Origin of the sequence: Komagataeibacter xylinus NBRC 15237, assembly GCF_001571345.1 — a bacterium.
Taxonomy (GTDB): domain Bacteria; phylum Pseudomonadota; class Alphaproteobacteria; order Acetobacterales; family Acetobacteraceae; genus Komagataeibacter; species Komagataeibacter xylinus.
The window spans coordinates 57,540-105,996 of the sequence record NZ_BCTP01000008.1 but is presented as its reverse complement, the minus strand read 5'-3'; the positions used below and the strand labels follow the sequence as shown (position 1 = coordinate 105,996).

The following is a 48,457-nucleotide window of genomic DNA, read 5'->3' as shown; positions in this document are numbered from 1 at the left end:
GGCTGATAGGGCGGAATTTCCTGCTCACGCGCCTCGCCCAGCCGCCAGCTACGCAAAGCCTCATAGCGGGCAGCGGCCTCGGGCGTGAGGTCGGCCATGGCAGGGCGCGTGCCGCCACCAGTGCCACGTGTCGTCGCGGCCTTGAGGTCCTCGGTCGCGTCCTCGCGCAGCATGATCGGCTCCTCGCCACGCAATATGGGGCGCGCGCGGCCTTCCTCAAGGGCAAGGGCATTGTATTCGCCCGTGACCCTGATGGCACCGCGCGCGATGAGCTGGCGGATCACACCGCGCCAGAACGGCTCTGGCCGGTCACGGCCGATGCCGAACACGCTCAGCTTTTCATGCCCGTGCCGCGCCGTCATGTCCGAAGCCTTGCCCCGCAGCACGCCCGCCACATGCACCGCGCCAAAGCGCTGGCCGGTGCGGTAGATGGCCGAGAGCACCTTCTGCGCGGCCACCGTGCCATCAAACGTGGCCACCGGGCTGCGGCAGTTGTCGCAATGGCCGCAGGCTTCATCGAGTTCCTCGCCAAAGCACGAGAGCAGCGCCTGCGTGCGGCAGCCCGTGGTTTCGGTCAGGGCGATCATGGCCTCGAGCCGCGCGCTCATGATGCGTTTCTGCGCATCGGGCGCGTTGGACTGCTCCAGCCAGTAGCGTGCGCGGGCCATGTCATCGCCGCCATAAAGCAGCACGGTTTCCGCCTGCTCGCCATCGCGCCCGGCGCGACCGATCTGCTGGTAATACCCCTCGGGCGAGGACGGCATGTCCAGATGCACCACGGCGCGCACATCGGGGCGGTCGATGCCCATGCCAAAGGCGATGGTGGCCACGATCACCACCGGCTCGCCCGAGCGGAAGCGCATCAGTGCCGCGCGCTTTTCCACCGGCGAAAGACCGGCATGGAACGGCAGCGCCGCATAGCCCTTGCCCGCCAGCGAGCGGGCCACGCGCTCGGTCTTACTGCGGCTGCCGCAATACACGATGGAGGCCGCCCCCCGATGCCGGTCGAGAATGGCGGTAAGCTGGCGGATTTCCGATGTCTTGGGCTTGACCGCGATATCGAGATTGGGGCGGTGGAAACTGGCCTTGAACACCGTGGCATCGGGCATGGCCAGGGCTTCAAGAATGTCGCTGCGCGTGCGCGCGTCCGCCGTGGCGGTGAGTGCTATGCGCGGCACATTGGGGAAATGCTGCGGCAATGCCGCAAGCTCGCGGTATTCGGGGCGGAATTCATGCCCCCAGGCCGAAATGCAGTGCGCCTCGTCAATGGCGATGACCGAGAGCGTGAGCCGCCCGAGCCGGTCGAGCATGCCCGGCGAGAGCAGGCGCTCGGGCGAGACGTAGAGAATGTCAAGCCGGCCTGCCATCAGGTCCGAGCGCACGCGGGCGGCGTCCTCGGGTTCCTGTTCGGAATGCAGGGCGCCCGCGTTGACGCCAAGCTGCCGCAGGGCGGCAACCTGATCATCCATCAGCGCGATCAGGGGCGAGATGACCAGCCCCGTGCCAGGCCGGGCAAGGGCGGGCACCTGATAGCACACGCTCTTGCCACCGCCGGTGGGCATGAGCACCAGGCAGTCGCGCCCGGCCATGACCTCCGCCACCGCCTGCTGCTGCAGGCCACGGAAATCGGGGAAGCCGAAAACCTCGGCCAGCACCGCGCGCGGGTCGCGCGTGCTGCCTTCAGGCGCCGTCATATCATGAAAAGCGGGGCTTTCGCTCAGTGTCCGCCGACCTCGATCTCGACACGACGCGAGGCCAGCGCACCGTCCTCGTTGTTCATCGGGCCACGCGGCTGCTGGCTGATACGGCCTGCATCCACGCCGTCAACCGCAAGCTGGCGGGCCACGATCTTGGCGCGGTCAATGGCCAGCAGTTCATCAGCCGACAGGTCATGGCTGGCGGCGGCATAGCCTTCGACCCGCACCTTGGAATGGTTTGTCACCGCACGCTGGGCCGCCTGCGAGATCACGGTCTGGGCCGGGGCATCAAGCTGGGCCGAATTGGGGGTGAAGAACACGACATACTTGCCCGGATGGCCACCAGCGCATCCTGTCAGCAGACCAAGACCAAGAAGAAGGGACAGGCGACGCATGATGGAGTTACTCCCGTTTCAGATATGCATGACGGACCGCGCCCAGCCTTGAGGTGTGTCCGATCCGGTTTTGAGCTACTTCGTGCCCGCTGGGGCGAGGCACGTCAATCCTTTCGGCAGGCAGGGCGGCCCCTTCATGCCGTAGCCGCCACGGTTTTACCACCCACGATACGCCATGCCTGATCCAGCTTTTCCACACCCGTCAGCCGGTGCACGATCAGAATGACCGTGCGCCCCTGCGTCACCTCGTTGAGGGTGAGCAGGAATTCACGCTCGGTCTGGGCATCCAGCCCGGTGGCCGGTTCATCCAGAATCAGGATCGGCGCATGCGAAAGCAGCACGCGGGCCAGCGCCAGACGCCGCCCCTGCCCGCCTGATACGCTGGCACCCCCTTCACCCAGCCAGCTATCCAGCCCATCGGGCAGTTCGCGCACCACATCGGCCACGCGGGCCTGCTCGAGTGCTGCCCACAGGTCAGCCTCGGTGGCGTCGGGGCGGCCAAGCAGCAGGTTGGCGCGAATCGTATCGGTAAACAGATGCGTCGCCTGTGACAGCCAGGCGATCCGCTCGCGCATCGCCCCGTCGCGGATGGTGGCGATATCCTCGCCGCCGAGCGTAATGCGCCCCGCCTGCGGCCCCACCACCTTGAGCAGCAATGCCGCCAGCGTGGACTTGCCCGCCCCCGAAGGCCCCATGACCGCAATGCGCTGGCCTGCGGGAATGCTCAGGTCAAGATGATCAAGCACCGGTGCGCGCGCCGCATCCCACCGGAAGGAAACCTGCTCGAAGCGGATGTCGGTGCCCTCGGGCGCAGGCTGCGTGCCTTCGGGCGGGGCATGCTCGGGCAGGTCGCCCACCGCCACCACCCGCGCGGCCGCACGGGTGATGTTGCCCGCAAGCGCGCCCGCGCGCGTCAGCCCGCCAATGCTCTCGAAGGCCGCAACCGTAAGGAACAGCACGGCGGCGGCAGGCAGCGGGGCAATGCGCGGCAGGCCCAGACCCAGGGCTGCGGCCAGAACCGCCACAACCGCCGCCTGCCCGCACAGATAGGAGGCGGCACCCGCCAACGCCAGCATGCGGGCCTGTTTCATCTGCGCGCGACAGAGTGCGGCATCACGGTCGCGCACATGGTCAAGCATGCGCCCCTCCGCCCCGAAGGTCGCGATTTCACGCAGGCCACCCACCATGTCGAGCACGCCCACGCGCAGTTGGGCCGCCTCATGGTTGACCAGCCCGCCTTCACGCCGCCCCAGCATGGCGGCGCATAGCGGCAGCACGAACGCCCCGCAGGCAAACAGCGCGCACACCACCACGGCCAGCACGGAACTGACCATGTTGATGGCGATGAACAGGAACGGCAGCACAAGGCACGCGCCCGCCAGCGGAAGGATGATGCGCAGGTAAAGCCCGTCCAGCGTCTCGACATCCGACACCAGACGCGAGAGCAGGTCGCCCGCACGGCGGAAGCCAAGCCCCGCCGCCGCCCCGCGCGCAAGGTGACGGAAGAACCACACCCGCACATCGGCCAGCGCGCGGAACATCGCATCATGCGCGACCAGTCGCTCCGCATAGCGCAGGATCACCCGCGCGCTGCCAAAAATGCGCAGCGCCCCGGTGGTGACCACGATCATGCCCATGGTCATGGCCGCAACGCGGATGCCTGCCTCGCGCATCAGCACAAGGCCGATGATGAGCGCCAGCAGCGACAGCAGCGCGCCCGCGGTGAGCAGCGGCGCGCGACGCTGCCATATCTGCAGGATGCGGCCCACGGGGGCGAGTACGCCCTCGCGCTGCGCCTGCCGGTTCAGTTCCCTTGTCTGTGAGGATTTCACGATACTGTCTCCCCACTGGTCACGACATGGCCCTGCGCCAGGTCAATGCGCTGGCCGTCAAACCCCGCCACCGCGCTGGAATGGGTGGCCAGGATGACGGTGCGCCGGGCGGCAAGGCGGCGCAGGCTTTCAAACACATCGGCCTCGGTATCGGGGTCGAGATGCGCGGTTGGCTCGTCAAGCACCACAAGCGGCGCATCCTTGAGGAAGGCACGCGCAATCGCCACGCGCTGCGCCTGCCCGCCAGACAGGCCAAAGCCCCCCTCGCCAATAAAGGTATCGAGCCCGTTGGGCAGGCTGGCCACGAAATCCCCGGCCGCTGCGGCAGCAACCGCGGCGTCAAGCTGCGCCTGTGTTGCATCGGGGCGGGCAAACAGGATGTTCTCGCGCAGCGTGCCCGCAAACAGCACGGGCTTCTGCCCGATCCACGAGGTCATGGCCACCAACGCTTCAGGCGCCAGCGTGGTCATGTCCACGCCGTTGAACGTAATGCGCCCGCTGGCGGGCTGGATGAAGCCGAGCAGCAGTTCGATGATGGTGGACTTGCCCGAACCCGACGCGCCGCACAGCAGCAGCGTCTGCCCCGCGGGCACGCTGAAGGACACATCATCAACCGCCATGCCGCGTGCGGCGTCCCATGCAAAACTGACATGCTCGAAGGCGACCGCGACACCCCCCGTCATGTCACACACCGCCTGGCCACCAACCCGCGCGGGGGCTTCACCGGGCAGGATGCGCATGGCGCTCGCGGCCCCCGAGGCATGCGCCCGATCCTGATAGGCCAGGGCAAGGCTGCGGAAGGGGGCGAAGAATTCCGGCACCACCAGCACCACGAACAGCCCGCGCGCCACCTGGCCTGCCATGATTGCGGCAGGCACGCCCTGCTCGTGCAGGTCCATCAGGTGCGCGCCGTTGCGCAGGGCGATGAGCACAAGAGCCACGACCATGGCGCAGTCGATGGAAGCGGAGGACAGGAAGGCCACGCGCAGCACCTTCATGGTGCGCAGGCGCAGTTCCTCCGCACTTGCTGCAAGCCTGCGGGTTTCATCCTCCGTGCGGCCAGAAAGCACGATGGTGGCGATGCCGCGCACCCGGTCGAGAAAGCGGGCCTGCAGGCGGGTCATGGCCAGGAACTGGTTGCGCGAGGCCACCGCCGCCCCGATGCCGAACAGCGCCTGGCCAAACGGCACCGCAATGCCGCACACCGCCATGACCAGCGCCGAGCCCGGCTGCACGAACGCCGCCAGCACGCCAATGACAAGAGGGGCCGCCATCCACAGCACGGAAGCGGGCAGCCAGCGGGCGAAGAACCCGTCGAGCGCCTCGATCCGGTCAACGGCCAGCGCGGTCAGCTCGCCCGTGTGGTGCTGGCGCAAAAGCCCCGGCCCGCCACGCATGATGGCCTCGATCACGCCACTACGCAGGCGCGCGCGGCCCTTCATGCCAGCACGCGCGGCCAGCGTGTCAGATGCCGCCTGCAGGCCCGCGCGCGCTACCGCAAGCCCCACCAGCCCGGCCAGCGGCCACGCAACAACCGGCATGCCGCCCGGCACCAGCACGCAGGCCAGCACGGTGGCGATGCACCATACCTGCCCCACGGCAACGGCGGATATGGCCAGACCCAGCAACACGACAGGCATGGCCTGCCTGCGCCCCAGGCGCGACTGTGCCCGGGTCCACGCCTTCATCACTGTCTTGTCATCGTTCATGACCGCTCCCTATACCGAATGACACGGCACAGGGACAGCCATCATGCGCCGCCATAAACTGCCCGTGAGATAACTCTGCCATGCATTTTTGCATGCATTCAGTCGGCCAGTTCGTCCTGATCGGGCTGCTTTAACGGAAAAACAAGCACATAGCGGGTGCCATTTTCCTCAAACATCTGCAACGTGCCGCCCAACTGCCGCGCAAAGCCGCGGATCAGCTGCATGCCGATCCCGCTGCGCCCGTCTTCCGCCCCGCTGAGGTTACGGCCCGCCGCCATGCCCACGCCGTTATCGGCAATCCACAGACAGGCCCGCCCGCCATCAAGCGCGCGCAGGCCCACTTCAAGCGTGCCGTGCAACTGGTCGGGAAAGGCATATTTGATGGTGTTGCTGACCGCCTCGGTCACGATCAGGGCCAGCGGCACGGCCTGGTCGGGCACCATGAGCAGGTCATCGACGCGGATATCAAGCGTGATCCGGCCTTCATCGGATTCACCAATGGCATGCATGATCTGGCCGCACAGTTCGCGCACGAAGCTCTGCATGTTCAGGCTGTAGAGTTCGCCATCGGCATAAAGGTAGCGGTGCAGGGTTGCCAGCGCGCGCACGCAGTCACGCGCCTGGGCGAATTCCTCGCGCGCGCCGGGCTGGCGGATGCGGCCCGCCTGCAGGTTGAGCAGGGAGGCCACGATCTGCAGGTTGTTCTTGACGCGGTGGTGCATCTCCTTGAGCAGCAGTTCCTGGCGCACCTGCGCGCGCTCAAGGCGCCTTTCATGCCGTGCCAGCCTGCGCGTGGCCTTGCTGAAGGCATGGGCAAGCTGCCTGACCTCAAGCGGCATGGCCCAGTTCGAGCGCACGTCATACACGCCGCCAAGCTGCCACTGGTTGACCGAGGCCGTAAGCTGGCGCAGCGGCGTGATGACCAGCACGTCAGCGCTTTTCGAGGCCCCCAGAAGCCCCACGAGCAGCAGCACCCCGCTGGTTACGAGCGAGATGGCGAACATGACCACCGCATGCTGCTCGCTGGCGTTGCGCCGTGTCATGGTAAGCACGTACACGCTACCCTGCACCCGCCCGATGGAATACGAACCTTCAGGCAGGGTGATGTGGTCGTGCTCCACGCCATGCGTGACCTCAAAGCGTGCCCACTGCATGATCCGCGCCGGGGGGTGCTCCTGCCAGTTGCAATCCGCGCACAGGGGGGCCGTGGCGCGGGCGTGGCTGTCCATGACCCAGATCTCGATCGGGCCGCTCTGCTGCATCAGGTCAAGCCGGGGGTCGCTGGTCTGGAGCATGGCACTGCGCCATGACAGCGGCATGATGGCCGTCAGGTAGCCCGAGCGCGCCGGGCGACCGGCATCATCGCCAATCGTGGCCGCGACCGTGATGCGGAAATGATCGGGCACGCCGGTCAGCGCATCGGGTATGGCCACGAGCTTCACGTCACCCTGAAAGCGCGGCATCTCGTCAATGGTCAGGGGAGTCGCGTCATGGTCGGGGCCAACAGCGGCGGCAATATTGCCCCGGTCATCGGCCAGCGCGATCTGGCTGTAATGCCGACCGGTCAGGGACTCGACAAGCTGGAGCATGCGCGCAAGCCCGCTGCTGTCGAGCCGCATGCGCGCCACCGCCTGCAACAGCGAGGCCAGATGCTCGGATTCATGGCGCAGTTCAAGATCGATGCGCGCCACGGCCATGTCCGTGCGGTAGCCCGGCGCTTCAAGAGTATTATGATAGCTGTGCCAGGCCTGCACGGCCCCGATCAGGGCGATGGGCATGGCCGCAAGCAGGATGATCGCCATCATCCGGCCCCGCACGGCATCGAACACGCGCCCGACCCGCGTAAACAGGCTGCGATGGCGCCCCTGCCTGCCGCCGCGCGCGGAGGAAGGTGGAACGGACATACCTATTTTGTCCGCTTCCGGTCTTCCTCAATAAGACGCAGCAGTTCCTCGGGAACAGGTTCTTTGGTCACATCATCGAACAACTGGTGCAGCCCTCGCCTCAGCCATAGCTCGAACGCATCATCCGATCTGCTTGTGGACTTCTTTCCTGGTTGCCTGGGAGGACACTTGTCCTTCAGAGCCATCGCATTATCCCGAAGTAAATTCCCACTTCACACAACCCCTGCCTGGATGCCAGGGCCGCATCATTACCCTTTAGAATCCCTTGGCACTGCCGAAGTCATCAGTGTCAGTGCCATATTCACGCCATAATTCAAAGTGGGAATTCCCGTCTCAGGCCGTTGCCGGTGCCGTAGCGGCACGGGCCTGCGTGCGCGAACGCAGGCGCTGCACCGCACCGCGCAGTTCAACGGTGGAGATATCGCGCTCCTCGCCATACAGCCACGCGGCAAGCTGGCGGCGGGCGCGGAACACACGGCTCTTGGCGGTGCCCACGGCGCAGCTTGTGGCGGCGGCAAGCTCGTCATAGCTCATGCCCTGCATCACCACGAGCACCAGCGCCTCGCGCTGGTCGGCGGGCAGGCGGTTCATGGCCTCGGCGAGTTCCTTGACCATCAGGCGCTCTTCATGCGCGCCGCTGCCGGCCATGCTGGATGCGGGCACATCATCGATGTTGCCGGTCTCGCGCTTCTTGCGCAGGTCGGAAATGAAGCGGTTGCGCAGGATGCGGTGCATCCATGCCGAGAAATTGGTGCCCGGCGTAAAGCTGTGCTGGGCGGCCAGCGCATTGCACACGGCATCCTGCACCAGGTCATCGGCTGCCGCACGGTTGCGCGTGAGCGACAGGGCCTGCACGCGCAGTCGGGGCAGGATTGCAATCATCTGGTCATGAAAGCTGCTGGTCATGTTCATCTCCCCTGTTTCGTCGTTCATGCCAGTGCAATGAATGGGGGGGAGGAAAGGTTACATTTTCCATGTAACGAAAACGCGAGCACCGCGCATCGGTTCCCTCAGCCTGCGCCGCCGTTGCCCGCCTGCATGTATTCCATGATCTGCGCGCGCGCGCGCGACACGCGGGCCTTGAGCGTGCCCACCGTAACACCGCACACATGGGCGGCCTCGGCATAGGTCATTTCCTGCACGCCCACGAGCACGAGCGCCTCGCGCAGGCGGGGGGTGAGCTGCCAGATCGCGCCATTGAGGTCGCGCAGCACGTCGGCTTCCCCCGCGCCGGTATCGCTTTCGGCCTGGTCGGGGCGCAGGGCGTAATCCGACATGACATCACGCTCGCGCCGCCCCTTGCGGGCCTGCTCGTAAAACAGGTTGCGCGCGATGGTATAGAGCCAGGCCTTCATGCTGGTGCCCGGCGTGAACTGCTCGAGCGCGCCGAGCGCGCGCAGCACCGTTTCCTGCACCAGATCATCCGCCGCCGCGGGCTGGCCGGTCAGGAAACGGGCAAAACCACGCAATTGTGGCAGGAGAGACAGCATCTCCCCACGCAAGTGCGTGACCGGTGACGGATCAAATGGTATTCTGGATTCCAGTTTGTTTACTCTTCAACTCTTGCAGCACAGCCTAACGCTGTCGTGATCCGGAGTGTAACAGTTTATCTGGGGAGATGAATGCCTCATGCCGCTATCACGGCGTCAAGACCTGCTTCGCGCCCTGCCCTATGCCCGGCGTTACGCCCGTGCGTTATGTGGCAGCCAGTCGAGCGGCGACCTTCTGGTGGCCGAAAGCCTGCGCGAACTCATGGCGGTGGATGATCCCACCCTGCCACCGAGGCTACGCCTTTACCAATGGATTTCGCGCCACCATGCCCAGCACGGCGCGCAGGACGCGAAAGCGGGCGGCATGCCGCCGCTGGCACGCAAGCTGCTCCTGCTCACCTCGCTTGAGGAACTGAGCGTGGCCGACGCTGCCCGCGTGCTGGCCATTGCCCAGCCGCAGGCCGCCGCCATGCTGGAGGATGCCCATGCCCGCCTGCGCTCGTGCGCCCAGACCAGCGTGCTGATCATCGAGGATGAACCGATCATCGCAATGGATATCGAGGAACTGGTGCGCCAGTGCGGCCACACCATTGCCGGTGTTGCCAGCAGCGAGGAAGAGGCCGTGCGCCTTGCACGCGAGACCCGGCCCGGCCTGATCCTGGCCGACATCAACCTCGGTGATGGCGGTGACGGGATGAAGGCCGTCTCGGCCATATTGCAGCACCAGGATATTCCGATCATCTTCGTCACCGCCTACCCCGAGCGGCTGCTCACGGGCGATACGATCGAGCCCGCTTTTGTCATCACCAAGCCGTTCGAGCCGCTGACGCTGGCGGTCTCGACCTATCAGGCCGTATCGGGCGGCGTACCGCTGAACTGACAAAGCCGCATGCCAGTCCCGGCGCAACAGGCATCCCGCTGCCCGGCCAGATGTGTATGCTGCCCCGGTCGTGCTGCCGGACGAAGCTGGGCCGCCATGCGACAGCTGAGTGAAGAGAGGGCAGAATGAAACGGCTGGTCATCGTCTCCAATCGCGTTCCCGTTCCCAAGGAGGGGCTGCGGCCCGGTGGACTCGCGGTGGTGCTCAAGGACCTGCTGGCCCGCCAGGGTGGCATGTGGTTTGGCTGGAACGGCACCTGCCACCCCGACGCCGCCCACCTGCCGCCTGAACACCAGCAGGCCGAAGGGGTGGAATACGCCACCATCGGCCTCACCCCCGCCGAGCATCGCAATTATTACACCGGCTTTTCCAACGCCACGCTGTGGCCGCTCATGCACTCGCTGCCCGAGCACATCCACTTCGAGCGCCGCGAGCTTGAAACCTACTGGTCGGTCAACCAGCGCTTCTGCGAGAACCTGCTGCCGCTGCTGCGGCCCGATGACATCATCTGGATTCACGACTACCACCTGCTGCCGCTGCCCGCCCTGCTGCGCCGCAATGGCGTGCGCCAGCCCATCGGCTTCTTCCTGCACACGCCCTTCCCCGCGCCTGATATGCTGGCCACCGCGCCTGATGGCGGCACCTTCCTGCGCGACCTGCTGAAAGCCGACCTGCTGGGCTTCCAGACTGCCGATGACACCGCCAATTTCATCTTCGCCGCAACCCGCACGGCAGGCGCGGTCCTTGAAGGTGAGGACGTGCTGGCGTTCGAGGGCCATACGGTGCGCGTGGGCACCTTTCCCGTCGAGATCGACCCGCAGGCCTTTGCCCGCGTTGCCGCGGCGGCCACCGATTCGCAGGACCTGAAGCGCCTTTCAGGCTCGCTGGCGGGGCGCAAGCTGATCTTTGGCGTGGACCGCATGGACCCCACCAAGGGGCTGGACCACCGGCTGGCGGGCTACGAGCGCATGCTCGAGACCTACCCCGAGCGCGAGCGGCAGGTCACCTTTTTGCAGATCGCGGCCGAAAGCCGCACCGAGGTTGAATCCTACAAGGCGCTGCGCAGGAAGCTCGAGCACCAGATCGGCAAGCTCAACGCCCATCGCGGCCAGGCGGACTGGACGCCGCTGCGCTTCCTCACCCGTGGCAGCCCGCGCCCCACGGTGGCGGGCTACATGCGCCTGGCCGATATCGGCTACATCACCCCGCTGCGCGATGGCATGAACCTCGTGGCCAAGGAGTTCATCGCAGCCCAGGACCCCGAGAACCCCGGCGTGCTCATCCTGTCGCGGCTGGCGGGGGCGGCCAACCAGCTTGACGCGGCCCTGCTGGTCAACCCGCTCGACCATGACGGCATGGCCGATGCGCTCGAGCAGGCGCTGGCCATGTCCGCTGCCGAAAAGCGTGAACGCTGGCAGGCGTGCTGGAACGCCATCGCCAACCGCACCGCGCTGGGCTGGGGGCTGTCCTTCCTCAGGCTGCTCGAAAGCACGGCGCGCAAATAGGGGTTGCCCACACGGACCTTGCGCCCGGCCCGCCTGACACGACATAAGCGGGTATGGCTCCTCCTCCCCTTCTCCTCCTCCAGGATATTACCCTGACCCTTGGCGGCGCGCCGCTGCTTGATGGCGCGGGGTTTGGCATCGGCCCCGGCGAGCGGGTCTGCCTTGTCGGGCGCAATGGCTGTGGCAAGTCCACCCTGCTGCGCATTGCGGCGGGCGAGATCCAGGCCGATGGCGGCACGGTTTTCCTCCAGCCCGGCACCACCGTGCGCTACCTGCCGCAGGAGCCTGACCTGTCGGGCTTTGCCACCACGCTGGATTACGTGCGCGCGGGCATGGGGCCGAACGACCCGGAATACCGCGCCGAACTGCTGCTGGGCGAACTTGGCCTGAACGGCACGGAAGACCCGGCCACGCTCTCGGGCGGTGAAGCGCGCCGCTGCGCGCTCGCCCGCGCGCTCGCCCCCGAGCCGGACCTGCTTCTGCTCGATGAGCCGACCAACCACCTCGACATGCCCACCATTGAATGGCTGGAGCGCGAACTGCTTTCGCTCTCATCGGCCATGGTCATCATCAGCCATGACCGCCGCCTGCTTGAAACCCTGTCGCGCTCGGTGGTGTGGCTCGACCGGGGCGTGACCCGCAGGCTCGACCAGGGCTTTGCCCGCTTCGAGACCTGGCGCGAAGAAGTGCTGGAGCAGGAGGAACGCGACAGCCACAAGCTCGACCGCCAGATCGCGCGCGAGGAAGACTGGATGCGCTACGGCGTGACCGCACGCCGCAAGCGCAACGTGCGCCGCGTGGCCGAACTGGCCGACCTGCGCAACCAGCGCCGCACTGCCATCCGCCCGCAAGGTGGCCTGAAGATGGAAGCCCGCGAGAGCGACCTTTCGGGCAAGCTCGTCGCCGTGGCCGAGGATGTCTGCCGCGCCTATGACCCCGCCCACCCCGTGGTCAGCCATCTCGACCTGCGCGTGCTGCGCCGCGACAGGCTGGGCATCGTGGGGGCGAACGGCGCGGGCAAGAGTACGCTTCTGCGCCTGCTCACCGGGCAGGACCAGCCGGATTCGGGCACGATCAATATCGGCAGCGCGCTGTCGGTCGTAACACTGGACCAGCAGCGCCGCACGCTCGACCCAAAGGCCACCCTGGCCGATACCCTGACCGGCGGCGGGGGCGACATGGTGCAGGTGGGCGACGAGAAGCGCCATGTCATTGGTTACATGAAAGACTTCCTGTTCCGCCCCGAGCAGGCGCGCACCCCGGTGGGCGTGCTGTCAGGCGGTGAGCGCGGGCGGCTGATGCTGGCCTGTGCGCTGGCGCGGCCCTCGAACCTGCTGGTGCTCGATGAGCCGACCAACGACCTCGACCTTGAAACACTCGACCTGTTGCAGGACATGCTGGCCGCCTATTCCGGCACGGTGCTGCTCGTCAGCCACGACCGTGACTTCCTCGACCGGGTCGCCTCCTCCATCCTGATGGCCGAAGGTGGTGGCAGATGGGTGGAATATGCCGGTGGCTACAGCGACATGCTGGCCCAGCGGCAGGATGCAACACTCGCCGCCCGCCCCCGCACCGAGCGCAACGAGGCCACACCCGCCACGACCGATGTGACCCCCAGCGCCTCGCCCCACCAGCCCACGCGCAAGATGACCTACAAGGACAAGCATGCGCTTGAGCAACTGCCGGGGCAGATGGCCGCATTCGAGACGGAAATCGAGCGCCTGCGCGCAGTCCTGAGCGATGGCGGGCTTTATGCCCGCGACCCCGCCGCCTTCGCCGCCGCCACCGCGGCGCTGGAAAAGGCGCAGGCCGACCTGACAGGTGCCGAGGAACGCTGGCTGGAGCTTGAAATGCTGCGCGAGACGCTTCAGTCCTCCTGAACTGGGGGAATGATCAGCCCCGACGCCTCCATCCGTGCCCGCGTGGCGGCGATGCCCTGCGTTACCGCAAGGGCGGCCGCCAGCGCCCGGCGGCCTGCCGCGCCATCAACCAGTACTTTCGCGCCATCAAGGCAGGAGGCGGCAAAGGCCGCGTGCTCGGCGGCCAGCGTGTCATGGTCGCGCCATGTGACCGATTCGCGGCGGAAGCCGCCCGTGCCCGGCAGCGGCAGGCCGCGCTCGCGCCCGATCATGGTCAGTTCACGTTTCATGAAATCGGCGGAGAGATAGCCCTCCTGCGAGAACACGCGCATGCGCCGCTCGGTCTTGAGCGAGATGCGGCTCGCCGCAATGGTGGCCACACAGCCATTTTCAAAACGCACGCGGGCATTGGCAATATCCTCGAACGGCGAACTCACCGCCGCCCCCAGCGCGTCCACGCTCTCGATCGGGCTATCGACAATGGCCAGCACCAGGTCGAGGTCATGGATCATGAGGTCGAGGATGACCGATACATCCGTGCCGCGCGGCTTGTAGGGCGCGATGCGGGTCGCCTCGATATAGAGCGGGCGGGTGATGCGCTCGGTAATGGCCCGGTGCTCGGCGGAATAACGCAGCAGGTGGCCCACCTGCAGCACCACGCCATGCCTGTGCGCCAGGTGCATCAGCTCATCGGCCTGCTCCAGCGTCGCGGCCATGGGTTTTTCCACCAGCACGTGCCTGTCCGCCGCAAGGGCTTCGCGGGCCAGGTCGAAATGATATTCCGCCGGGGCCGCCACGATGATCGCATCGGAACGGGCCAGCAGGTCGGGGTAGGACAGTACCGGCACGCCACCGGCCTCATCGGCCACCTTGCGCGCGCGCGCGGCATCGGGGTCATGAATGCCCACGAGTTCCTCCCGCGCGCCAGACAGCACCTTGAGCGCGTGAAAGCGGCCAAAATGCCCTGCCCCCACAATGCCAATGCGTAACCGCCGTGCTGCCTGCGCCATATCCTGCCTTTCCTGCGTGCCGTTCTCTCGCGGCCGTTTCAAAAACGGGCCTGTGCCCTGCCGCGCTTTTGAAACAGCCCCCTGCCGGATTAGCAGCCAGCACGCCGGTCGCACAGCCCCCCGCCATGCGCGCTTCGCCCCGCCAATGCGGCAAAACGGCAACGCCGGGCAGGCGCCCGGCGCATCAGCGGTTGCATCATCGGGCGTGGAGCGGCATGTTCCCGCACTGATTTTACGTGCACACGACACATTGACCATGCCGGGCAAGGAAACCGGCTCAGCCGGGCGCAGGGAGCTTTCCATCAAGTCATGATGTATTACAGTCGGCTCAGAATGGCTTCGGTCATTGGCGTATGTCTGATCGGGCTGGCGCTGTGCCTGCCCAACTTCATCCGCCAGCCCAGCCCCGCCCTGCCCTGGCGCCAGATCCATCTGGGCCTTGACCTGCGTGGCGGCTCATACCTGCTGCTGCAGGTGGACATGGCCAGCGTGACCGCCGACAGGCTGCGCGGCCTGCAGGATGAAACCCGCCAGACCCTGCTCAAGGCCGGACTGGGCTACCGTAACCTGGCCACCGGCCCGCACGCGGTGACCTTCACGCCCCGCACGCCCGACGAGACGCAGCCCGACCTCAAGGCGCTGCGCGCCATGCCGATGAACGCGCCGGGCGAATTTCAGGTGGAACAGGGTGAAGGCGGCCAGATCGCCATCACGCTCTCGCCCGATGCCGCCCGCCAGCGCGCCTATGACGCGGTCACCCAGTCCATCGAGATCGTGCGCCGCCGCATTGACGCCACCGGCGCGATCGACCCCGAGATCACCCGCCAGGGCGAGGACCGGATCATTGTCGAACTGCCGGGCATCAGCGACCCCGAGCGGGTGAAGAACCTGCTCGGCACCACGGCGAAGATGACCTTCCACCTCGTGGCCGATTCCGCCATTGGCTCAAGCGTACCGCCCGCAGGCGTGGAAATGCTGCCCATGAGCGACGGGCAGGGCACGCTGCCGGTCTTCTCGCACGTGGACGTGGATGGCGCTGACCTGACCAATGCCAGCGCCTCGATCGATCAGGATGGCGGCGAATGGGCAGTGAACTTTACCTTCGATTCGACCGGCGCGCAGGAATTTGGCGATGTCACCCGCGCCAATGTGGGCAAGCGCTTCGCCATCGTGCTCGATAACAAGGTGATCGAGGCCCCCGTCATCCGCGGCGCCATTACCGGCGGCAACGGGCAGATTACCGGCGGCTTCTCCGCCCAGCAGGCCACCGACATGGCCCTGCTGCTGCGCGCGGGCGCCCTGCCCGCACCGCTCAACGTGATCGAGCAGCGCTCCATCGGCCCCTCGCTCGGCGCCGATTCGATCCGGGCAGGCGGCTACAGCCTGGCCGCGGGCTTCGTGCTCGTGATCGCGTTCATGGCGCTGTTCTATGGCCGGTTCGGCTGGTACGCCAACATCGCCCTTCTGGCCAACCTGGTGCTGATGACCGCCATCCTCTCGCTGTTCGAGGCGACACTGACCCTGCCGGGCATGGCGGGCATGCTGCTGACCCTGGGCATGGCGGTGGATGCCAACATCCTGATCAACGAGCGCATCCGCGAGGAAGTGGCCCGTGGCCGCAGCGCCCTGCAGGCCATGCAGACAGGATTCGAGCGCGCGACCGCCACCATCGTGGACAGTAACGCCACCGCCCTGCTGGCCCATGTGATGCTGTTTGTTTTCGGAACCGGGCCGGTGCGCGGCTTCGCGCTGACCATCACGATCGGTATCGTGACGACCCTGTTTACCACCCTTCTCCTCTCAAGGATGCTGATGGTGCGCTGGTATGCCCGCACACGCCCCAGCACCCTGCCGGTCTGAGGCGCGCCGAATGATGTTTGATCGTCCCCTTCTCCGGTTCGTGCCCCGTGGCACGAAAATCAACTTCATGCGCGGGCGCTTTATCGGTCTGGCCACGTCCGCCGTGCTGTCCATCGCCTCGCTGATCCTGTTCTTCCACCCCGGACTGACGCTGGGGCTGGATTTCAGGGGCGGCATCGTGGTCGAGGCCCGCACGCAGGGGCCGGCTGATTTCAACGTCATCCGCGCGGCCCTCGCCGCCGAGCATGTCTCTGCTGCGGGCGTGCAGTCCTTTGGCGGCCCGGATGACGTGCTGATCCGCCTCGACACGCCGCCTGAGAGCGAACCCGACCACGAGGCCCGCACGCAGGCCATGGTCGACTCCGTGCGCCATGCCATCGCCACCCTGCCCGGAGCCCAGGTGCTGCGGGCGGATGCGGTGGGGGCTTCGGTGTCGAAGGAACTGTTCCGCAACGGCATGCTGGCGCTGGGCATCAGCCTGCTGATGATCCTGGCCTATATCTGGTTCCGTTTTGAATGGGAGTTCGCGGTCAGCGCGGTGGTGACGCTGGTGCTGGACCTGACCAAGGCCATCGGCTTTCTGGTCGTTACGCATTTCGAGTTCGATCTGGTGATGGTGGCGGCCATCCTGACCATTCTGGGCTATTCCACCAACGACAAGGTGGTGGTGTATGACCGCGTGCGCGAGAACCTGCGCAAATACCGCACCATGCCGCTCGCCGAACTGATCGACCTGTCAATCAACGAGACGCTGAGCCGCACGCTGGGCACGTCATGCACCGTCTTTCTGGCGGCCCTGCCGCTGGCCCTGTTTGGCGGGGCCAGCCTGTCCGGCTTTGCGTGGGTGATGCTGTTCGGGATCGTGGTGGGCACGTCGTCTTCCATCTTCATCGCAGCGCCCCTGCTGCTGCTGATGGGCGAGAAGCGCCTGCGGCGGGATGCACGTCCGCCCACACGTTCCTGAGAGTATGATTGGATAAAAAATAAAAGTTTCTGGCTGCCGCCTTTTTTCAAGAAGGCGGCGTCTTTCGAAGCGTTCTGAAAAAAGCTTCACCAGAACCTTTTCACACTATCTGGGGGCAGGTTTAACCGATGGCGGTTGAACCTGCCCTTTTGCATTGACGGGCATGAGCGGCGCGCCGGGAAGGCAGCGCGGGGGCGCAACACCATTGAGCGTGGAGGGGTCGGGCTGATTGGCGCAGGCCACCATCAGGGCTACGGCCTGCTGGCCTTCGCGGCGCGCGCGGCGCGAGGGCTTTTGCAGCACGGTCATGATCGTGTGCTTGCCGTATTTGAGCGAGGTGGCCATGTCATACACCTGCTGGCCTGAAAGCCCGCCATCCTGCAGGCGGCTGACAAGGCTGCCCTCGGCCATGAAATAGGTCGAGACCAGCAGGTAATCCTGAGCCGGGCCGGGCAGGCGCGCCATGTCCGGGCGCTGCGGGCCATGGCAACCCGCAAGCAGGCTGGCCGCCGCCACAAGCAGCATGCCGGAACGGACATGTCGTCGAATATCAATCATATAACGCCAACCCTGTAACGGCTGTGAAAATTCTCTCATGCACAACGCATGCCCCCCGCCGTGGTCTGGCCAGACGGGCGGGTCACGGCCACCGGGTTACACAAACGCCGCATGCGATCAACCCGCGCCTGCGATAGTGGGCACGCAGGCTACCGGACACAAGGGCATGAAAGGGCACAAAAAAACGGGCACCCCCAACAGGATGCCCGTTCCTTGCCCGCGCCCGCAAATATGGCGCCAGGGGCGTGCGCTCAGGCCTTGGGGGCCTCGCCCTTCTGGGCGGCTTCGGTCTTGAGCACGTCGAGAATGTCCTGCAGCAGCAATTCGCTGCGCGGGGGTGCGGGGGGCGTTGTCGGCTTCTCGGCTTCTTTCTTCGCGGTCAGGCGGTTGATGACCTTGACCACCCAGAAAATCACGAAGCCGATGATGACGAACTGGATCACGGCATTGAGGAACAGGCCCACATTCAGCGTGACGGCCCCTGCCTTCTGGGCATCGGCCAGCGTGGCCAGATGCGGGCCGCGCAGGGTGATGAACAGGTTGGTGAAGTCGATGCCGCCAATAAGCAGGCCAAGGATGGGGGTGAAGATATCCTTCACCAGGCTGTTCACGATGGCTGTGAAAGCCGCGCCGACGATAACACCGACGGCGAGGTCAACCACGTTGCCACGCATGAGGAAGTTGCGGAATTCGCCCAGCCAACCGGGTACATGAATATCCTTGACGTGCAGTTCAGGCACGTGATCCGGCAGTTTTGCCATTAACGCCAATCCTTTATTTCTCAGAAGATATTCACTCCTAGCAACATCGGGCGCGCGTGACGACTGCATCAACGCCGCTTTTTTGCCATTCCGCTCCCCTGATGCAACGCGGTAACACCCTGCCTGCCTGCAACAGGGGCGGATTTTCTGGCCATCGGGTGTTGATCTCGGGCGCCCATCTCGTCTATAGGCCAGCCGAACATACGCCCCCGGTCGGCATCGGTGGGCCCAGCGCGAAAGTTTTTTGAAATGAAATCCGGCATCCACCCCGACTACCACGAGATCAATGTCATCATGACCGATGGCACCGAGTACAAGACCCGCTCCTGCTACGGCAAGCCGGGCGATACGCTCCGCCTCGACATCGACACCAAGTCCCACCCGGCGTGGACCGGCGTGCAGCGCATGATGGACACCGGGGGCCAGGTCGCCAAGTTCAACAAGAAGTTCGGCGCGCTGGGCCAGCGCAAGAAGGGCTGATACCCCTCACCTCCACCGAACATACACTGCGGTTACGGGCAATGCCCGGTCCCTTGAACGGGGGGCCGGGCATTCCCATGTCTGGACCATGCGAATGCCCGAGCGGGTTCGCATCTTCCCCAAAGCGCGGCTCGCTCGACCGAGGAGCCGCCTACCGCAGACCTTGCTTCATGGAGGTTTTGAACATGGCTTATGATTTCGCACCGCTGTTTCGCAGCGCGATCGGGTTTGACCGGCTGGCCCAGCTTGTCGATACGGCGGCCCAGAATCCGGTCAGCACGTCCTACCCACCCTATAATATCGAAAAACTGTCCGATGCCCGTTATGTCCTGACCATGGCGGTGGCAGGCTTCGGCCCCGATGACATCGAGCTGACCGTGCAGGACAACACGCTGATCGTGGCCGGTCGCGTGGCGGAAAACACGCAGGACCGCGAGATGCTCCATCGCGGCATCGCCACCCGTGCGTTCGAGCGCCGCTTCGTGCTCGCCGACCATGTGGTGGTGGAAAAAGCGGACATGACCAACGGCCTGCTGCGCATTGCCGTGCGCCAGATCGTGCCCGAGGCGCTCAAGCCGCGCCGCATTCCCATCTCGTCAGGGCAGGTCACGGGCATGGAGGGCGCGCAGCCGGCGCCGGACTCCATTGCGGCACCAGCCATGACCGCACAGCCCGCCGCCTGTGGCTGCGCGGCCTGAACAGGGCGGTTATCTGATGACAGGGGCGGCCCATCTGGCGCGCCCCTGTCGTGCAGGGTGCCCCCCCGCCTGGCTGGCAGGGGTCGTTTCAATAGCCGGGGCTGATGAATGCGAAACATCCGGCGCGGGCGGATTGAAGTCTTGACCTTTGGCGCCCTCAACCTTCATATCACTTCCACGAGTGTTTTCCGTTTCTGGCGCGCCAGCAGGTACGCACGGTTCCCGCTTCGGGATGGAGCCGTTTCACACACCATTTCAGGTGCCTGCGTGTGGCGCCACACGCTGTAGGACCTGAGTGACAATGACTGCCCTGCCCCTGATGCCCAAGGCAACCGCCGTGTGGCTTATTGAAAAGACGGCGCTGACCTTTACCCAGATTGCCGAATTCTGTGGAATGCACCCCCTTGAGGTGCAGGCCATCGCCGATGGCGAAGTGGCGCAGGGAATCGTGGGCTATGACCCGATTGCCAACCACCAGCTGACCCAGGCGGAAATCGACCGCTGCGAGAAAGACCCTGAGTCGCGCCTCAAGATCCTGCCGCCTGCCAACCCGATCAACCGCCGCTCGAAGGGCGCGCGCTACACGCCGGTGGCCAAGCGTAACGACCGGCCGGATGCGATTGCGTTCATCCTGCGCAACTTCCCGCAGTTGTCCGAGCAGCAGACCAGCAAGCTGCTGGGCACCACCAAGGACACGATCGAGAAAGTGCGCAGCAAGCAGCACTGGAACAGCCCCAACATCAAGCCGCGTGACCCTGTCACGCTTGGCCTGTGCAGCCAGACCGACCTCAATGCCATGGTGGCCGCCGCCAATGAGCGCCTTGCCCGTGAAGGCCAGGCCGTTCCCCCGCCGCTTGAACTTGACGACGAGGGCGAGCACTCACTGTAAGCCTGACCGCCCGGCGGCATGCCCGCCGGGCGGAAAGCAGGGCCTTTTGTTCAGCCCAGCCTGGCCAGTCGCTCGATTTCTTCCTTTACGCGCAGTTTTTCCAGCTTGAGCCGCCTGATCGCGCCTTCATCGGGCAGCGGGCGGCGGTCTTCATCGAAAATGCGGGCATCAAGCCGCGCATGGCGAGTTTTAAGGCTGTTGATACGCGCTTCATACGACATGGAACCCTCCAGCGTCTTTGCTACGACCCGATCAGGCTAGACCAGACGCGCAGGCGAATTCCATGCTAAAATTGCAGACCGTGGGGCAAGGCGCGCGCATTTCGCCTTTTGGCGCGGATATGCTTAGACTAGGGCCCTGCCCACCGAACAGATGAGCCGCCATGCTGACAGATCGCGAGACCCTCCTTCGCAAGCTGCATGAACTGCGCAGCGAACATCGTGACCTTGATACGGTCATAAGCCGCATGGCCCTGCAGATATCGGACCAGTTGCAACTGCAACGGTTGAAAAAACGCAAACTGCTGCTCAAGGACGAGATCACCTGGCTGGAAAGCCGCCTGATCCCCGACAGTATTGCCTGACGAGAGTATTTCAAACCGTGAGCCACCCTTCTTCCTCCCCCCGCGTGGGGATCATCATGGGCAGCCAGTCCGACTGGGAAACCATGCGCCACGCCACCGCCGTGCTGGAAAAGCTTGATGTCGCGCATGAGGTGCGCATCGTCTCCGCCCACCGCACGCCCGACCGGCTGGCGGAATATGCCAAAGCCGCGCAGGGGCGCGGGCTTTCGGTCATCATCGCGGGTGCTGGCGGGGCGGCTCACCTGCCGGGCATGTGCGCTGCCTGGACGGCGCTGCCGGTGCTAGGGGTTCCGGTCGAATCGCATGCGCTCAAGGGCATGGACAGCCTGCTTTCCATCGTGCAGATGCCCGGCGGCATTCCCGTGGGCACGCTGGCCATTGGCAAGGCGGGGGCAACCAATGCCGCCCTGATGGCCGCCGCCATCCTCTCTTTGTCCGACCCGGCGCTGGGCACGCGGCTGGCAGCATGGCGCGCGGCCCAGACGGCGGCCGTGGCCGATGAGCCGACCCGATGAGCATGCTGCCCCCCGGTTCCGTCCTTGGCATTGTGGGTGGAGGCCAGCTTGGCCGCATGTCCGCCATTGCCGCCGCCCGCCTTGGCTACCGCGCCCATATCCTGACCACCGAGGCCGATGGCCCGGCGGCCCAGGTGGCGCATGCCGTAACCCTTGGCGCCTATGATGACCACGACGCCCTGCGCCGCTTTGCCGGTGCGGTAGATGTCATCACTTTCGAGTTCGAGAACATCAGCGCCGACGGGCTTGACCTGCTCTCGAGCCTGCGCCCGGTTCACCCGGCGGGTGCGATCCTGCGCATCAGCCAAGACCGCATAGCCGAGAAAAGCTTCATGGGCGAGCACGGCATTCCCGTTGCCCCGTGGCATGCGGTTGAAAGCCGGGCCGACCTTGACCGCGCGGCGGACGTGCTGGGCTATCCCTTCATTCTCAAGACCACGCGGCTGGGCTATGACGGCAAGGGGCAGGCCCGCATTCACAGCCCGGCCGATCTGGACCATGCCTTCGATACGCTGCGCCCCCACCCGCTGGTAGCCGAGGGCATGATCCGCTTCGCCTGCGAGGTGAGCGTGATGGTGGCCCGCAACGAACGCGGCGATGTCAGCACCTTTGACGTAACCGAGAACCGCCACCGCAACGGCATTCTCGACATCAGCCTCGCCCCCGCCCGCATCAGCCCTGACCTTGCGGCGCAGGCCCGTGACCTGGCCCGGCGCATTGCCACGGCCCTCGGCCTTGTGGGGCTGCTGGGCGTGGAGATGTTCGTGGACCATGATGGGAGCCTGCGCGTGAACGAAATCGCGCCGCGGCCGCATAATTCCGGCCACTGGACCATGAATGCCTGCCCGGTGGACCAGTTCGAGATGCATGTGCGTGCCGTAACCGGCCTGCCCCTGCCGCCTGCCATCCGCCATAGCGACGCGGTGATGAAAAACCTGATCGGCCCCGATGACATGGCGCTGTGGCCCGACATCATGGCCACCCCGCACCTGCTGGCCCACCACTACGGCAAGGCCGAGGCCCGGCCGGGGCGCAAGATGGGGCATGTGAACGTGATCTTTCCGCTCGGCAGCCTGCCCGGCGAGTTCGGTGTTGACGCCGCACTCGGTCCACTCGCGGCCCCTGCGGATACGAACAGCTAACTCAGCCTGAAAAATGCTCAGGGTTCGTGGATGCCGCCTTTCTTGAAAAAGGTGGCATCCCTTGAAGCTTTAAAAAAAAGCTTCACCAAAAACTTCTTTTTGTTAAAATGTTACCGGAACAAAGCCCTGCTTATCAAAGCCGATACCATGGGCATCAAACATCTCTACCAGTTTGCGTTCAAAAACCGCGTTATCGCCAGACCGTTTCCAGTCATGCACAAACGCCTCGCCTTTCTCGGCCAGGTAAAACTGGTACGTTGACCAGATAACGGCACCATCAATTACATTAGGCGAAAATGCTGCGAAATCGTGGAATATCTTCTTCATTTCTTCAGGAGTTGGGTCGCTATTTGGATAATCAATACCCATAAACCCAGTTTTTATCATCCTGTATGCAAGGTCAAGGGCATCCTGGCACCACTCCTTGCCATATTCAGTGCCGGAAATACGCCAGTAATCGAACCGTTTATCATTCCAGAAATAAAACAGGGTATAGACGTCAAATTCACATAAGGATAAAAAATCCATATAGGCTTCAATAATATTCATTACCAACAGAATCATTAATAAAAAATTAATTATTTAGTTATTTAAATAATTATAGTATTGTTAAATATTAATTATTGAAACCAGACTCAGGCAATCAGTCCCATGGCGCGAAAGCTGTGGGTACGCCCGTTACCAACGATGATATGGTCATGCACCACAACACCCATCATCTTGCCGATCTGGGCAATGCGCATGGTCATCTCGATATCGGCGCCCGATGGCTCGGGGCGGCCTGCGGGGTGGTTATGGGCCAGCACCAGTTTTTCAGCGCCCAATTGCAGGGCGCGGCGCATGATCTCGCGCGGATAGACGGGGGAATGGTTGACCGTGCCGGTACCCATCAGGTCATCGGCCAGCAGGTGGCACGCCCCATCAAGGAACAGCACCCGGAACTGCTCGACCACCTCATGGCCCATGCAGGCCTGCAGGTAAGCCTCCAGCCCCTTGCGGCCTGCGAGCACATCCGTGCGCCGCACCCGACCGCGATACAGCCGCAATGCCGCCTCACGCGCCACCGCCAGCAATGGCGGCACGAGGGCCTCCCGCCCTGCCACTTCATCAAGCCCGCCCACATGGGCTGATAGCGCCATGCCCGCCGAGCCGAAACGGGCCAGAAGGCTGGCTGCCAGCCGGTCGGGGGCGGGATGCGCCGTATCAAGCGTGCGGATGAGGCGATGCAGAAAGGCATGATCCTGCGCGCGGCTGATGCTGCCGCCACCAAGCGGCACCGATGCGGGAACAGGCGGCTTATGGTCGGACAAAACGGCCCTTCCCCAACAATTGCAGGACAGAACGCGCCGCCATGGTGCATGATGGCGACAAAATAAGGAGGTTATGAACCTGCATGCGTCTTCATCAGTCCCATACCGTACTTTTTGACCTTGATGGCACCATCATCCGCTCGCGTGATGGCATTGTCGAATCCATCCATGCCGTGCTGCGCGACCTCGGGCATGAGCCCGACCTGTCGATGGACCTGACATGGGTGGTCGGCCCGCCGCTCGAGGAACTGATCGGTCACATCCTCGCCCATTATGGCGATGACCGGGTGCAGGAGGCAATGGCGCTGTACCGTAAGCATTACGAGTCGGGGGGCATGCACAAAAGCCCGGTGTTCGAGCATATGCGCGAGCTGATCGAGACCCTCTCGGCTGAAGGCGTGCGGCTGTTCGTGGCCACCTCCAAGCCGCGCTACCTTGCGCGCAAGATCCTGCACATGCGCGGCCTCGTGCAGTATTTTGATGGCCTGTCCGGCGCGCGCGAGGATGAAAGCGGGGCCGAAAAGCCCGAACTGATCGCCGCCGTGCTGCGTGAATACGCGGTCAACCGCGAGGATGCGCTGATGATCGGCGACCGCCGCTTCGACATCAGCGGCGCGCATGCCAACCACGTGCGCGCGCTGGGCGTGCTATGGGGCTACGGCACGCGCGAGGAACTGGTGCAGGCGGGTGCGGATGCACTGGTCAGCCAGCCCTCCGAACTGCTGGCCGCCATCCGCCAGCAGTTCGCGGCAGCCGAGGCGCATCCCCACACCTAATGCTCCATCAGCGCCCGCAGGCTCACCACCTGCCCCGCCCCGCGCACCAGGCAGTCCTGGAACACCAGGCCGAGCAGGCGGGCATGCGCATGCAGCATGCGTAAAAAGCGCAGTTCGGGCAGGCTTTGTGGCGGTGGCGGGGCCTGCTGGCCCATATCACGCACCGCAAGGAGCGAGACCGCATGCAGTTCAAGCGCACGGGCCAGCACCGTGCGGCACTGCGCGGGGGCCGGGCCTGAGGGCACGACCTCATCGGCCAGCATGTGGCGGGCTGAATCAAGGTAGAACAGCCGCATGCCATCAGGCGTGCAGGCTGGCAGGCGGTCGCAGTAATCGAGCAGCACCGTCATGTCGGTAAAAACAACCTGCGCGCGCAGGTCGGCATGCGCCAGGCGCTGCGCCACCTCGGCCGGCACGCTGATGACCGCCACCCCGCGCGGCCCCAGCCCCGCGGCCCGCAGGGCGGCAGGCGGGGCCTCAAGCACCGCCTCGAGGCTGCCAAATTCTGCCAGTAGCGCCTTGGCCTGCGGCTTGGTGTCGCGCCGGGGGGTTGCCGCGAACAGCAGCACCTCCAGCAGTTCATAATCGGCCAGCGAGTGCGCGCCCGCCATGCGAATGCGCTGGCGCATGCGCGCCCTGTGGCCGCCGGGGCCGACCCGTGCCGGTGTTTTTGCGGTTTTTGTTTCTTTCATGACCCCTCCCCATGCCCGATAGCATTGGTGCGCACTGCCCGGATTGGTATAGAAGAAAGCGTGATGGACAGCCTTATCCCTACCGGCAACGCGCCGGAATACCTTAACCGCCTCAACCCCGAGCAGCGCGATGCGATCGAGACGACCGATGGCCCGCTGCTGGTCCTTGCTGGCGCGGGCACGGGCAAGACGCGGGTGCTGACCACGCGGTTCGCGCATATCCTGCTCTCGGGCCGGGCGCGGCCCAACCAGATCCTGGCCGTGACCTTCACCAACAAGGCCGCGCGCGAAATGCGCGAGCGCGTGAGCGCCCTGCTGGGCGAACCGGCGGAAGGGCTGTGGCTGGGCACCTTCCACGCACTCTGCGCGCGCATGCTGCGCCGCCATGCGGAATATGTGAACCTTACCAGCAGCTTCACCATTCTCGATACCGATGACCAGTTGCGCCTGCTCAAGCAGGTGCTCGAACCCTACCGTATCGACACCAAGCGCTGGCCACCACAGGCGATCATGGGCGTGATCCAGCGCTGGAAGGATCGCGGCCTCGTACCCGACGCCATCACGGCCGCCGAGGACACGGATTTTGCCAATGGCCGCTGTGCGGAGATCTATACCGACTATCAGGCCCGGCTCCAGCAGATCAACGCCTGCGACTTTGGCGACCTGATGCTGCACATGACGGAAATCCTGCGCAAACACCCTGCCGTGCTGGAGCAGTATCACCGCTACTTCCGCTACATTCTGGTTGATGAATATCAGGACACCAACACCATCCAGTACCTGTGGCTGCGGCTGCTGGCCCACAGGGAAGGCCAGCCGTCCAACATCTGCTGCGTGGGTGATGATGACCAGTCCATCTACTCATGGCGCGGGGCGGAGGTGGAGAACATCCTGCGTTTCGAGCGTGACTTCCCCGGCGCGCGCGTGGTGCGCCTTGAGCGCAATTACCGCTCCACCCGCCAGATCCTTGGCGCGGCGTCGGGCCTGATCGCCCATAACGAGGAACGCCTTGGCAAGACGCTGCACCCCGGTCGCGAGGATGCGGAAGGCGAGAAGGTGCGCGTGATTGCCGTGCAGGACTCCGATGACGAGGCCCGCATGGTCGGCGCCGAGATCGAACGCCTGCGCGCCAATGGCCACGCCATGAGCGAGATCGCCATTCTGGTGCGTGCGGGCTTCCAGACCCGCGCGTTCGAGGAATGGCTGATCACCCTCGGCCTGCCCTACCGCGTGGTGGGCGGCCTGCGCTTTTATGAACGCGCCGAAATCCGCGACGCCATTGCCTATATGCGCGTGGTCAGCCAGCCCTCCGATGACCTGGCGTTCGAGCGCATCATCAACGTGCCGCGCCGGGGCGTGGGCGCCACGGGGTTGCAGAAGCTGCACATGCACGCCCGCGAGCGCCAGATACCGCTGACCGCCGCCGTGCTGGAAATGCTCGCCACTGGCGAGATCAGGGGCAAGGCAAAGGAACAGTTGACCGCGCTGATGCAGGCCCTTGCCACCGCACGCGAGCAGGCCGGGCGCGAAGGGCATGTCGTGGCCATCGACAACCTGCTGGAAGAAAGCGGGTATATCGAGATGTGGAAGGCCGACAAGTCGCCCGACGCGCCGGGCCGGATCGAGAACCTCAAGGAACTCGTCCGCTCGCTGGCCGACTATGAAAACCTTGGCGGCTTCCTCGAACATGTCGCCCTTGTCATGGATACCGAGGCGAAGGCGGGCGATGACAGCATGAGCATCATGACGCTGCATGGCGCCAAGGGGCTGGAATTCGACACCGTGTTCCTGCCCGGATGGGAGGAAGGGGTCTTCCCCTCGCAGCGCACGCTTGATGAAGGCGGGCTGAAGGGGCTGGAGGAGGAACGCCGCCTGGCCTATGTGGGCATTACGCGCGCGCGCAGGCTGGCCATCATCAGCCACGCCGCCAACCGGCTCATCTATGGGAGCTGGCAGTCCGCCATTCCCAGCCGGTTTGTGGAAGAACTGCCCGCCGAACATGTTGAAAGCCGGGGTGACAGCGCCAACAGCCGCCGCAACTTCCTCGGCCGCCCGGCGGTGTTCGGCTCATCCCCCTTCCCGCTCGTGGCGGCGCGAAGGGTGCATGACGTCACCCCCGCAGCCGCCCCGGCTGCGGGCATGAAGGTGGGGGTGCGTGTGTTCCACCAGAAATTCGGCTACGGCACGATTACCTCGGTCGAGGGAAACCGGCTGGAAGTCGCGTTTGAAAAAGCAGGCCCCAAGCGGGTGATCGATAAATTTGTTGAGCAGGTATAGATGAGCCTTTCCCCCCGGCGTCACGCCACCGAACTTGAAACCATATCGGTCACCGTTCCGCCTGATGCGGTCGAGGCCTATGAATCCGCCCTCGCCACCGTATGCGCCACCATCGGCATCTTCGAACTTGATGACAGCCAGACCCTGTGGCGCGTGGAAGGAGTGAAGGACACCGGCAGCGGCGAGGACGAACTGCGCGCGGCCCTCATCCTTGCCGCCCTGACCAGCGGCGTGGATGCCGAACTCGAGCGCAGCCACACCGAGGCCGAAGGCTGGCTGGCCCGCACCTATGAATCCTTCCCCGAGCAGCTTGCGGGCAAGCGTTTCGCCATTCGCGGCACCCACCTTGAGGATGCGCCCAACCCGCAGCGCATTACCATAACACTCGATGCGGGCGTGGCCTTCGGCTCGGGCGAGCACGGCTCCACGCGCGGCTGCCTGCGCGCGCTTGAAATGGTGGCCTATCGCAAACCACAGCGCATTCTCGACCTTGGCTGCGGCTCGGGCATTCTGGCCATGGCGGCGGCGGCACTGCTGCACAAGCCGGTGCTGGCCACCGATATCGATCCGTGGTCGGTGCGGGTGACCAGGCGCAACGCTACCATGAACGGGCTGGCCAATCTGGTTGACTGCCATCTGGGCAATGGCTGGTCCACGCCCGCCATCCGCCACCATGCGCCGTACGACCTTGTATTCGCCAACATCCTGGCCCGCCCGCTCTGCGCCATGGCCGCTGACCTCGCGCTCAACCTGATGCCGGGCGGCACCGCCATTCTGGCAGGCCTGCTCAACACGCAGGTGCGCATGGTGCTGGCCGCCCATCGCCGCCACGGGCTTGTTCTCGAGCGCCACCTGCGCGAGGGAGACTGGGGCACGCTGATCCTGCGCAAACCCCATGGCTGACACGCCTGCCCTCCTGATCCGCGATGCGACGGATGACGATATTCCGGCCATTGTCGAGATCGTCAACCACGCCATCCGCAACAGCACCTCGATGTGGGAAACGCAGGAAACCACCCTCGAGGCCCGGCTGGAGTGGCTGCACGCCAGCCAGGCCAGCGGCTTTCCCGTGCTGGTGGCGCAGATGCCTGACGGCAATGTTGCAGGCTACAGTAGCTGGAAGATGTTCCGTCCGTTTTCAGGCTACCGCCATACGGTGGAGCACTCGCTCTATATCGCCCCTGCCTACAAGCGCCAGGGCATTGGCAGCGCCCTGTTGCAGGCCCTGTGCGAGCGGGCGAAGGCGGCAGACGTGCATGTGATGATCGCGGGCATTACCTCGACCAACATCGCCTCGCGCAAGCTGCATGAGCGCTTTGGCTTCCAGCACGGGGGCCTGCTGCCTGAATGCGGCACCAAATATGGCCGCTGGATGGACCTTCTGTTCCTGTACCGCATCATGTCACCGGTGTAAGTTCCACCCCCCCTCAAGGATATGCCCATGTCGCCTGCCCCGAACCGCCCCGATGCCCTGCGCACGACCCTGAGCCGGATGGGCGTGGACGGCTTCATCCTGCCGCGTGGCGATGAGCATCTGGGCGAATATGTCGCCCCCTGCGCGGAACGGCTGGCCTGGCTCACCGGCTTTACCGGCAGCGCGGGGCTTGCGGCCATTCTGCCAGACCGCGCTGCCGTGTTCTCCGATGGGCGCTACATGACGCAGATGGACCAGCAGGTTGACGGCGCGACCTGGGAGCGGCTGCACATCACCCAGACCCCGCCCGCAGGCTGGCTGGCGCAGCATGGCGCCACCCTGCGTATTGGCTACGACCCGCGCCTGACCAGTGAAAGCGCGCTGCGCCCGTTCAATGATGCCGGACTGACGCTCGTGCCACTGGCCGAGAACCCGGTGGACCAGATCTGGACCGACCGCCCCGCCCCGCCCTGCACGCCCTGCGTGCCGCAACCCGAGGCCCTGGCGGGACAGGCAAGTGCGGCCAAGCGCGACGCCATTGCCGCCAGCCTGCACATGGCGGGCGAGCACGCGCTGGTGCTGAGCGACCCGGCCTCGATTGCGTGGCTGCTCAACATTCGCGGCACCGACGTGCCCTACACGCCGCTCAGCCTGAGCTTTGCCATCGTGCATGATGACGGGCAGGTGACGCTGTTCATCGACCCCGCCAAGGTAGCGCAGCAGACGCGCGACTGGCTGGGCACCGACGTGACCCTGCAGCCGCCTTCCGCACTGGAGGAGAGCCTGCGCGCCCTCGCCCCGGCCCGCGTGCAGGTTGACCCCGCCCGCAACGCCATCTGGTTCATGCAGGTGCTGGAACAGGCCGGGGCCACGGTCATTCGCAAGGATGACCCGTGCCAGTTGCCCAAGGCCATCAAGAACCCGACCGAGCAGGACGGCAGCAGGCGTGCCCACCAGCTTGATGGCGTGGCCATCTGCCGCTTCCTGCACTGGCTGGATGAAAATGCGGCCCGCACCACGGAACTCGATGCGGCTGAAACGCTCAATGGCTTTCGCAAGGACTGCCCGGATTACCGCGAGGAAAGCTTTCCCGCCATTTCCGGCGCGGGGCCGAACGGGGCCATCATCCACTACCGCGTCACCGCCGACAGCAACCGGGCGCTGCGCCCCAACGAGGTCTACCTGATCGATAGCGGCGGGCAGTACCCCTTTGGCACCACCGACATAACCCGCACCATCTGGACCGGGCCGGATGCGCCCGATACGGATGTGCGCGATGCCTTTACCCGCGTGCTGCGCGGGCATATCGCCCTTGCCCGCGCGCGCTTCCCCACAGGTGTGACCGGGCACGCGCTTGATGCGCTCGCCCGCCATGCCCTGTGGGAGGGCGGGCTGAATTATGACCACGGCACCGGCCACGGCATTGGCAGCTACCTGTCTGTGCATGAGGGACCGGCCACGATCTCGCCCGTGTTCCGGCCCGTAAAACTGCATGCGGGCATGATCCTGTCCAACGAGCCGGGCTATTACCGCCCCGGCGCGTTTGGAATCCGGCTTGAAAACCTGCACCTGGTCCAGCCCAGCACCGTGGGCGAGGCCAACCGGTCGTTTCTGGAGTTCGAGGTGCTGACGCTGGCCCCCTTTGACAGGCGGCTGATTGACGCCGCCAGCCTGTCAGCCGCCGATACGGCATGGCTTGATGCCTATCATGCACGGGTTTTTGAAAGCATCGCGCCGTATCTGCAAACTCCGGCGCGCGCATGGCTTGCGGCGGCCTGCGCGCCGCTGCACGCCGGATAATGTGACTGTAAAACCGCCAGCCCGGCCCCGTGGCCCGATTGTCACGCCGGACTGGGGGGCCTAGGACTTTTAACCAGTTCCGACGGGGCACCCGGCAACGAACCGGGTCCGCCAAGCCGGTGCGCATGCTGAAACGCTTTTCAGTAGCAAGCACTAAAGGGAGACGTTCGAGAATGTCCGCAGAAAAAACAATTCCCGCTACCCTGATTCCCGGTGATGGAATCGGGCCTGAAATTGTCGACTCCGTTGTCGAGATCCTTGATACGGTTGGCGCCCCCTTCAAATGGGAAAAGGCGCTTGGTGGCGTTTCCGCCCTTGAGGCCACCGGCAGCCCGCTGCCCAAGGAGACGATCGAGAGCATCCGCCGCACCGGCCTTGCGCTGAAAGGCCCGCTGACCACGCCCGTCGGTGGCGGCTTCAAGTCCATCAACGTGACACTGCGCCAGGAGTTCGGCCTGTTCGCGAATGTGCGCCCCACAAAAACGATCGTGCCGGGCGGGCGGTTCGAGAACATCAACCTCGTCATCTTCCGCGAGAACCTCGAGGGCTATTACGCCGCACTCGAAAACTACATTCCCGTCGGTGATGACCCGCATGCCATCGCCACCAGCGCGGGCTACACCTCGCGCGTGGAATGCAACCGCATCGTGCGCTATGCCTTTGAATATGCGGTCAAGAACAACCGCAAGCGCGTCACCCTGGTGCACAAGGCCAACATCCTCAAGCTGCTGACCGGCCTGTTCCTTGAGGAAGGCCGCAAGGTCGCCAAGGAATATGAAGGCCGCGTGGAAGTGAACGAGCGCATCGTTGACGCCTGCGCCATGCAGCTCGTGACCGATCCGTGGCAGTATGACTGCATTGTCACCACCAACCTGTTTGGTGACATCCTGTCCGACCTGACCGCCGGTCTGGTTGGCGGCCTTGGCCTCGCGCCGGGTGCGAATATCGGCGAGAAAGCCGCCGTGTTCGAGGCCGTGCATGGCTCGGCCCCCGACATTGCAGGCCAGAACAAGGCCAACCCGACCTCGCTGCTGCTCGCTGCCAACATGATGCTGCAGCATGTTGGCCGCCAGGACCTGGCCACCCGCATCGACAAGGCCATCGAGAAGGTTATCTCCTCGGGTGCCGTGCGCACGGGCGACCTGGGCGGCAAGGCCAGCACCACCGACCTGACGGCAGCGCTGAAGCAGGCTGTTTCCTGATTTCGGTGCACCCTGCGGCGGGCCAGCCTGCCGCAGATGCATGCAAAAAGGGCCGTGGCGTTCATGCCACGGCCCTTTTTGCGTTTACGCTGATGCCTTAAAACACTGTTATCTGAAGCTTTTTGAAAAAAGCTTCACCAGAAACGTCTGGTTTTCAGCTACCGCGATAGGTTGAAAAACCGAACGGCGAGGCCAGGAGCGGCACGTGGTAATGCCCGCCTTTGCCATCCGCCCCCGCTGCCGCAATGCCGAACGCAATCGGCACCACATCAAGGAAAGGCGGCTCGGACAAAGCAGCGCCCTGCGCGCGGAAATAGTCCGCCACGGCAAATTCCAGCCGGTAGGCGCCGGGGCGCATCTCGCCCATCTGCGCGCCCAGTTCCGGGCAGCGGCCATCGGCGTTGGTCACGCCACGGAACAGGCAGTCCTGCCCGGCCCACAGGCTTATGGCCATGCCAGCGGCGGGCCTGCCCGATACGAGGTCGAGCACATGGGTGGAAAGCGTGCTCATATTTCATGCTCCAGGCGTTCGAGCACATCGGCCAGGCGAAGGGCTGCGATCTTGTTGATCTCGGCCAGCGCGGTCTGCTGCTCGACCTCGGGTGTGTTTTCCAGACGGGTCCGCAACCCGTTGAGGATGGCCTGCTTGTCCGAGCGCCGCACGCAGATGATGAAGGGCATGCCGAATTTGGCCGCATAGGCCTCATTGAGCGCACGAAAACTGGAAAACTCATCCGGCGTCAGCCGGTCCAGCCCGGCGGAGGCCTGCTCGGCGGCAGAGGCCGAGGTGAGCGTGGGGTCAACCCCCATGCGCTGCGCCAGTTCGGGGTGAGCGCGGATGAGGGCCATCTTTTCGGCCTCCTGCGCCTGTTCCAGCACCAGCGCCATGCTGGCCAGCATGGCTTCGTGCCCGCTGAAGGGCCCATGGCCATGGGCGCGCTGGGCAACCCACGGCGAATGCTCGTATATCGGGCCAAACAGTTCCACAAACCGCACGGCGGAGAGTGAATTCACCCGGTCAAAAACGCGGTTCATGCTGGGTGCGTCTCCAGCCAGTGCCGCGCGATGTCCAGCCGGGTGGCGACCCATACCTTCTCGCGCTGGGCAATATAGTCAAGGAAGCGCGCCACCGCCCGCGCACGGCCGGGGCGGCCCGCCACGCGGCAGTGCAGGCCGACCGACATCATGCGTGGCCTGTCCGCCCCTTCCTCGTACAGTTCATCAAACGTGTCGCGCAGGTAGTTGAAGAACTGCTCGCCTTCGGTAAAGCCGTTCAGCGCCACGAAGCGCATGTCGTTCACATCTAGCGTATAGGGCACGATCAGTTGCGTCCGACCCGTGCTGCGGTCGTAATAGGGCAGGTCATCGGCGTAGGAATCGGCGTCGTACACAAAGCCGCCTTCCTCCGCCACGATGCGGGCGGTGTTGGGGCTGGTGCGGCCCTGGTACCAGCCCAGCGGGCGCGCGCCGGTCAGCTTTTCATGCAGCGCGATGCATTCAAGAATATGGGCGCGCTCCACAGCCTCGGGCACGTGCTGGTAGTCGATCCAGCGCAACCCGTGGGAGGCGATTTCCCACCCGGCCTCCTTCATTGCTGCAACCGCTGCGGGGTTGCGCGCCATGGCGGCGGCCACGGCAAACACCGTGAGCGGCTGTTTGCGCTGCGTAAAAATGCGGTGCAGCCGCCAGAACCCGGCACGCGAGCCGTATTCATACAGGCTTTCCATCGCAATGGCGCGGGCGCCGGGTATGGACTGCGCCCCCACCATCTCGGACAGGAATGCCTCCGACCCGCGATCCCCATGGAGGACCGAGTTCTCGGCCCCCTCCTCGTAATTGATGACGAACTGGACCGCGATCCGCGCCCCGCCAGGCCATTTTGCATCTGGCGGGTTGCCCGCATAACCAACCATGTCGCGCGGATAGGCACCTGTGTCAGACATTACGCCGTGGTCTCCCATTATCAGTCGTTATAGGCGGCAAGGGCGGCATCAACGCCCGCGCCTGCGGTCAGGCCGTGGCCTTCATGGCGCAGCACGGTCTCGAGCGCGCCCATGGTCAGCAGCACCTTGTGCTTCTCGGCGTTGTAGCCCATGGCCCCGATGCGCCAGATCTTTCCCTGCAGAGGGCCGAAGGCGGAGCCGATCTCGATCTCGAAATCCTCGCGCATGCGGCCACGCACCTTTTCGCCATCAATGCCCTTGGGAATGTACACGCCGGTCACGTTGGTCATGCGGTGTTCGTCGCCGCCAAACAGCTCCAGCCCCATGGCGCGCAGCCCGGCGCACACCGCGTGCGATGCGGCGGCATGGCGGGCGAAGCGGGCCTGCAGCCCTTCCTCCAGCACCACGCGGGCGGCTTCACGCGCGCCGTACAGCATGGTGGTGGCCTCGGTATGGTGGTTGAGCCGCTTTTCGGACCAGTAATCCATCACCATGGCCAGATCGAAATAGTTCGACGGAATGCGCACGCGCGTGCCGTCCGTCGTGTCGCTACCGCGAATGCCCGCCTCGACATGGCGGCGGGCGAAGATGTGCTCGGCCGCGCGGTCGGAGATGGTGATGGGTGCCGAACCCGGCGGCCCGCCCATGCACTTCTGCAACCCGCCGCTCACCACGTCCACGCCCCAGCGGTCGGTGGCCACTTCCATGCCGCCCAGGGTTGCCGTGGTATCGACATAGGACAGCACATCATACTTGCGGCACAGCGCGCCGACGCCATCGAGCGGCTGGGCCATGGTGGTGGATGTATCACCATGAATGCAGGCCAGCACATGCGGGCGGTGGGCTACGATGGCATCCTCGATCTGCGCAAGGCTGGCCACCTCGCCCCAGGGCAGGTCCAGCGTCACGATCTCGGCGCCGATGCGCTGCGCGATCTCGGAGAGCAGCAGGCCGAAACGCCCCGCGCGCACGATCAAAAGCTTCATGCCCGGCTCGACCAGCGAGACGAGTGCCGCCTCGATGCCTGCCCGCGCCGTGCCATCGACCAGTAGGGTCCAGCGGTTATTGGTCATGAACACCTGACGGTAGAGTTCCATCGTCTGGTTCATGTAGTCGGTCATCTCGGGGTCGAACTGGCCCAGCATGTCGGCCGCCATGGCGCGCAGCACGCGCGGGTGGGCGTTGACCGGCCCCGGCCCCATCAGCAGCCGGGCGGGAGGGTTGATCTGGCCGAAAAAGGTCTGGGTCATCCGAAATGTCTCTCAAAAAGTCCAATAAAGGCGATCATCGCCCGCAGGGCTGAATCAGTATCCGCATCGGTTACGGATTCAGCGGGGTTATGGCTGATGCCACCCGCACAGCGGATGAACAGCATGGAAACCGGGGCCAGATGCGCCATGATCATGGCATCATGCCCGGCCCCGCTAACCAGAAGGCGCGGGTCGGCCCCCGTCACGTCGCGCACGGCCTGTTCCATGAAGGTGGTCAGGCGCGGATCACATGGTGTCGCATCAAGATCCTGCTGCATGCTGATGGCAAGTTCCAGCCTGCGCGTCTTTGCCACCGCGTCGGCCACGGCCAGGATTTCGCGGGCGGCCCGGTCACGCGCCGCATTGGTGCCCGCCCGCACGTCAAGGGTGAACACCACCTCGCCCGGCACCACGTTGGCCGCGCCCGGCATCACGTCAAGCGATCCCACGGTGGCCACCAGCCCGTCAGTGCCCGCGCGGCCAATGCGCTCGGCGGCGAGGATGATCTCGGCGGCTCCCACCAGCGCGTCACGCCGCAGGTCCATCGATACGGTGCCCGCATGCCCGGCCATGCCGCGCAGGGTCATGCGGTAGCGATGCTGGGCGGCAATGGCGCTGACCACGCCCAGCGCCCGGCCCTCGGCCTCGAGCACCGGCCCCTGCTCGATATGCGCCTCGACATAGGCGAGGATGTTTTCGCCCTTGCGCGATGCCGCATGCATCCGGCCAGCATCCAGCCCGAATTCAGCCAGCGCCGTGGCCAGGGTTGCGGTATCCGCCCAGTCACGCATGGCGGGATCGGGCGTGTCCAGCACGCCCGCCACGGCGTGCGAGGTCAGCATGCCGGACGGGAAGCGCGACCCCTCCTCATCGCCAAAGCCTATGACCTCCAGCGCGAAGGGGAAGCGTTTGCCCGCTGCCGCGAAATGGGCCACGGCCTCGATGCCGAGGATGACGCCGAGCATGCCATCAAAAAAGCCGCCATCGCGCACGCTGTCGATATGCGAGCCAAGCAGCAGCACCGGGGCATCAGGCGCAAGCCCCTCGTAGCGGCCCAGCAGGCTGCCCGCCGCATCCATGCGCGTGGTCATGCCCGCCGCGTGCATCCATGTAGCCAGCCGGTCGCAGGTGGCGCGGTAGGAGGGGCCGAGATAGGGGCGGAACAGCCCGCCCTCCATCTCGGAATAGGGCGCACGGCCCAGTTCGGCGCAGCGTGCCACCGCGCGCCGGCCCGAAGGCTGATTAATGCTGTCCCGTGCGTTTACCATGCGGCGACACACCCATCACTGCGCGGGTCGGACGCCCCCTCCAGCAGGCCGGATTCATGGCGCACCAGCGCGCCCGCGTGCCCCATGACGGAGGAAAACGGCGCCACGCGTTCCATCTGGTGGCCTGCGGCACTCATGCGGGCAATCACCTCGGGGTCGAAGCGGTCCTCGTATTTCAGGCTGACGCTGGATTCCCCCCATGTGCGGCCCAGCAGCCAGCGCGGCGCGGTAATGGCGCGCTGCAGCGGCATGCCATACCGTGCGTAGCGGGTGAACAGGGCCGCCTGTGTCTGGGGCTGGCCTTCGCCGCCCATTGTGCCGTACACCATGGTCCGGCCATCCTCGAAGCGCGCGCCCGCGGGGTTGAGCGTATGGAACGGCTTGCGGCCCGGCCGCAGCCCGTTCCACCCCTGCGGGTCAAGGCCGAAGCTGGTGCCCCGGTTCTGCCACACCACGCCGGTGCGCGGCAGCACCACGCCGGAGCCATATTCAAAATACAGGCTCTGGATCATGCTCACGGCCAGCCCGTCGGAATCGATCACGCCCAGCCACACCGTATCGCCCTGCTGCGACTGCCACGGCCAGGGGGCCGCCTTGTCGGGATTGATGCTCGCTGCCATGCGGTCGAGCGCCTTGCGGTCATCAAGGATGTCCTGCGCCTGCACGGTCATGTAGGCGGGATCGCCCACATGCGTGTCGCGGTAGCGGAAGGCCTGCTTGGTGGCCTCGACCAGCCCGTGCAGGTAATCGAAATCATCCGCGTTCGCGGCCTTGAGCCGGTCAAACAGCGCCAGGATCAGCAGCGAGGCCACCCCCTGCGTGGGCGGCGCCATGTTGTACAGATCCGCGCCGTGAATGCGGGCATGGAGCGCGGGCTGGTGGGTTGCCCTGTGCGCCTGCAGGTCGGCCAGGGTGAGCGGACTGCCAAGGGCCTCCAGATCGGCGGCGAGTTCACGCGCCACCGTGCCGCGATAGAAGCTGGAAAGCCCTTCATCAGCCAGTTGGCGCAGGGTTGTTGCCAGGCGCGGGTTGTGCAGGATGTCGCCTGCCTGCGGCAGCTTGCCGCCGGGCATGAACTGTGCGGCAAAGCCGGGCACGTTCCTGAGTTCTTCCACCTTCTGGCGGGTGATCTCGGCGGCGCCCGCCGTTACGGGCACGCCCTGCTCGGCATAGTACAGCGCATCGCGCAGCACGCGGCCTAACGGCAGGCCCGGCGCCATGGCGTGGCTCCACGACAGGGCCATCTCCCACCCCGATACGGTGCCCGCGACCGTATTGGCCGCAAGCGGGCCACGCCACGGAATCGTGTCATGGCCCGCCGCGTGATAGAACGCGGCATCCGCCCTGCCTGCCGCAGCCCCGCAGGCATCAATGGTTTCAACCCGTCCATCGGGCCACATGGTCAGCCAGAAGGCATCCCCCCCGATACCGGTCATATGCGGATAGACCACGGCCAGTGCCGCGGCGGTGGCGACAGCGGCCTCAATGGCCGTGCCGCCTGCCTTGAGCACGTCAAGGCCGGCCTGGCTGGCAAGATGGTGGGGGGATGTGACCATCCCCCGGCATGAACGTGGCGTATTCAGCATGCCTGCTCCTTTTGCGCATAACCCGCATCAAGCGGGCGGCAGGCGGCAAGGCCCGCGCGCTGCAGTTCGGCGGCCACGGCGAACAGTTTCGTCTCGGCCCCCGGCGCGCCGATCAACTGGATGCCCAGCGGCAGGCCGTCCACGGCCAGCGGGGTGGCCAGCACCGGCAGCCCGGCCAGGCTGATGGGCTGGGTATAGATACCCAGATTGGCCCGCGCGGAAACACTTTTGCCATCCACCATGATGGAAGGCTGGTCGATACGCGGCGCAACGCCCACCGTGGTGGGGGCCACCAGCACATCGGCCTGCGCAAAGGCCGCATGCACCTGCGTGCGGAACCACCGGCGGAAGCGCTGCGCCTGCACGAAGGTGGCCGCAGGCAGCATGGCACCCGCCATGAGGCGATTGCGGGTGGCGGGGTCATACTGCATGGAGCGCCTGCGCAGGCGGGGCAGGTGCAGGTTGCCCCCCTCCGCCGCACTGATGAGGAAGGCAGAGGCCCGCGCCCGCGCCACTTCGGGCAATTCGATCACGCTGTCATGGCCCAGATGCGCCATCACGCCATCAATCGCAGCCGTCAGTCCGGTGCTGACATTGCGGGCAAACCAGCCCCCCAGCCGCGCCACTTTCACCGATGCCACATCAGGCAGGACCGACACGTCCCGGCCTGACATGATGCCGTACACCGCCACCAGGTCTTCAAGCGTGTCGGCCATGGGGCCTGCGGTATCGAGGCTGGCCACGAACGGATAGACCCCGCGCAGCGGCACCTGCCCGTAAGTGGGCTTGAGCCCCCACACCCCGCACAGCGCGGAGGGGATGCGGATCGAGCCATTGGTGTCCGAGCCGAGCGTAAAGGGCAGCAGCCCCGCCGCCACGGCGGCGGCCGACCCGCCCGACGAGCCCCCGGCCAGGCGGGCGTGGTCATGCGGGTTGCGGGTCGTGCCGTTATGCGCGTTCTCGGTGGAGAAGCCGTAGGCAAATTCATCCATGTTCAGGGTGGCCACCGGCACGGCGCCTGCGGCACGCAGGCGGGCGATGACGGTGGCATCCTCGGTGGCGGGCAGGTTGTCGCGCAGCACGATGGAGCCTGCGGTCGTGACCTCGCCGCGCACGTCAAACAGGTCCTTGACGCCAAAGGGCACGCCCGCGAGCGGGCCGGGGTCGCGGCCCGCGGCAATGGCCTTGTCCACGTCCTCGGCCTGCGCCACGGCGGCGGGACCAAGGATGCGGGTCACGCTGTTGAAGCGGGTATCACGCGCCTCGATATCGGCAATGACCGCCGTGACCACGCCAACGGCGTTGCGGCGGCCTGCGCGTATGTCAGCGGCGATGCCAAGCGCTGCCCCCATGGCGCGCGCGGTCATGGCGCATACTCGTAGGCTGGCTCGCAGTCATCGGGCAGCACGAAGCCTGCCACGAGGTCGGCATAGCCCTGCAGCAACGCCGTATTGGCCACGACATCAGGCAGGCAGGCCACCGGAATGGTCAGGCCGATCATCCGGGCCATGTCTGCCACGGGGGGCACCTTGTGGTCAGTGCTTGCCCCCGCGCCGGCAACACCCGGCGCGGAAGGTGAAAGGCTTACAGCGCTACTCATCTACTCACTCTCTCCCGAATGGATAAATCTACCCGGGGTGCATCATGCAACAGGAGGATCGAGACTGACTAGTTCCGCCACGTCATAGGACAGCAGACTTTCAAGGTGCTGGCGGCCATCGGCCACGTAAAGGTCACGCCCCAACCCGTGGGCGAGGCGCTCGACGCCAAAGCGCATGCCGCTGATCGAGGCCCCCGACAGCCCCATGCTCGGCGTGGCCGAAAACGTGAAATTGTGAATGTTGGCAAGCATGGGCGCCAGCGGATCATCCTTGTGGCGCGGCAGGAACTGGTAGCAGTCGCCCAGGTAGGGATAGCTTTCCAGCACCGCGCTCTCGGCATCGGCAGGCGCTTTGTAGCGCTCGCCCCACAGGGCGACGGAGGGGGCGAAGGATGCGGTCTCGGGCCTGCGGGACAGGTCGGTGGCGAAGCCCGTGCCAATGATCACGAAGTCAAAGCGCATCTCGCCGGTGGGCGAATCGACCACGATCTCGTCGCCCTCCATGCGGGCACCCGTCCAGGGGCAGCCGGTACGGTAGGCGAAGTTTGCATGCCTGCGGCACCGCCAGAACGTATCCTGCGGCGGCGGCTGGTTGAGGTCGAAGATGCGGCGCATGAAGCCCCAGCGCAACTCATCGGACAGGGCGGGGTAATAGGCGAGGAAGCCGGTATTCTCCATCCACCGGTACGGGTTGATGGAGGGAATTTCCTTGCGGCGCAGGCAAAGCGTCACGCTGCCCGCACCTTCCTCGAGCGCGGTCGCGGCATTATCGAACGCCGAGGCCCCGGCGCCGAGCACGCCGATGCGCTTGCCCTTGAGCGCTGCAAAATCGATCGCCTCGGATGTATGGGCATAGCGCTCGCGCGGCAGGCCGTTGCGGATGAAGTCGGGCACATGCCACGTGCCACAGCCCTCGATGCCGGTGGCCAGCACCAGCTTGCGGGCATAATGCACATGGCTCGTGCCATCGGGGCGGCGGAAGGTGAGGCGCAGCAGGCCATCCTCCCACGTCACACCCGTGAATTCGTGATCATTGGCCACCGGCAGGTCGAGGATGTCGCGGTACCAGTCAAGATAGGCCTGCCAGTCCCCACGGGGGATCTTGTCCAGCTTTTCCCATGCCTGCGCACCATACTGCGCCTCATACCATGAGCGCGGGGTGAGCGAGGGCACGCCAAGGTCGGGGCCGGTCACGTATTTGGGCGTGCGCAGCGTGATCATGCGCGCGAATGTCACCCACGGGCCTTCCCCGCCTTTTGATGCCCGGTCGAATATGCGCACATTGGTGATGTTGTTGCGCTTGAGCGCAAAGGCCGTGGCAAGGCCGCCCTGCCCCGCGCCAATGATCGCCACATCAAGCACGCGCTGGCCATCACGTTCGATGGGGGGAACCCATTCCTTGCGCGGATAGCGGATGATTTCCAGGTCACGGCGCACGGCTGCATCGAGCGCTGCCAGCCCCCCGTCTTTCGGCTGCATGTTGGTATCCATCTGCGGGTCCCCATCTGTTTTTTTCGGCTTTGGCTGATGCAGCCCCGCATGACGTCCCCCGACGTCATGCGGATATCCCCCAACCGCACCACGATGGGTTGATCTAATCAGCCCGCTGGGTGTTTCGTCCAGTAGAATGATTTCATCATTCCGTTGCTTAAATCGCAACAGAGCTCAGACCGCGCGCTCGTCGCTCACGCCCTGCACGCGGCGCAGTTCAAGGCGCAGTTCCTCGATCACGGTTTCAAGCAATGGCGGCAGCCAGCGGGATTCGCGCACATAGGCCCCGAGGTCGGTCACGGCGCGGGTGTCACGCAACGGCACGTGGCGCAGGCTGTCCTGGCCGGGCTGCACGCCCACCGCCAGCGGCGACTGGAAGGCCAGCCCCGCGCCTGCAAGCACCATGCGGTTGGTCAGTTCGATCGAGCCGGTATGCAGCACCACGTTCAGCCGGTCCTGCCACGGGCGCAGCATCGGCTCCATCACGCGGTAGAGCGAGAGCGTGCGCGTGGGCAGGATCAGGCGGTAGGCCACGCATTCCTCCACCGTGACCGTGCGCAGGTGCGCCAGCGGGTGATCGGCGCGCACCACGGCACCAACGGGAAAGTGCCCCACCGCCACCCGCCGCAATTCGGGGTAAAGCGCCAGCGAGAACGCGATGCCAAGGTCGACCCGCCCGTCCTGCAATGCCGAGACGATGGTCTTGGGGGCGCCGACCTCCACATGCAGCTCAACGGTGGGGAAGGCCGAGATGATGCGCTCGAGCAGCGCGGGCAGGAGCTGGCCTGCTATGCCTTCCACCGCCATGATGCGCAGCCTGCCGTCATGCCGTCCGGACAGGGCGTTGATCTGCTCCTCCGTGCGGGCGGCATCCTGCATCACGGTCACGATGTGGCGGGCCATGATGGTGCCCACCTCGGTCAGGACCATGCCTTCGGGCAGGCGATCGAACAGGGGCGCGCCGATCTCGGCCTCCATCTGCGCGAGCTGCCGCGTCAGCGCCGAGGGCGTGACATTGAGCCTGCGCGCCGCCTCGCGGATGGAACGGCATTCCCGCACCGCATTGAAGTAGGAAATGCCCCGTGCGTGCAGGCGCATCATGCGGGGCGTGCGCGAAAGCGGATCGTTCATAAGCGTGTCTCATCCCCATCTGCATCACCTTCTTCCTGTGGCGCGTGCAGGAAGCGCGTGACGATTTCCGCCGCCACCAGCGCCGCGATGACCGGCGGCCGCTTGTCGCGCACGCCCTGCCCCCCGATGGGGCAGACCATGGCATTGATGCGGTCTTCGGGCAGGCCGAGCGCACGGAAGGCCATCTCGAAGCGGCGGCGCTTGGTGTGCGAGCCGATCAGGCCCACATAGCGAAAATCGCCCCGTTCAAGGATGGATGCAACAATCAGGCTGTCAAGCGCGTGGCTCTGCGTCAGCACCAGCGCGCCGGAGCCTGCGGGCGCATCGGTTACAAGACGCTGCCAGTCGCCATCATCATGCACGTCCACGCCGGGGGGAATGACGGGGCCGAATTCATGCGGGCGCGAATCGCACCAGGCCAGCCGCAGCGGCAGCGGGGCCAGCACATGGGCCAGCGCGCGGCCCACATGCCCTGCCCCGAACAGCACAAGCAGCGGGGCCTCGCGGCGCTGGCGCTCGAGTTCCGCCATGATGGCGTCGAGCCCACTGCCATCGGGCATATCAATGAACAGCATCACCTCGCCGCCGCAGCACTGCCCGGAACGGCCGCCAAGGTCAACGCGCAGATCCTGCGCCCCGCCCCCCGTGTCCAGCAGGGCGCGGGCGTGATGGACAGCGTTCCATTCAAGCTCGCCACCGCCCACCGTGCCGGACTGCTCCGTGGGCGTGACCAGCATGAAAGTGCCCGCCTCGCGCGGGGTGGAGCCACGCGCGGCGGATACGCTGATCCGGGCAACGGGCTGGCCCATGAGCCGCCACCGGGCCAGATCGGCGCGCATTTCCATGCTCATGGGGTTCAGCGGGCCGGAGGCCGGTCGCGGCGCAGGCGCTGTGCCGTGCGCAGGATCATCTCCGGCGTGGCGGGCGCATCGAGAAGGGGGCAGGTGCGGTAGCCATCAAGGCTGGCCAGCGCATCCGATATCGCCTGCAGCACGGACACCCCATGCACGAAAGGCGGCTCGCCCACCGCCTTGGAGCGGAAGATGGTGTGCTCGCGGTTGGGTGCGTTTTCCAGCAGGTCCACATTGAACACGCGCGGGCGGTCGGAACAGGCGGGAATTTTATAGGTGCTGGGCGCGTGCGTGCGCAGGCGGCCTGCCTCGTCCCACACCAGTTCCTCGCAGGTCAGCCAGCCAGCACCCTGCACGAAGCCGCCCTCGATCTGGCCGATGTCGAGGGCCGGGTTCAGCGACTGGCCTGCATCATGCAGGATGTCCACGCGGTCGATCCTTGTCTCGCCGGTCAGGAGGTCGATCACCACCTCCGAACATGCGGCCCCGTAGGCGAAGTAATAGAAGGGCCGCCCCTGCCCCGTATCGCCATTCCACGAGATCTTGGGGGTTTTATAGAACCCGTTGGCCGACATGGACACACGCGCGAAATAGGCCTGCCGGGTCAGGTGCGAGAACGCGATGACCTTATGGCCCACATGCACGCCATCGGGCGCGAAACGCACTTCGTCCTCGCTCACGTTCCAGTGGCTTGCAGCAAATTCCACCAGCCTGCGCTTGATGCGGCGCACGGCATCAAGCACCGCCATGCCATTGAGGTCCGCCCCGCTCGAGGCCGCCGTGGCCGATGTGTTGGGCACCTTGCCGGTGGTGGTGGCGGTAATGCGCACCTGATCGGGGCCAAGGCCGAATTCGCGCATGGCCACCTGCACCATCTTGGTGTGCAGCCCCTGCCCCATCTCGGTGCCGCCGTGGTTCACCTGCACCGAGCCATCGGTGTAGACATGCACCAGCGCGCCTGCCTGATTGTAATGGGTAGCGGTGAACGAGATGCCGAATTTGACCGGGGTGATGGCAATGCCGCGCCGCAGGTAGGGGCTGGTGGCATTGAATTCGCGGCATGCCGCGCGGCGCTGCGCATAATGGCAGCGCCGGGCCAGTGCGGGCAGCAGGTCGTGGGTGATCGAGTCCTCCACCACCATGTTGTACGGCGTGACGTTACGGTCATGCGTGCCATAGACGTTGCGCTGGCGGACCTCGAGCGGGTCGAGGCCGGTGGCGAAGGCAATCTCCTCGATCACGCGCTCGGCGGCGACAATGCCCTGCGGGCCGCCAAAACCGCGATAGGCGGTGTTGGACTGCGTGTTGGTGCGCAGCGGCTCCGAGCGCAGGCGCACATCGGGGTAGAAATAGGCGTTATCGGCATGGAACAGCGCCCGGTCGATGACCGGGCCGGACAGGTCGGCCGACCAGCCGCACCGCGCGGCGAGCACCATGTCCACCGCCACGATCCGGCCTTCATCGGTAAAGCCTGCATCGTAATCGATCACGAAGTCATGGCGCTTGCCGGTCATGGTCATGTCGTCATCACGGTCGAGGCGCATCTTGGCGGCCCGGCCCGTCCTGTCGGCCACGAGGGCGGCGAGGCAGGCACAGGCATTGGCCTGCGTTTCCTTGCCGCCAAAGCCGCCGCCCATGCGCCGCACCTCGACGGTAACGAGGTTGGCAGGACGGTCGAGCACATGGGCGACCATATGCTGCGTCTCGGTCGGGTGCTGGGTGGAGGAGGTGACATGCATCTCCCCCTCTTCACCCGGTCGGGCCAGCGCCACCTGCCCTTCAAGGTAGAAATGCTCCTGCCCGCCCACCGTAATGCGGCCCGAAAGCCTGCGCGGCGCGTGTTCCAGCCCGGCCAGAACGTCGCCGCGCTTCATTTCCATGGGCCGCCAGACAAGCGGGCTGCCGTTTTCGCGGGCCTGCGCGATATCGACGATGGCGGGAAGATCCTCGTATTCCACAACCGCCAGCCGCGCCGCGCGCCGGGCGGCACCGCGCGTGGTGGCAGCGACCACGAACATCGGCTGGCCGTAAAAGGAAACAATATCCCTGGCCAGCAGCGGCTCATCGCCCTTGCCCACCGGGCTGATCTGGTTCTCACCCGGTATGTCGGCCGCCGTATAGACCGCCACCACGCCCTCGGCCTGCTGCACGGCGTCAAGGTTCATGGAGGCAATGCGGGCATGGGCGCGCGCGCTCAGGCCGGGCACGAGGTGCAGCGTGCCACGGGGTTCGGGCAGGTCGTCAATGTAGCTGGCCGTGCCCTGCACATGCATGGCCGCACTTTCATGCCGCAGGCTTTGCGATGCGCCACCGGGCACGGGAGCGGCGGTGGCCGCGATGTTTGCATCAGCCATGAGCGTGGTCTCCCGTGGCGGTGCAGGCGGCATGCACGCTGGTGGGCACGCGGGCGGCCTGCGGCCCGCAATCGGCATAAAGCCGGGTGAGCAGGTTGGCGGCGACCGTGCTGCGATACCATGCACTCGCCCGCATGTCGGTCAGGGGGGTGAAATCGGCCATGATCGCCGCACGCGCGGCTTCCAGCGTGGCATCATTCCACTTCTGGCCCGCAAGGGCTTCTTCCGTGCGTAATGCACGGCGCGGGGTGGCCGCCATGCCGCCAAAGGCGATGCGCGGGTTACTGATGGTGCCATCGGGCGCAAGCGTGAGCGAAAACGCACCCAGAATGGCCGAGATATCCTGATCGAACCGCTTGGACACCTTCCAGCCGCGGATGACCGTATCAGGCGCGGGAACGGGAATGGTGATCCCTTCCACAAATTCGCCCGGCGCGCGGTCCTGTTTGCCGTAATCGATGAAGAAATCTTCCAGCGCGAGGGTGCGGCGCGTATCGCCCCGGCGCAGATGCACGGTAGCTCCTGCCGCAATCAGCACCGGCGGGCCATCACCAATGGGCGAGCCGTTGGCGATGTTGCCGCACACCGTGCCCGCATTGCGCACCTGCACCGAGCCGATGCGGCGGAACACCTCTTCATCCGGCTGGGGCAGGATTTCCGCCAGTGCGGCGCGGGCTTCCTGCCATGTCACCGCCGCACCGAGGAAAAGCCCCTGCGGCGTCACCTCGATACGCCGCAGGTCGGCAATCTGGCCAATCGCAATCACATGCGGCAGGTCGCGCAGGCCCTTGGTCACCCACAGCCCCACATCGGTGGCCCCCGCCACGATGCGGGAATCGGGGTTCTCAAGCAGCGTGTGGGCCAGCGCATCCACCGTTGCCGGAATGGTCAGGCGGCCCGTGGGTCCGGCCATGTCAACCGTGGTGCCATCGCGCAGGGTGCGCAGGCGCGCGGCCATGTCATCGGCCATCGCATCGAAATGGTCAGGCCCCGCCTGCATGGCGTGGCGCATGGCGCGCACGATGGGCGCATAGCCGGTGCAACGGCACAGGTTGCCTGCCAGCATGTCGTCAATGCCGCGTTCATCCTGCCCAAGCCCTGCCGCCTTGCGGCCCGCCACCATGGACATGACAAAGCCCGGCGTGCAGAAGCCGCATTGCGAACCGTGATGGTCTACCATGGCCTGCTGCACCGGGTGCAGGCTGCCATCAGGCGCGCGCATGTCCTCGATGGTGAGCACCTGCGCGCCATCGAGCATGGACACGAACTGGATGCACGCATTGACCGCGCGCCAGACCAGGCGTTCGCCCTCCAGCCTGACCACGAGCACCGTGCAGGCCCCGCAATCGCCCTCGTTGCAGCCTTCCTTGGTGCCGGTCAGGCCACGTTCCTCGCGTAGCCAGTCCAGCAGCGTGCGTGTTGGCGCGATAGTGGCCAACTCATGATATGCGTTTCCGACATAGAAACGGATATAGCGTCTGATCCCCGTCAAACCTGTTCCCTTGTTCCTGTGGCCACGGACTGCCTCACCCCCCTCAAGGCAGACAGCCGGAACAGCCATTGATGTTTCGTGTTCCCATCATATGGGAAGGTGATCCTACGCTGTCACCCTGCCCCAACGCAAAGGGGCAATGCCATGATGCATTTTTCCAGAATGTCGCCTTTTAAAAAAAAGGCGGCACCCGGAAACTTTCATCTCTGGCCTGTTTTCAAACGGATAACCGCGCCGCCTGCCGCAGCCGCACCGACAGGCCGGGCCGGAATGCCGGGCAGGGCACATAGGCACCGCTGCCTGCCCCTTCCTGCAGCGCGCCATCGCGGAACGCCACCACCCCGCCCCGGATCACGCATTCTGGCTGGCCGCCCAGAGCAATGCCGCCATACAGGCCGCCCGCGCTGGCAGGGCGCATCTCCTGCGCATCGGGGTTCCACAGCACGAGGTCGGCATCAGCACCCGGCATGATGGCGCCCTTGCGGGGGTAGATGTTGAAGGCCATGGCTGCCGCCTCCGATGTGGCGCGGACGAATTCCTCCGCCTCCATCACGCCCGCCTGCACGCCGTGCCGCCACACCACGCGCATCCGCTCGGCCAGCCCCCCTGCCACGCCATGGCCCGCCCGCCCTGCCGGGCTGAAGCCGCTGGCCACCATGCCCACCGCGCCACAGGCCAGCGCCCCCCACAGCGCCCGCCGGTGCGTGCCGTCGCGCAAGGGCGGGCGGATCAGGTAGGGGGAAGCGTCATCGGCGTCATACACCGCCTCATCGAGCACAAGATGCGGGGCCAGCACATGCGCCTGCACGCGCTCGGCCCGGGCGCGGGCGGCGATGATGGCGGCACACGCGCCCGCCGTTGAAACCGGCCCGACATGCACGGGTGCCCCCACCAGCCCCGCCAGCATGATGGCCCGGCCCACGGCGTCCGCCTCAATGGCGGGCGGGCAGGCCAGCGGGCAGGCTTCGGCTGCGCTCACGCCTGCATGGTCAAGGGCCGCGCGCAGGTACGCCATGGCCTGGGCATTCTGCGCCTCGATAATGCACAGGGCGCCAAGGCCCGCGGCATGGGTTGCCAGATCAAGAATGTCACGATCCGCCATGCCCGCTGCCATGGACAGGTGAAAGCTGTTGACCCCACGGCCCGCCAGCATGTCCATGCCGCCCATGACTGCGCCACCGCCACCCGGCAGCCCCATGCACAGCCCGACATCAACCGGCGCGTGGGCCGCAGCCTGCCGCCAGTCGCGCCATGCCTGCGCCATATCACCGCCCTGTGGCTGCATCACG

Annotated in this window: 47 protein-coding genes (1 of these 47 running past the window's edge); 17 read left to right on the top strand and 30 right to left on the bottom strand. The window is 65.5% G+C overall.

Annotation, left to right across the window (positions count from 1 at the left end; translation table 11 throughout):
* From recQ to GXY01S_RS05375, 9 genes are all read right to left on the bottom strand, one after another.
* The coding region (recQ, locus tag GXY01S_RS05410) for a DNA helicase RecQ (RefSeq protein ID WP_061272692.1) at nt 1–1,694 on the bottom strand (1,694 nt) is incomplete at its 3' end.
* Nucleotides 1,695–1,717: 23 nt separating this feature from the next.
* Nucleotides 1,718–2,092 carry an OmpA family protein gene (locus tag GXY01S_RS05405; RefSeq protein ID WP_061272688.1) on the bottom strand — a complete coding sequence of 125 codons (375 nt, stop codon included), beginning with the start codon at nt 2,090–2,092 and terminating at the stop codon, nt 1,718–1,720.
* Nucleotides 2,093–2,226: 134 nt separating this feature from the next.
* Nucleotides 2,227–3,924, bottom strand: a complete 1,698-nt coding sequence (cydC, locus tag GXY01S_RS05400) for a thiol reductant ABC exporter subunit CydC (RefSeq protein ID WP_061272685.1) — start codon at nt 3,922–3,924, stop codon at nt 2,227–2,229.
* A complete protein-coding gene (gene cydD, locus GXY01S_RS05395) occupies nt 3,921–5,633 on the bottom strand; it encodes a thiol reductant ABC exporter subunit CydD (RefSeq protein WP_061272682.1) in 1,713 nt (570 codons plus the stop codon). Before cydD ends, cydC begins: the two co-directional genes overlap by 4 nt.
* A gap of 98 nt (nt 5,634–5,731) precedes the next feature.
* Nucleotides 5,732–7,537 carry a sensor histidine kinase gene (locus tag GXY01S_RS05390; protein WP_061272678.1) on the bottom strand — a complete coding sequence of 602 codons (1,806 nt, stop codon included), beginning with the start codon at nt 7,535–7,537 and terminating at the stop codon, nt 5,732–5,734.
* A gap of 2 nt (nt 7,538–7,539) precedes the next feature.
* Nucleotides 7,540–7,722, bottom strand: a complete 183-nt coding sequence (locus GXY01S_RS18860) for a hypothetical protein (RefSeq protein WP_061272675.1) — start codon at nt 7,720–7,722, stop codon at nt 7,540–7,542.
* Nucleotides 7,723–7,785: 63 nt separating this feature from the next.
* On the bottom strand, nt 7,786–7,899 hold the full coding sequence (locus GXY01S_RS19175) for a hypothetical protein (RefSeq protein WP_370664424.1): 114 nt from the start codon (nt 7,897–7,899) through the stop codon (nt 7,786–7,788).
* Complete coding sequence (locus tag GXY01S_RS05380; protein WP_061272730.1) at nt 7,871–8,443, bottom strand: sigma-70 family RNA polymerase sigma factor; 573 nt, start codon at nt 8,441–8,443, stop codon at nt 7,871–7,873. Before GXY01S_RS05380 ends, GXY01S_RS19175 begins: the two co-directional genes overlap by 29 nt.
* Before the next feature lie 104 nt (nt 8,444–8,547).
* Entirely contained in the window at nt 8,548–9,027 is a 480-nt protein-coding gene (locus GXY01S_RS05375) for a sigma-70 family RNA polymerase sigma factor (protein WP_061272673.1), read from the bottom strand.
* A 139-nt stretch (nt 9,028–9,166) separates the two neighbouring features.
* Between GXY01S_RS05375 and GXY01S_RS05370 the strand changes: the two genes are divergently transcribed.
* From GXY01S_RS05370 to GXY01S_RS05360, 3 genes are all read left to right on the top strand, one after another.
* Nucleotides 9,167–9,907 carry a response regulator gene (locus GXY01S_RS05370; RefSeq protein ID WP_061272669.1) on the top strand — a complete coding sequence of 247 codons (741 nt, stop codon included), beginning with the start codon at nt 9,167–9,169 and terminating at the stop codon, nt 9,905–9,907.
* Nucleotides 9,908–10,032: 125 nt separating this feature from the next.
* Nucleotides 10,033–11,412: an alpha,alpha-trehalose-phosphate synthase (UDP-forming) gene (locus GXY01S_RS05365; RefSeq protein WP_061272666.1), complete on the top strand. Its 1,380-nt coding sequence runs from the start codon at nt 10,033–10,035 to the stop codon at nt 11,410–11,412.
* A gap of 53 nt (nt 11,413–11,465) precedes the next feature.
* Nucleotides 11,466–13,292 (top strand): ABC-F family ATP-binding cassette domain-containing protein, encoded by a 1,827-nt coding sequence (locus GXY01S_RS05360; RefSeq protein WP_061272663.1) that lies wholly within the window; start codon nt 11,466–11,468, stop codon nt 13,290–13,292.
* Here GXY01S_RS05360 and GXY01S_RS05355 read toward each other — a convergent pair.
* On the bottom strand, nt 13,280–14,281 hold the full coding sequence (locus GXY01S_RS05355; protein WP_061272660.1) for a Gfo/Idh/MocA family protein: 1,002 nt from the start codon (nt 14,279–14,281) through the stop codon (nt 13,280–13,282). The genes GXY01S_RS05360 and GXY01S_RS05355 overlap by 13 nt on opposite strands.
* A 309-nt stretch (nt 14,282–14,590) precedes the next feature.
* Here GXY01S_RS05355 and secD point away from each other — a divergent pair, with 309 nt between their 5' ends.
* Both secD and secF read left to right on the top strand, forming a co-directional pair.
* On the top strand, nt 14,591–16,141 hold the full coding sequence (gene secD / locus GXY01S_RS05350) for a protein translocase subunit SecD (protein WP_061272657.1): 1,551 nt from the start codon (nt 14,591–14,593) through the stop codon (nt 16,139–16,141).
* 13 nt (nt 16,142–16,154) lie between these two features.
* On the top strand, nt 16,155–17,105 hold the full coding sequence (gene secF / locus GXY01S_RS05345; RefSeq protein WP_061272727.1) for a protein translocase subunit SecF: 951 nt from the start codon (nt 16,155–16,157) through the stop codon (nt 17,103–17,105).
* 105 nt (nt 17,106–17,210) lie between these two features.
* Here the strand turns inward: secF and GXY01S_RS05340 are convergent, their stop codons facing one another.
* On the bottom strand, nt 17,211–17,663 hold the full coding sequence (locus GXY01S_RS05340; RefSeq protein ID WP_061272654.1) for a hypothetical protein: 453 nt from the start codon (nt 17,661–17,663) through the stop codon (nt 17,211–17,213).
* Nucleotides 17,664–17,914: 251 nt separating this feature from the next.
* Nucleotides 17,915–18,424 carry a large conductance mechanosensitive channel protein MscL gene (gene mscL / locus GXY01S_RS05335; RefSeq protein WP_061272651.1) on the bottom strand — a complete coding sequence of 170 codons (510 nt, stop codon included), beginning with the start codon at nt 18,422–18,424 and terminating at the stop codon, nt 17,915–17,917.
* 249 nt (nt 18,425–18,673) lie between these two features.
* On the opposite strand from mscL, the gene rpmE reads away from it, so the two are divergent.
* The 3 genes from rpmE to GXY01S_RS05320 all read left to right on the top strand — a co-directional run bounded on the left by rpmE (nt 18,674) and on the right by GXY01S_RS05320 (nt 20,491).
* On the top strand, nt 18,674–18,904 hold the full coding sequence (gene rpmE, locus GXY01S_RS05330; protein WP_061272648.1) for a 50S ribosomal protein L31: 231 nt from the start codon (nt 18,674–18,676) through the stop codon (nt 18,902–18,904).
* A gap of 185 nt (nt 18,905–19,089) precedes the next feature.
* Nucleotides 19,090–19,602, top strand: coding sequence for an Hsp20 family protein (locus GXY01S_RS05325; RefSeq protein WP_061272646.1), 513 nt, complete (start codon nt 19,090–19,092; stop codon nt 19,600–19,602).
* A 301-nt stretch (nt 19,603–19,903) separates the two neighbouring features.
* Nucleotides 19,904–20,491: a DUF1013 domain-containing protein gene (locus GXY01S_RS05320; RefSeq protein ID WP_061272643.1), complete on the top strand. Its 588-nt coding sequence runs from the start codon at nt 19,904–19,906 to the stop codon at nt 20,489–20,491.
* Between the two features lie 50 nt (nt 20,492–20,541).
* Here GXY01S_RS05320 and GXY01S_RS16935 read toward each other — a convergent pair whose 3' ends face one another.
* Nucleotides 20,542–20,712: a YdcH family protein gene (locus tag GXY01S_RS16935; protein WP_078526835.1), complete on the bottom strand. Its 171-nt coding sequence runs from the start codon at nt 20,710–20,712 to the stop codon at nt 20,542–20,544.
* A gap of 161 nt (nt 20,713–20,873) precedes the next feature.
* Here GXY01S_RS16935 and GXY01S_RS05315 point away from each other — a divergent pair, with 161 nt between their 5' ends.
* Genes GXY01S_RS05315 through GXY01S_RS05305 form a run of 3 tightly spaced genes read left to right on the top strand, consistent with a single transcriptional unit; the run spans nt 20,874 to nt 22,731 of the window.
* The gene (locus GXY01S_RS05315; RefSeq protein ID WP_061272640.1) at nt 20,874–21,074 is read left to right on the top strand and encodes a YdcH family protein; all 201 of its coding nucleotides are present in this window, start codon (nt 20,874–20,876) and stop codon (nt 21,072–21,074) included.
* A gap of 17 nt (nt 21,075–21,091) precedes the next feature.
* Nucleotides 21,092–21,589, top strand: a complete 498-nt coding sequence (gene purE / locus GXY01S_RS05310; RefSeq protein WP_255210361.1) for a 5-(carboxyamino)imidazole ribonucleotide mutase — start codon at nt 21,092–21,094, stop codon at nt 21,587–21,589.
* Complete coding sequence (locus tag GXY01S_RS05305; RefSeq protein WP_061272637.1) at nt 21,586–22,731, top strand: 5-(carboxyamino)imidazole ribonucleotide synthase; 1,146 nt, start codon at nt 21,586–21,588, stop codon at nt 22,729–22,731. Before purE ends, GXY01S_RS05305 begins: the two co-directional genes overlap by 4 nt.
* Nucleotides 22,732–22,833: 102 nt before the next feature.
* Here GXY01S_RS05305 and GXY01S_RS05300 read toward each other — a convergent pair whose 3' ends face one another.
* Together GXY01S_RS05300 and GXY01S_RS05295 are read right to left on the bottom strand one after the other, a co-directional pair.
* Nucleotides 22,834–23,280: a hypothetical protein gene (locus tag GXY01S_RS05300; protein ID WP_061272635.1), complete on the bottom strand. Its 447-nt coding sequence runs from the start codon at nt 23,278–23,280 to the stop codon at nt 22,834–22,836.
* An 86-nt stretch (nt 23,281–23,366) separates the two neighbouring features.
* Entirely contained in the window at nt 23,367–24,041 is a 675-nt protein-coding gene (locus GXY01S_RS05295; protein WP_061272632.1) for a JAB domain-containing protein, read from the bottom strand.
* Nucleotides 24,042–24,124: 83 nt separating this feature from the next.
* Here GXY01S_RS05295 and GXY01S_RS05290 point away from each other — a divergent pair, with 83 nt between their 5' ends.
* Nucleotides 24,125–24,817, top strand: a complete 693-nt coding sequence (locus GXY01S_RS05290) for an HAD hydrolase-like protein (protein ID WP_061272629.1) — start codon at nt 24,125–24,127, stop codon at nt 24,815–24,817.
* On the opposite strand, the gene GXY01S_RS05285 is transcribed toward GXY01S_RS05290, so the two are convergent.
* Complete coding sequence (locus tag GXY01S_RS05285; protein ID WP_242501234.1) at nt 24,814–25,509, bottom strand: JAB domain-containing protein; 696 nt, start codon at nt 25,507–25,509, stop codon at nt 24,814–24,816. The genes GXY01S_RS05290 and GXY01S_RS05285 overlap by 4 nt on opposite strands.
* 63 nt (nt 25,510–25,572) lie before the next feature.
* Here GXY01S_RS05285 and GXY01S_RS05280 point away from each other — a divergent pair, with 63 nt between their 5' ends.
* From GXY01S_RS05280 to GXY01S_RS05260, 5 genes are all read left to right on the top strand, one after another.
* Nucleotides 25,573–27,786, top strand: coding sequence for an ATP-dependent helicase (locus tag GXY01S_RS05280; protein WP_061272718.1), 2,214 nt, complete (start codon nt 25,573–25,575; stop codon nt 27,784–27,786).
* Nucleotides 27,787–28,689: a 50S ribosomal protein L11 methyltransferase gene (locus GXY01S_RS05275; RefSeq protein WP_061272626.1), complete on the top strand. Its 903-nt coding sequence runs from the start codon at nt 27,787–27,789 to the stop codon at nt 28,687–28,689.
* Complete coding sequence (locus tag GXY01S_RS05270) at nt 28,682–29,200, top strand: GNAT family N-acetyltransferase (protein ID WP_061272622.1); 519 nt, start codon at nt 28,682–28,684, stop codon at nt 29,198–29,200. Before GXY01S_RS05275 ends, GXY01S_RS05270 begins: the two co-directional genes overlap by 8 nt.
* 27 nt (nt 29,201–29,227) lie before the next feature.
* The gene (locus tag GXY01S_RS05265) at nt 29,228–31,000 is read left to right on the top strand and encodes a M24 family metallopeptidase (protein WP_061272715.1); all 1,773 of its coding nucleotides are present in this window, start codon (nt 29,228–29,230) and stop codon (nt 30,998–31,000) included.
* A gap of 173 nt (nt 31,001–31,173) precedes the next feature.
* Nucleotides 31,174–32,202, top strand: a complete 1,029-nt coding sequence (locus tag GXY01S_RS05260) for an isocitrate/isopropylmalate dehydrogenase family protein (RefSeq protein WP_061272620.1) — start codon at nt 31,174–31,176, stop codon at nt 32,200–32,202.
* Nucleotides 32,203–32,356: 154 nt separating this feature from the next.
* Here GXY01S_RS05260 and uraH read toward each other — a convergent pair whose 3' ends face one another.
* The 14 genes from uraH to GXY01S_RS05190 form a co-directional block, all read right to left on the bottom strand.
* Nucleotides 32,357–32,713 carry a hydroxyisourate hydrolase gene (uraH, locus tag GXY01S_RS05255; RefSeq protein ID WP_061272617.1) on the bottom strand — a complete coding sequence of 119 codons (357 nt, stop codon included), beginning with the start codon at nt 32,711–32,713 and terminating at the stop codon, nt 32,357–32,359.
* Complete coding sequence (uraD, locus tag GXY01S_RS05250) at nt 32,710–33,237, bottom strand: 2-oxo-4-hydroxy-4-carboxy-5-ureidoimidazoline decarboxylase (RefSeq protein ID WP_061272613.1); 528 nt, start codon at nt 33,235–33,237, stop codon at nt 32,710–32,712. The genes uraH and uraD overlap by 4 nt, the downstream gene beginning before the upstream one ends.
* On the bottom strand, nt 33,234–34,145 hold the full coding sequence (gene puuE, locus GXY01S_RS05245) for an allantoinase PuuE (protein WP_061272610.1): 912 nt from the start codon (nt 34,143–34,145) through the stop codon (nt 33,234–33,236). The genes uraD and puuE overlap by 4 nt, the downstream gene beginning before the upstream one ends.
* A 20-nt stretch (nt 34,146–34,165) precedes the next feature.
* The gene (locus GXY01S_RS05240; protein WP_061272607.1) at nt 34,166–35,395 is read right to left on the bottom strand and encodes a pyridoxal-phosphate-dependent aminotransferase family protein; all 1,230 of its coding nucleotides are present in this window, start codon (nt 35,393–35,395) and stop codon (nt 34,166–34,168) included.
* Nucleotides 35,392–36,663, bottom strand: a complete 1,272-nt coding sequence (locus GXY01S_RS05235) for an allantoate amidohydrolase (RefSeq protein WP_061272604.1) — start codon at nt 36,661–36,663, stop codon at nt 35,392–35,394. The genes GXY01S_RS05240 and GXY01S_RS05235 overlap by 4 nt, the downstream gene beginning before the upstream one ends.
* Nucleotides 36,657–38,249, bottom strand: a complete 1,593-nt coding sequence (locus GXY01S_RS05230) for a gamma-glutamyltransferase family protein (protein ID WP_061272602.1) — start codon at nt 38,247–38,249, stop codon at nt 36,657–36,659. The genes GXY01S_RS05235 and GXY01S_RS05230 overlap by 7 nt, the downstream gene beginning before the upstream one ends.
* Nucleotides 38,243–39,616, bottom strand: a complete 1,374-nt coding sequence (locus GXY01S_RS05225) for an AtzE family amidohydrolase (RefSeq protein WP_061272598.1) — start codon at nt 39,614–39,616, stop codon at nt 38,243–38,245. Before GXY01S_RS05225 ends, GXY01S_RS05230 begins: the two co-directional genes overlap by 7 nt.
* A complete protein-coding gene (locus tag GXY01S_RS05220) occupies nt 39,613–39,849 on the bottom strand; it encodes a DUF4089 domain-containing protein (RefSeq protein WP_061272595.1) in 237 nt (78 codons plus the stop codon). The genes GXY01S_RS05225 and GXY01S_RS05220 overlap by 4 nt, the downstream gene beginning before the upstream one ends.
* A gap of 42 nt (nt 39,850–39,891) precedes the next feature.
* On the bottom strand, nt 39,892–41,340 hold the full coding sequence (locus GXY01S_RS05215; RefSeq protein ID WP_061272592.1) for a SidA/IucD/PvdA family monooxygenase: 1,449 nt from the start codon (nt 41,338–41,340) through the stop codon (nt 39,892–39,894).
* 174 nt (nt 41,341–41,514) lie between these two features.
* Nucleotides 41,515–42,471, bottom strand: a complete 957-nt coding sequence (locus GXY01S_RS05210) for a LysR family transcriptional regulator (protein ID WP_061272588.1) — start codon at nt 42,469–42,471, stop codon at nt 41,515–41,517.
* Complete coding sequence (gene xdhC, locus GXY01S_RS05205) at nt 42,468–43,322, bottom strand: xanthine dehydrogenase accessory protein XdhC (protein ID WP_061272585.1); 855 nt, start codon at nt 43,320–43,322, stop codon at nt 42,468–42,470. The genes GXY01S_RS05210 and xdhC overlap by 4 nt, the downstream gene beginning before the upstream one ends.
* A gap of 5 nt (nt 43,323–43,327) precedes the next feature.
* Nucleotides 43,328–45,676 (bottom strand): xanthine dehydrogenase molybdopterin binding subunit, encoded by a 2,349-nt coding sequence (xdhB, locus tag GXY01S_RS05200; RefSeq protein ID WP_061272582.1) that lies wholly within the window; start codon nt 45,674–45,676, stop codon nt 43,328–43,330.
* The gene (xdhA, locus tag GXY01S_RS05195) at nt 45,669–47,159 is read right to left on the bottom strand and encodes a xanthine dehydrogenase small subunit (RefSeq protein ID WP_061272713.1); all 1,491 of its coding nucleotides are present in this window, start codon (nt 47,157–47,159) and stop codon (nt 45,669–45,671) included. Before xdhA ends, xdhB begins: the two co-directional genes overlap by 8 nt.
* Before the next feature lie 226 nt (nt 47,160–47,385).
* A protein-coding gene (locus GXY01S_RS05190; RefSeq protein WP_061272580.1) for an amidohydrolase family protein crosses the window boundary here: on the bottom strand, nt 47,386–48,457 show its 3' portion. It continues 278 nt past the right edge of the window; only the last 1,072 of its 1,350 coding nucleotides appear in the window; its start codon lies off the right edge, out of view; the stop codon is at nt 47,386–47,388.

Coding starts and splice junctions, on each gene's coding strand:
- GXY01S_RS05405 (WP_061272688.1), bottom strand. CDS start 2,092: ATGCGTCGCCTGTCCCTTCTTCTTGGTCTTGGTCTGCTGACAGGATGC.
- cydD (WP_061272682.1), bottom strand. CDS start 5,633: ATGAACGATGACAAGACAGTGATGAAGGCGTGGACCCGGGCACAGTCG.
- GXY01S_RS05390 (WP_061272678.1), bottom strand. CDS start 7,537: ATGTCCGTTCCACCTTCCTCCGCGCGCGGCGGCAGGCAGGGGCGCCAT.
- GXY01S_RS18860 (WP_061272675.1), bottom strand. CDS start 7,722: ATGGCTCTGAAGGACAAGTGTCCTCCCAGGCAACCAGGAAAGAAGTCC.
- GXY01S_RS05380 (WP_061272730.1), bottom strand. CDS start 8,443: ATGACCAGCAGCTTTCATGACCAGATGATTGCAATCCTGCCCCGACTG.
- GXY01S_RS05375 (WP_061272673.1), bottom strand. CDS start 9,027: ATGCTGTCTCTCCTGCCACAATTGCGTGGTTTTGCCCGTTTCCTGACC.
- GXY01S_RS05370 (WP_061272669.1), top strand. CDS start 9,167: ATGCCGCTATCACGGCGTCAAGACCTGCTTCGCGCCCTGCCCTATGCC.
- GXY01S_RS05365 (WP_061272666.1), top strand. CDS start 10,033: ATGAAACGGCTGGTCATCGTCTCCAATCGCGTTCCCGTTCCCAAGGAG.
- GXY01S_RS05360 (WP_061272663.1), top strand. CDS start 11,466: ATGGCTCCTCCTCCCCTTCTCCTCCTCCAGGATATTACCCTGACCCTT.
- GXY01S_RS05355 (WP_061272660.1), bottom strand. CDS start 14,281: ATGGCGCAGGCAGCACGGCGGTTACGCATTGGCATTGTGGGGGCAGGG.
- secD (WP_061272657.1), top strand. CDS start 14,591: ATGATGTATTACAGTCGGCTCAGAATGGCTTCGGTCATTGGCGTATGT.
- secF (WP_061272727.1), top strand. CDS start 16,155: ATGTTTGATCGTCCCCTTCTCCGGTTCGTGCCCCGTGGCACGAAAATC.
- GXY01S_RS05340 (WP_061272654.1), bottom strand. CDS start 17,663: ATGATTGATATTCGACGACATGTCCGTTCCGGCATGCTGCTTGTGGCG.
- mscL (WP_061272651.1), bottom strand. CDS start 18,424: ATGGCAAAACTGCCGGATCACGTGCCTGAACTGCACGTCAAGGATATT.
- rpmE (WP_061272648.1), top strand. CDS start 18,674: ATGAAATCCGGCATCCACCCCGACTACCACGAGATCAATGTCATCATG.
- GXY01S_RS05325 (WP_061272646.1), top strand. CDS start 19,090: ATGGCTTATGATTTCGCACCGCTGTTTCGCAGCGCGATCGGGTTTGAC.
- GXY01S_RS05320 (WP_061272643.1), top strand. CDS start 19,904: ATGACTGCCCTGCCCCTGATGCCCAAGGCAACCGCCGTGTGGCTTATT.
- GXY01S_RS16935 (WP_078526835.1), bottom strand. CDS start 20,712: ATGTCGTATGAAGCGCGTATCAACAGCCTTAAAACTCGCCATGCGCGG.
- GXY01S_RS05315 (WP_061272640.1), top strand. CDS start 20,874: ATGCTGACAGATCGCGAGACCCTCCTTCGCAAGCTGCATGAACTGCGC.
- GXY01S_RS05305 (WP_061272637.1), top strand. CDS start 21,586: ATGAGCATGCTGCCCCCCGGTTCCGTCCTTGGCATTGTGGGTGGAGGC.
- GXY01S_RS05300 (WP_061272635.1), bottom strand. CDS start 23,280: ATGAATATTATTGAAGCCTATATGGATTTTTTATCCTTATGTGAATTT.
- GXY01S_RS05290 (WP_061272629.1), top strand. CDS start 24,125: ATGCGTCTTCATCAGTCCCATACCGTACTTTTTGACCTTGATGGCACC.
- GXY01S_RS05285 (WP_242501234.1), bottom strand. CDS start 25,509: ATGAAAGAAACAAAAACCGCAAAAACACCGGCACGGGTCGGCCCCGGC.
- GXY01S_RS05280 (WP_061272718.1), top strand. CDS start 25,573: ATGGACAGCCTTATCCCTACCGGCAACGCGCCGGAATACCTTAACCGC.
- GXY01S_RS05275 (WP_061272626.1), top strand. CDS start 27,787: ATGAGCCTTTCCCCCCGGCGTCACGCCACCGAACTTGAAACCATATCG.
- GXY01S_RS05270 (WP_061272622.1), top strand. CDS start 28,682: ATGGCTGACACGCCTGCCCTCCTGATCCGCGATGCGACGGATGACGAT.
- GXY01S_RS05265 (WP_061272715.1), top strand. CDS start 29,228: ATGTCGCCTGCCCCGAACCGCCCCGATGCCCTGCGCACGACCCTGAGC.
- GXY01S_RS05260 (WP_061272620.1), top strand. CDS start 31,174: ATGTCCGCAGAAAAAACAATTCCCGCTACCCTGATTCCCGGTGATGGA.
- uraH (WP_061272617.1), bottom strand. CDS start 32,713: ATGAGCACGCTTTCCACCCATGTGCTCGACCTCGTATCGGGCAGGCCC.
- uraD (WP_061272613.1), bottom strand. CDS start 33,237: ATGAACCGCGTTTTTGACCGGGTGAATTCACTCTCCGCCGTGCGGTTT.
- puuE (WP_061272610.1), bottom strand. CDS start 34,145: ATGTCTGACACAGGTGCCTATCCGCGCGACATGGTTGGTTATGCGGGC.
- GXY01S_RS05240 (WP_061272607.1), bottom strand. CDS start 35,395: ATGACCCAGACCTTTTTCGGCCAGATCAACCCTCCCGCCCGGCTGCTG.
- GXY01S_RS05235 (WP_061272604.1), bottom strand. CDS start 36,663: ATGGTAAACGCACGGGACAGCATTAATCAGCCTTCGGGCCGGCGCGCG.
- GXY01S_RS05230 (WP_061272602.1), bottom strand. CDS start 38,249: ATGCTGAATACGCCACGTTCATGCCGGGGGATGGTCACATCCCCCCAC.
- GXY01S_RS05225 (WP_061272598.1), bottom strand. CDS start 39,616: ATGACCGCGCGCGCCATGGGGGCAGCGCTTGGCATCGCCGCTGACATA.
- GXY01S_RS05220 (WP_061272595.1), bottom strand. CDS start 39,849: ATGAGTAGCGCTGTAAGCCTTTCACCTTCCGCGCCGGGTGTTGCCGGC.
- GXY01S_RS05215 (WP_061272592.1), bottom strand. CDS start 41,340: ATGGATACCAACATGCAGCCGAAAGACGGGGGGCTGGCAGCGCTCGAT.
- GXY01S_RS05210 (WP_061272588.1), bottom strand. CDS start 42,471: ATGAACGATCCGCTTTCGCGCACGCCCCGCATGATGCGCCTGCACGCA.
- xdhC (WP_061272585.1), bottom strand. CDS start 43,322: ATGAGCATGGAAATGCGCGCCGATCTGGCCCGGTGGCGGCTCATGGGC.
- xdhB (WP_061272582.1), bottom strand. CDS start 45,676: ATGGCTGATGCAAACATCGCGGCCACCGCCGCTCCCGTGCCCGGTGGC.